This window comes from Streptomyces sp. MH60, from assembly GCF_002939385.1.
Classification (GTDB): Bacteria; Actinomycetota; Actinomycetes; order Streptomycetales; family Streptomycetaceae; genus Streptomyces.
Genome location: NZ_MULI01000023.1, coordinates 56,106 through 96,970, shown reverse-complemented (window position 1 = coordinate 96,970; position 40,865 = coordinate 56,106). Strand labels below are relative to the sequence as shown.

General features: G+C 70.3%; 40 protein-coding genes. 11 read left to right on the top strand and 29 right to left on the bottom strand.

The genetic code is table 11. From position 1 onward, the window contains the following. A partial coding sequence (locus BZZ08_RS17115) for a SpoIIE family protein phosphatase (protein ID WP_104633099.1) occupies window positions 1–1,790 on the top strand: 1,790 nt, incomplete at its 5' end. A gap of 81 nt (window positions 1,791–1,871) precedes the next feature. Here BZZ08_RS17115 and BZZ08_RS17110 read toward each other — a convergent pair. Then, on the bottom strand, window positions 1,872–4,196 hold the full coding sequence (locus BZZ08_RS17110; RefSeq protein ID WP_198601537.1) for a transglycosylase domain-containing protein: 2,325 nt from the start codon (window positions 4,194–4,196) through the stop codon (window positions 1,872–1,874). Between the two features lie 248 nt (window positions 4,197–4,444). Here BZZ08_RS17110 and BZZ08_RS17105 point away from each other — a divergent pair, with 248 nt between their 5' ends. The 5 genes from BZZ08_RS17105 (at window position 4,445) to BZZ08_RS17085 (ending at window position 9,378) form a co-directional block, all read left to right on the top strand. Beyond that, window positions 4,445–5,383: an SPFH domain-containing protein gene (locus BZZ08_RS17105; protein WP_104633087.1), complete on the top strand. Its 939-nt coding sequence runs from the start codon at window positions 4,445–4,447 to the stop codon at window positions 5,381–5,383. Then, window positions 5,380–5,658 (top strand): hypothetical protein, encoded by a 279-nt coding sequence (locus BZZ08_RS17100; RefSeq protein WP_104633086.1) that lies wholly within the window; start codon window positions 5,380–5,382, stop codon window positions 5,656–5,658. The genes BZZ08_RS17105 and BZZ08_RS17100 overlap by 4 nt, the downstream gene beginning before the upstream one ends. 170 nt (window positions 5,659–5,828) lie before the next feature. After that, window positions 5,829–6,353, top strand: a complete 525-nt coding sequence (locus BZZ08_RS17095; protein WP_003973941.1) for a PadR family transcriptional regulator — start codon at window positions 5,829–5,831, stop codon at window positions 6,351–6,353. Then, on the top strand, window positions 6,350–7,039 hold the full coding sequence (locus BZZ08_RS17090) for an ABC transporter ATP-binding protein (protein WP_104633085.1): 690 nt from the start codon (window positions 6,350–6,352) through the stop codon (window positions 7,037–7,039). Before BZZ08_RS17095 ends, BZZ08_RS17090 begins: the two co-directional genes overlap by 4 nt. Continuing rightward, window positions 7,036–9,378 (top strand): ABC transporter permease, encoded by a 2,343-nt coding sequence (locus BZZ08_RS17085; RefSeq protein WP_198601536.1) that lies wholly within the window; start codon window positions 7,036–7,038, stop codon window positions 9,376–9,378. Before BZZ08_RS17090 ends, BZZ08_RS17085 begins: the two co-directional genes overlap by 4 nt. A gap of 80 nt (window positions 9,379–9,458) precedes the next feature. Here BZZ08_RS17085 and BZZ08_RS17080 read toward each other — a convergent pair whose 3' ends face one another. Next, a complete protein-coding gene (locus BZZ08_RS17080; protein ID WP_104633084.1) occupies window positions 9,459–10,397 on the bottom strand; it encodes a LysR substrate-binding domain-containing protein in 939 nt (312 codons plus the stop codon). Between the two features lie 137 nt (window positions 10,398–10,534). On the opposite strand from BZZ08_RS17080, the gene BZZ08_RS17075 reads away from it, so the two are divergent. Both BZZ08_RS17075 and BZZ08_RS17070 read left to right on the top strand, forming a co-directional pair. After that, window positions 10,535–11,089, top strand: a complete 555-nt coding sequence (locus BZZ08_RS17075) for a peroxiredoxin (protein ID WP_030145756.1) — start codon at window positions 10,535–10,537, stop codon at window positions 11,087–11,089. A gap of 6 nt (window positions 11,090–11,095) precedes the next feature. Continuing rightward, window positions 11,096–11,632: an alkyl hydroperoxide reductase gene (locus tag BZZ08_RS17070; RefSeq protein WP_003973946.1), complete on the top strand. Its 537-nt coding sequence runs from the start codon at window positions 11,096–11,098 to the stop codon at window positions 11,630–11,632. Between the two features lie 69 nt (window positions 11,633–11,701). Here the strand turns inward: BZZ08_RS17070 and BZZ08_RS17065 are convergent, their stop codons facing one another. The 3 genes from BZZ08_RS17065 to BZZ08_RS17055 form a co-directional block, all read right to left on the bottom strand. Beyond that, entirely contained in the window at window positions 11,702–13,147 is a 1,446-nt protein-coding gene (locus BZZ08_RS17065) for an AI-2E family transporter (protein ID WP_104633083.1), read from the bottom strand. A 162-nt stretch (window positions 13,148–13,309) separates the two neighbouring features. After that, a complete protein-coding gene (locus tag BZZ08_RS17060) occupies window positions 13,310–14,008 on the bottom strand; it encodes an aggregation-promoting factor C-terminal-like domain-containing protein (protein WP_198601535.1) in 699 nt (232 codons plus the stop codon). Between the two features lie 409 nt (window positions 14,009–14,417). Beyond that, window positions 14,418–15,743: a PhoH family protein gene (locus BZZ08_RS17055; protein ID WP_104633081.1), complete on the bottom strand. Its 1,326-nt coding sequence runs from the start codon at window positions 15,741–15,743 to the stop codon at window positions 14,418–14,420. Between the two features lie 1,016 nt (window positions 15,744–16,759). On the opposite strand from BZZ08_RS17055, the gene BZZ08_RS17045 reads away from it, so the two are divergent. Then, window positions 16,760–17,986: a winged helix DNA-binding domain-containing protein gene (locus BZZ08_RS17045; RefSeq protein ID WP_104633079.1), complete on the top strand. Its 1,227-nt coding sequence runs from the start codon at window positions 16,760–16,762 to the stop codon at window positions 17,984–17,986. A 60-nt stretch (window positions 17,987–18,046) separates the two neighbouring features. Here BZZ08_RS17045 and BZZ08_RS17040 read toward each other — a convergent pair whose 3' ends face one another. From BZZ08_RS17040 to BZZ08_RS17010, 8 genes are all read right to left on the bottom strand, one after another. Then, window positions 18,047–18,790 (bottom strand): class I SAM-dependent methyltransferase, encoded by a 744-nt coding sequence (locus BZZ08_RS17040; RefSeq protein WP_241965491.1) that lies wholly within the window; start codon window positions 18,788–18,790, stop codon window positions 18,047–18,049. A 119-nt stretch (window positions 18,791–18,909) separates the two neighbouring features. Beyond that, entirely contained in the window at window positions 18,910–19,785 is an 876-nt protein-coding gene (locus BZZ08_RS17035; RefSeq protein WP_104633077.1) for an LLM class flavin-dependent oxidoreductase, read from the bottom strand. 41 nt (window positions 19,786–19,826) lie between these two features. Then, window positions 19,827–20,489, bottom strand: a complete 663-nt coding sequence (locus BZZ08_RS17030) for a hypothetical protein (protein WP_104633076.1) — start codon at window positions 20,487–20,489, stop codon at window positions 19,827–19,829. Window positions 20,490–20,507: 18 nt separating this feature from the next. Then, the gene (locus tag BZZ08_RS38595) at window positions 20,508–21,101 is read right to left on the bottom strand and encodes a hypothetical protein (RefSeq protein ID WP_133169203.1); all 594 of its coding nucleotides are present in this window, start codon (window positions 21,099–21,101) and stop codon (window positions 20,508–20,510) included. A gap of 83 nt (window positions 21,102–21,184) precedes the next feature. Further along, a complete protein-coding gene (locus BZZ08_RS17025; protein ID WP_104633075.1) occupies window positions 21,185–22,549 on the bottom strand; it encodes a hypothetical protein in 1,365 nt (454 codons plus the stop codon). After that, a complete protein-coding gene (locus BZZ08_RS17020; RefSeq protein ID WP_446750260.1) occupies window positions 22,546–22,845 on the bottom strand; it encodes a hypothetical protein in 300 nt (99 codons plus the stop codon). Before BZZ08_RS17020 ends, BZZ08_RS17025 begins: the two co-directional genes overlap by 4 nt. A 125-nt stretch (window positions 22,846–22,970) precedes the next feature. Further along, a complete protein-coding gene (locus BZZ08_RS17015; protein ID WP_198601534.1) occupies window positions 22,971–24,014 on the bottom strand; it encodes a hypothetical protein in 1,044 nt (347 codons plus the stop codon). Then, window positions 24,002–24,667 (bottom strand): hypothetical protein, encoded by a 666-nt coding sequence (locus BZZ08_RS17010; protein WP_198601533.1) that lies wholly within the window; start codon window positions 24,665–24,667, stop codon window positions 24,002–24,004. Before BZZ08_RS17010 ends, BZZ08_RS17015 begins: the two co-directional genes overlap by 13 nt. 217 nt (window positions 24,668–24,884) lie before the next feature. Here BZZ08_RS17010 and BZZ08_RS17000 point away from each other — a divergent pair, with 217 nt between their 5' ends. After that, complete coding sequence (locus tag BZZ08_RS17000; protein ID WP_104633073.1) at window positions 24,885–25,292, top strand: DUF192 domain-containing protein; 408 nt, start codon at window positions 24,885–24,887, stop codon at window positions 25,290–25,292. A gap of 356 nt (window positions 25,293–25,648) precedes the next feature. Here BZZ08_RS17000 and BZZ08_RS16995 read toward each other — a convergent pair whose 3' ends face one another. The 13 genes from BZZ08_RS16995 to BZZ08_RS16935 form a co-directional block, all read right to left on the bottom strand. Further along, complete coding sequence (locus BZZ08_RS16995) at window positions 25,649–26,188, bottom strand: hypothetical protein (RefSeq protein WP_104633072.1); 540 nt, start codon at window positions 26,186–26,188, stop codon at window positions 25,649–25,651. A 6-nt stretch (window positions 26,189–26,194) separates the two neighbouring features. Continuing rightward, window positions 26,195–26,815 (bottom strand): OmpA family protein, encoded by a 621-nt coding sequence (locus BZZ08_RS16990; protein WP_104633071.1) that lies wholly within the window; start codon window positions 26,813–26,815, stop codon window positions 26,195–26,197. A gap of 7 nt (window positions 26,816–26,822) precedes the next feature. Beyond that, entirely contained in the window at window positions 26,823–27,404 is a 582-nt protein-coding gene (locus tag BZZ08_RS16985; protein WP_104633070.1) for a hypothetical protein, read from the bottom strand. 33 nt (window positions 27,405–27,437) lie between these two features. Beyond that, entirely contained in the window at window positions 27,438–28,037 is a 600-nt protein-coding gene (locus BZZ08_RS16980; RefSeq protein WP_104633069.1) for a pilus assembly protein TadG-related protein, read from the bottom strand. Then, window positions 28,034–28,234, bottom strand: a complete 201-nt coding sequence (locus BZZ08_RS16975) for a hypothetical protein (protein WP_104633068.1) — start codon at window positions 28,232–28,234, stop codon at window positions 28,034–28,036. The genes BZZ08_RS16980 and BZZ08_RS16975 overlap by 4 nt, the downstream gene beginning before the upstream one ends. A 273-nt stretch (window positions 28,235–28,507) precedes the next feature. After that, complete coding sequence (locus BZZ08_RS16970; RefSeq protein WP_104633067.1) at window positions 28,508–29,410, bottom strand: DUF5936 domain-containing protein; 903 nt, start codon at window positions 29,408–29,410, stop codon at window positions 28,508–28,510. A gap of 16 nt (window positions 29,411–29,426) precedes the next feature. Continuing rightward, window positions 29,427–30,371, bottom strand: a complete 945-nt coding sequence (locus BZZ08_RS16965; RefSeq protein WP_104633066.1) for a type II secretion system F family protein — start codon at window positions 30,369–30,371, stop codon at window positions 29,427–29,429. 9 nt (window positions 30,372–30,380) lie between these two features. Beyond that, window positions 30,381–31,718 (bottom strand): CpaF family protein, encoded by a 1,338-nt coding sequence (locus BZZ08_RS16960; RefSeq protein WP_104633065.1) that lies wholly within the window; start codon window positions 31,716–31,718, stop codon window positions 30,381–30,383. An 18-nt stretch (window positions 31,719–31,736) separates the two neighbouring features. Next, a complete protein-coding gene (locus tag BZZ08_RS16955; protein WP_104633064.1) occupies window positions 31,737–32,099 on the bottom strand; it encodes a TadE/TadG family type IV pilus assembly protein in 363 nt (120 codons plus the stop codon). Between the two features lies 1 nt (window position 32,100). Continuing rightward, window positions 32,101–32,532 (bottom strand): TadE/TadG family type IV pilus assembly protein, encoded by a 432-nt coding sequence (locus tag BZZ08_RS16950; RefSeq protein WP_104633063.1) that lies wholly within the window; start codon window positions 32,530–32,532, stop codon window positions 32,101–32,103. Then, window positions 32,529–33,785 (bottom strand): AAA family ATPase, encoded by a 1,257-nt coding sequence (locus tag BZZ08_RS16945; protein WP_104633062.1) that lies wholly within the window; start codon window positions 33,783–33,785, stop codon window positions 32,529–32,531. The genes BZZ08_RS16950 and BZZ08_RS16945 overlap by 4 nt, the downstream gene beginning before the upstream one ends. Before the next feature lie 7 nt (window positions 33,786–33,792). Beyond that, window positions 33,793–34,500, bottom strand: coding sequence for a Flp pilus assembly protein CpaB (gene cpaB / locus BZZ08_RS16940; protein ID WP_104633061.1), 708 nt, complete (start codon window positions 34,498–34,500; stop codon window positions 33,793–33,795). Window positions 34,501–34,578: 78 nt separating this feature from the next. Then, on the bottom strand, window positions 34,579–35,538 hold the full coding sequence (locus BZZ08_RS16935) for a hypothetical protein (protein ID WP_104633060.1): 960 nt from the start codon (window positions 35,536–35,538) through the stop codon (window positions 34,579–34,581). A gap of 305 nt (window positions 35,539–35,843) precedes the next feature. On the opposite strand from BZZ08_RS16935, the gene BZZ08_RS16925 reads away from it, so the two are divergent. Further along, entirely contained in the window at window positions 35,844–37,553 is a 1,710-nt protein-coding gene (locus tag BZZ08_RS16925; protein WP_104633059.1) for a chitinase, read from the top strand. 93 nt (window positions 37,554–37,646) lie between these two features. Here BZZ08_RS16925 and BZZ08_RS16920 read toward each other — a convergent pair whose 3' ends face one another. The 3 genes from BZZ08_RS16920 to BZZ08_RS16910 all read right to left on the bottom strand — a co-directional run bounded on the left by BZZ08_RS16920 (window position 37,647) and on the right by BZZ08_RS16910 (window position 40,855). Beyond that, window positions 37,647–38,111: a hypothetical protein gene (locus BZZ08_RS16920; protein ID WP_133169202.1), complete on the bottom strand. Its 465-nt coding sequence runs from the start codon at window positions 38,109–38,111 to the stop codon at window positions 37,647–37,649. A gap of 8 nt (window positions 38,112–38,119) precedes the next feature. Continuing rightward, complete coding sequence (locus BZZ08_RS16915; RefSeq protein ID WP_133169201.1) at window positions 38,120–39,298, bottom strand: hypothetical protein; 1,179 nt, start codon at window positions 39,296–39,298, stop codon at window positions 38,120–38,122. Between the two features lie 234 nt (window positions 39,299–39,532). Further along, a complete protein-coding gene (locus BZZ08_RS16910) occupies window positions 39,533–40,855 on the bottom strand; it encodes an Nramp family divalent metal transporter (RefSeq protein WP_104633056.1) in 1,323 nt (440 codons plus the stop codon). Window positions 40,856–40,865: the final 10 nt, after the last annotated feature.

The window sequence follows — 40,865 nt, the reverse complement described above, 5'->3', positions numbered from 1 at the left end:
CCGCGGGCCCGGGCCGCCGTGGCGCGCCCACCGCGCCCGACCGGCGTATCGGGCAGCCCACCGCGCCCGGCCGGCCCACGCCGATGCGGCGGGACGGGGACCGGCTGCGGTTCGTGGGCGCCGCGACCCGGCGGATCGCCCGGGGCATGGACCTCGACGAGATCGTGATGGGGCTGTGCCGGGCCACCGTGCCCACGTTCGCGGACGCCATCCTGGTCTATCTGCGCGAGCCGCTGCCGGTCGGCGACGAGCGGCCCACCGGCCCCCTGGTGCTGCGGCTGCGGCGCACCGACCGCATACCGGCCGAGCGGGACACCGAGGGCGGCTTCGCCCCCGCGGCCCAGCCGGAGCCGTCCGAGCTGGAGACGGTCGGCGCCGAGCTGTGCGAGGTGCGGCCGGGCAGCGCGCTGGCCGAGGTGCTGCGCGGGGTGCGCCCGGTGTTCACGGACACGCCCGCGGCCCGCGCCGCGCTGCCGGAACTGCTGGGCGAGGAGCGCGACTTCGCCCTGCCCGACGGCCGCAGGGCGATCCTCGCCCCGCTGCGCGGCCGGCGCCGGGTGATCGGCGCCGCGCTCTTCCTGCGCGGCCCGGAGCGCGTCGCCTTCGAGGCCGACGACCTGCTGGTGGCCGCGCAGCTCGCCACGCACAGCGCCCTCGGCATCGACAAGGCGGTGCTGTACGGGCGTGAGGCGTACATCGCCGACGAGTTGCAGCGCACGATGCTCCCGGAGAACCTGCCGCGCTGCACCGGCGTACGGCTGGCCTCCCGCTACCTCCCGGCCGCCGAGACCGCGCGGGTCGGCGGCGACTGGTACGACGCCATCCCGTTGCCCGGCAGCCGGGTCGCGCTGGTCGTCGGGGACGTCATGGGCCACTCCATGACCTCGGCGGCCATCATGGGCCAACTGCGGACCACGGCGCAGACCCTGGCCGGGCTCGACCTGCCGCCGCAGGAGGTGCTCCACCACCTGGACGAGCAGGCCCAGCGGCTCGGCACCGACCGCATGGCGACCTGCCTGTACGCGGTGTACGACCCGGTCTCGCACCGCATCACCGTCGCCAACGCCGGCCATCCGCCGCCGGTGCTGCTGCACATGGACGGCCACGCCGAGGTGCTGCGGGTGCCGGCCGGCGCCCCGATCGGCGTGGGCGGCGTGGACTTCGAGGCCGTGGAGCTGGACGCGCCGGCCGGTGCGACGCTGCTCCTGTACACGGACGGGCTGGTCGAGTCCCGGCTGCGGGACGTGTGGACCGGCATAGAGCAGCTGCGGGAGCGGCTGGCGGCGACCGCGCAGCTCACCGGTCCCGACCATCCGCCGCCCCTGGAAGCCCTGTGCGACGAGGTGCTCGACATGCTCGGCCCGGGCGACCGGGACGACGACATCGCGCTGCTCGCCGCCCGCTTCGACGGCATCGCGCCCAGCGACGTGGCGTACTGGTTCCTGGAGCCCGAGGACGCGGCCCCCGGCCGTGCCCGTCGCCTGGCCCGGCGGGCGCTCGCCCGCTGGGGCATGGAGGACCTCACGGACGCCGTGGAGCTGCTGGTCAGCGAGGTCGTGACCAACGCGGTGCGCTACGCGTCGAAACCGGTCACCCTGCGGCTGCTGCGCACGGACGTGCTGCGCTGCGAGGTCGGTGACGACGTGCCGCAGCTGCCCCGGCTGCGGCAGGCGCGCGCCACCGACGAGGGCGGGCGCGGGCTGTACCTGGTGAACCGGCTGGCCCGGCGCTGGGGCGCGACGCGGCTGAGCACCGGCAAGGTGGTGTGGTTCGAGCTGAACCGCGGCTGAGGCCGGGGAGCGGCGAACGCGTGAAGGGGCGCCCGGTGAGCACCGGGCGCCCCTTCACGTGTGTCCGCGGCTCCTGACGGTCTACGGCACCCAGTCCCCGCCGGGGAAGTCGGGCTCTCCCGACTCGGTCGACCCGCCGCCGTCCGGCGGAGGTTCGGTGGACGGGCTGTTCGACGGCGAATGCGTCGGCGACTCGGGCGGCGCCTCGGTCGTCGGATCGTTCGACGGGGGTGCCTCGGTCGTCGGGTCCTTGGACGGGGGCGGCGCCTCGGTCGTCGGCTCCTTGGACGGCGAGTGGCTCGGCGACTGGGTGTTCGACGGCGACCTGCTGGGCTTCACCGCGGCGCCCTGCTTGGTGTCCAGGTCGAACTTGGTGACCTCGTCCATGACGCCGAAGGTGTACGCGGCCCAGATCTCCGCCGGGGGGCCGCCACCGTTGACGCGGTAGTCGACGCCGGCCGCCTTGTACATCGGGACCTGTGGGTGCGGTGCCTTGTCGTCCTCGCCGAACAGGCCGACCGAGGTGACGAGGCCCGGGGTGAAGCCGGTGAACCAGGCCGACTTGTTGTTGTCGGACGTACCGGTCTTGCCGGCCACCTGCTGACCGTCCCGCAGCGGGTTCTCCCGGACGGACGTCTTGGCCGTACCGTCGTCGACCACGCCGGTGAGCACGGAGGTCACCGTGTCCGCGGCCTCCCGGCTGATGACCTCCTCGCCGATGGGGTCGGGCATCTCGATCGTGCGGTCCTTGTGCTCGACCGACTTCACGATCGCCGGGGTGACCTTCTTGCCGTGGTTGTCGAAGGTGGCGTAGACGCCGGCCATCTCCAGCGGGCTGGCGCCCATACTGCCCAGGGTCTGCGCGGGCACGGCCTGCTCGCCCTCGGTGTCCATGCCGAGTTCGCCCGCGACCTTCATGACCTCGGGCATGCCGACGTCGGTGCCCATCTGCGCGAAGACGGAGTTGACCGACTTGTTCATGGCCTCCTGGACGTCGATCTCGCCGTAGTCGTGGTCGTCCTCGTTGGGCGGGGCGAAGCCGACCTTCTGGTCGCCGTCCATCACGGGGCGCTCGCTGTCGCCGTCGTAGAGGGTGTTGGCCGTGATCGGCACGCCGTCCTGGGTCTCGGCGTCGTGGTCCACGGCGGCGGCGAGGATCACCGGCTTGAAGGTGGAGGCGGGCTGGTAGTCGTCGCGGGTGGCGTTGTTGGTGTAGTGCTTCAGGTAGTTCACGCCGCCGTACATCGCCACGACGGAGCCCGTCTTCGGGTCGACCGAGACGGCTCCGGCCTGGACGTCCGCGTCGACCTTGCGCCGGCCGGGGTCCAGCTTGCTGGTGAGCTTCTCCTTGACCGCCTTCTCCAGCGCGGTCTGCTTCTTCTTGTCGATGTTGAGGGTGACGGTGTAGCCGCCGAGGTCCACCAGGGCCTTGGCCTGCTCCATGTCCTCGGCGGCGCCCTGGGCGACGAGCTGCTTCTTGAGCGCGAAGTTGGCCGCGTCCACCAGGTATCCGGTCTGGCCGTCCATCCCCGCGGCGGCCTTGGGCTCCTTGGGCGTCGGGAACGTCATGCCCTGCCGGTCGCCCGCGCTCAGCCACTTCTGCTCGACCATGTTGTCCAGGACGTAGTTCCAGCGCTGCTGGACGAGCTTCTTGCCGGTCTCGCTGGCGATCGCCCAGTCGTACTGGTTCGGCGCCTGGAGCAGCGCGGAGAGGTACGCGCCCTGTTCGACCGTCAGGTCCTCGGCGTCGACGCGGTAGTAGGCCTGGGCGGCGGCCTGGATGCCGTAGGCGCCGCGGCCGTAGTAGCTGGTGTTGATGTAGCCGGCGAGGATGTAGTCCTTGGACTTCTCCCGGTCCAGCTTGAGGGAGATGACCAGTTCCTTCAGCTTGCGGGAGACGGTCTGGTCCTGGGTCAGGTAGTAGTTCTTGACGTACTGCTGGGTGATCGTCGAGCCGCCCTGCGCGCCCTTGCCGGAGAGGGTGTTGAGCACACCGCGCGCGGTGCCCTTGAGGTCGACGCCGGCGTCCTTGTAGAAGGTCTTGTTCTCGGCGGCGACGAAGGTCCGCTGGACGTCCTTGGGGATCTTGGCGAGGTCGACGATCTCACGGTTGCGCTCGCCGGTGCGGGCCATGATGCTGCCGTCGCTGTACTTGTAGACGTTGCTCTGCAGTTCGGCCTCGGGGTTGCCCTCGGGGATGTCGATCATCATGTACAGCACGATGAAGGCGCCCATGCCGAGCAGGCAGAGGCCGAAGAACGTGCCGACGATCTTCTTCCACGTGAACAGCCGGCGTATCCGGCCCTTCCCGCCCGCACCTGCGGCCGCGCGCGACGAACGGCGGCGTTTCGGCGCCGCGCGGCGTCCACCGCGCTGTCGCGCTTTTCTCTCTTCCGCTCGTCCCATGGGTCCGATCCGCTCCGCTTCGGTCATCTGTGGGCACGTCTCGCTCACGCGTCCCACAGGTTCGTCGCTCAGGTCAGCTCAGAAAGCTAACACCGGGAGATGTGACAAACGGCAACCGATCCAGCCTTGTACGGACGTGAGAATCAGCACCCGTTCCACAGGAACCGACGTACGAGAGGGGTTCAGGGTTGTGATCGGCGTGTAAAGTGATATCACTTAGTCAGCAAAGAGAGAACGGGGGACCACCCATGTCCACGCACGATGCCCCGCAGGTCACCGCCGATGTGCCCGAGATGCCGACGCCCCGGGTGCGCGAGAACCAGGCACACAGCATCGGCGGCGGCTTCGCGCTGCTGCTGGGGCTGGTCGGGCTGCTGGTCGGTGCCGGCCTGATCGTCACCGCGACCGCGGTCGCGGCCACCGGCGCGAAGGCGGTGCTGATCGTCGCGGGCGTCGTGATCGCCCTGGCCGCCTTCCTCGCGATGTGCGGGCTGAACATGGTGGCGCCGGGCGAGGCCCGCGTGGTGCAGCTCTTCGGGCGGTACCGGGGGACGATCCGGCAGGACGGCCTGCGCTGGGTCAACCCCTTCACCTCCCGCACCAAGATCTCGACCCGGGTGCGCAACCACGAGACGGCCGTCCTGAAGGTCAACGACGCCTACGGCAACCCCATCGAGCTGGCGGCGGTCGTGGTGTGGCGGGTGGAGGACACCGCGCAGGCCACCTTCGAGGTGGACGACTACGTCGAGTTCGTCTCCACCCAGACCGAGGCGGCCGTGCGGCACATCGCCATCGAGTACCCCTACGACGCCCACGACGAGGACGGCCTCTCGCTGCGCGGCAACGCCGAGGAGATCACCGAGAAGCTCGCCGTCGAGCTGCACGCGCGCGTGGAGGCGGCCGGGGTGCAGATCATCGAGTCCCGCTTCACGCACCTCGCGTACGCCCCGGAGATCGCCTCGGCGATGCTCCAGCGGCAGCAGGCCGGTGCGGTGGTCGCGGCGCGGCGGCAGATCGTGGACGGCGCGGTCGGCATGGTCGAGGCGGCGCTCGTCCGCATCAGCGAGCAGGGCATCGTGGAGCTGGACGACGAGCGGAAGGCGGCGATGGTGTCCAACCTGATGGTCGTGCTCTGCGGGGACCGCGCCGCCCAGCCGGTGCTCAACACGGGGACGCTCTACCAGTGACCACCCCGCCCGAAGGCTCCGCGCCGTCCGAGGACCCGGCACCGAAGCGTCGGCCGCGGCAGCGCAAGCAGGTGCTGCTGCGGCTCGACCCGCAGGTGTACGAGGCGCTGGCCCGCTGGGCGGGCGACGAGCTGCGGTCGGCCAACGCCCAGATCGAGTTCCTGCTCCGCAGGGCGCTGGCGGAGGCCGGCCGGCTGCCCGGCGACACCGGACCGCTGCCGCGCCGCGGCCGCCCGCCGGGGGGCGGCGGCCCCGGGGCCGCGCCACCGCCCTGACCGCCCTTCGCAGGCCGCACCACCGCAGCGATGCGGAGGTGCGGCCTCCGTCGTAGCGGAACCGTGACAATCGCCTCCGACCTGCGGCTCGGCCGCCCTCGTGAACCGGCGGCACCACCTCTGCACGGTGCGTATACATAGGGCGATACACCGTGTGTAGAGTGCTCCGCATGTCCATCGGTCACACCCTCCTGGGGCTCCTGGAGTCCGGGCCGCGCCACGGTTACGACCTCAAGCGCGCCTTCGACGAGAAGTTCGGTCACGACCGGCCGCTGCACTACGGCCAGGTCTACTCGACGATGTCCCGCCTGCTGAAGAACGGCCTCGTCGTGGTCGACGGCATCGAGGCGGGCGGCGGTCCCGAGCGCAAGCGGTACGCGATCACCGACGAGGGGATCACCGACGTACAGCGGTGGCTCGCCACGCCGGAGAAGCCCGAGCCGTACCTCCAGTCGACGCTCTACACCAAGGTCGTCCTCGCGCTGCTCACCCACCGCGACGCCGCCGACATCCTCGACACCCAGCGTTCGGAGCACCTGCGCAGCATGCGCATCCTCACCGACCGCAAGCGCAAGGGCGACCTCGCGGACCAGCTCATCTGCGACCACGCCCTCTTCCATCTCGAGGCCGACCTGCGCTGGCTGGAACTCACCGCCGCGCGCCTCGACAAGCTCCGTGAGGCGGTAACCCGATGACTCCTCCCGCAGGTTCCCTGCTCTCCGCCGAGGCGCTCCGCAAGGCCTACGGTCCCACCCTCGCCCTCGACGACGCCGAGTTCTCCATCCACCCCGGTGAGGTCGTCGCCGTGATGGGCCCCTCCGGGTCCGGCAAGTCGACGCTGCTGCACTGCCTCGCCGGCATCGTGACGCCCGACTCGGGGACGATCACGTACAACGGGCGCGAGCTGTCGGCGATGTCCGACGCCCAGCGCAGTGCGCTGCGCCGCTCGGACTTCGGGTTCGTGTTCCAGTTCGGCCAGTTGGTGCCGGAGCTGACCTGTGTCGAGAACGTCGCCCTTCCGCTGCGGCTGAACGGCACCTCGCGCAAGGAGGCCGAGCGGGCCGCGCTGACCTGGATGGAGCGGCTGGAGGTGGACGACCTCAGGAAGAAGCGGCCGGGTGAGGTCTCCGGCGGCCAGGGCCAGCGGGTCGCGGTGGCCCGCTCGCTGGTCACCAGCCCGCGCGTGCTCTTCGCGGACGAGCCGACCGGCGCGCTGGACTCCCTCAACGGGGAGCGCGTGATGGAACTCCTCACGGACGCCGCCCGCTCCACCAACGCCGCGGTCGTGCTGGTCACGCACGAGGCACGGGTGGCCGCCTACTCCGACCGCGAGATCGTCGTACGGGACGGCAAGTCCAGGGACATGGAGCGGGTCGTATGAACGTGCGCCAGTGGGCGGCCGACCTGACGCTGGGCGTGCGCTTCGCCTTCACCGGGGGCCGCGAGGGCTGGACCCGGGCCGTGCTGACGGCCGTCGGCGTCGGTCTCGGCGTGGCGCTGCTGCTGCTGACGACGGCGATCCCGAACGCGCTCGCCGTCCGGCACGACCGGGAGGCCGCCCGTACCGACATCACCTTCTCCTCGGAGCAGTTGCCGAAGGCCGACGACACCCTCGTGGTCGCCGGTGTCGGCTCGGACTTCCGCGACGACAGCATCCGGGGCCGGGCCCTGGAGCCGGAGGGGCCGCGGGCGCCGCTGCCGCCCGGGGTGGAGAAGTTCCCGGCGGTGGGCGAGATGGTGGTCTCCCCCGCGCTGAAGGAACTGATGGAGTCGGACTCCGGCGCGATGCTGCGCGAGCGGCTGCCGGACCGGATCGTCGGCACCATCGGGGAGGACGGCCTGATCGGCTCGGCCGAACTCGCCTTCTACCGCGGCGCCGAAGGTCTCGCGTCGCACATCAACGGCGGCGGAATCGCCCGCATCGACCGGTTCGGGGACCCGGACCCGTCCACCGAGCGGTCCGACCCGGTGCTGCTCCTGCTGATCCTCGTGGTCTTCGTGGTGCTGCTGATGCCGGTCGCGGTCTTCATCGCCGCCGCGGTGCGGTTCGGCGGGGAGCGGCGGGACCGGCGGCTCGCGGCGCTGCGGCTGGTGGGCGCCGACAGCCGCATGACCCGGCGCATCGCCGCCGGTGAGGCACTGGCGGGCGCGGTGCTCGGGCTGGTCTTCGGCGCCGTGTTCTTCCTGATCGGACGGCAACTCGCGGGCACCGCCCAGGTGTTCCACATCAGCGTGTTCCCCAGCTATCTCAACCCCTCGCCGCTGCTGGCCCTGCTGGTCGCGGTGGCGGTGCCGGCGGCCGCGGTGCTGGTGACGCTGTTCGCGCTGCGCGGGGTGGTCATCGAGCCGCTCGGCGTGGTGCGCGCGGGCCGGCCGGCCCGGCGGCAGCTGTGGTGGCGGCTGATCCTGCCGCTGGCCGGACTGGCGATGCTCTACCCGATGATCGGCAACGGCCGCGAGAACGGCGACTTCAACCAGTACCTGGTGACCGGTGGCGTCATCCTGCTCCTGGTGGGTGTGACCGCGCTGCTGCCGTGGATCGTGGAGAGTGTCGTCGCCCGGCTCGGCTCCGGCGGCGTGGCCTGGCAGCTCGCCGTGCGCAGGCTCCAGCTGAGCAGCGGTACGGCGGCCCGCATGGTCAACGGCATCGCGGTGGCCGTCGCCGGGGCGATCGCGCTGCAGATGCTCTTCGTCGGTGTGGACGACGACTACACCAAGTCCACCGGGAAGGACCTGTCGCAGGCCCAGATGGAGGTCATCCTGCCGAGCGGGCTGCTGGTGCCCCCGGCGGCCGGCAAGCTCCGGGACACCAAGGGCGTGAAGGCGGTCTACGGCTACTCCGAGGGCTACCTCGGCGACCGCGCCCTGGACCCCGAGCACGGCACGACGGTGACCGTGGGCGACTGCACGTCGCTGCGGGAGATCGCCCGCCTCGACTCCTGTGCCGACGGGGACGTGTTCGCCGTCCACGGGGCCGAGTGGGACGGCGACGAGGACCTGGCGAAGCTGGCGGTGCCCGGCCGCAGATTCTACGCGGACCCGTCGTACGAGGGTGTCCCGAAGCGCACGGAGATCCCCTGGACGGTGCCGCAGGGCGTGAAGGCGGCGAAGCCCCGCCAGGGGCTGCTGGCCGGGACCGACCGGGGCGGCTTCCTGATCACGCCGAAGGCGATGCCGAAGTCGCTGGCGCCGGCCCTGGACGGGCACGCCTACCTCAAGCTGGACGAGTCGGTGGCGGACGTGCAGGACCTGGTGCGGAACACCGCGGCGGGCATCGACCCCCTGGCGGACGCCGTGACCTGGGCGGAGACCGAGCGGACCAACCGGTTCGACGCCATCCGCACCGGTCTGTTCGTCGGCGCGGCGTGTGTGCTGGCGCTGATCGGCGCCAGTCTGCTGGTCTCGCAGCTGGAGCAGTTGCGCGAGCGGAGGAAGCTGCTGTCGGCCCTGGTCGCCTTCGGCACCCGGCGCCGCACGCTGAGCCTGTCGGTGCTGTGGCAGACGGCGATCCCCATCGTGCTCGGCCTGGCGCTCGCCTTGGTGGTGGGCCTGACCCTGGGCACCGTGCTCCTGAAGATGACGAACACCCCGGTGCGCGTCGACTGGACCGGCGTCCTGTCCATGACCGGCATCGGCGCCGGGGTCGTCCTGGCGGTGACGTTGTGCAGCCTGCCGCCGCTGCTGCGGCTGATGCGGCCGGAGGGGCTGCGCACGGAGTAGCGCACGGGGTGGCTCCGCCGGTGCGCGACGGAGGGACCGAGGGACTGAGCGGCCGCCCGGCCGGGTGGTCGCCCGGTCCCTCAGTCGTGCACCGTCCGGACCGGCAGGTCCGCCATCGCCTCCCGCAGGGCCGCCGCCAGTTCCTCGTACTCCGCCGAGCGGGCCGCGCCCGTGCGCATGGCGAGGGCGATGCGGCGGGTGGGGGCCGGGTCGGTGAAGGACGCGGTGAGGAGCTGGCTGGAGCGGGAGGTCTCCACGCGGACGGCGGTGCGCGGCAGCAGCGTCACCCCGAGGCCGCCCGCCACCAGCTGCACCAGCGTGGACAGTCCGGCGGCCGTGGTCGTCGCCGGGACGCCCGCCCGGCCCGCCTCGCGGCAGATGTCGAGCGCCTGGTCGCGCAGGCAGTGCCCCTCGTCGAGCAGCAGCAGCCTCAGCTCGCGCAGCACCGAGCGCTCCAGGCCCTCCCGGCCGCCGAGCCGGTGGTCGAGCGGCGTGACCAGGACGAAGTCCTCGTCGAAGAGCGGGAGTTCGCTGACGCCGGGCACGCCCAGGGGGACCGCGAGCAGGAGCAGGTCGAGGCGGCCGGTGGTGAGCCCGTCCAACAGGCTCGCGGTCTGCTCCTCATGGACCTGGAGGTCGAGGTCGGGGTAGCGGTCGTGGACCAGCCGCAGCACCGTCGGCAGCAGGTACGGCGCCACGGTCGGGATGACGCCGAGCCGCAGCGCGCCGGTGAAGGGCGCCCGGACCGCCTCCGCCTCCTCCAGGAGTGCGCCGACCTCTGCCAGGACCGCCTTGGTCCGCACCGCGAGCCGTTCCCCGGCCGGCGAGAGCAGCACCTTGCGCGTCGTACGCTCCAGGAGCGTGACACCCAGTGCCTCCTCCAGCGCGGAGACCGCGCCCGAGAGCGCCGGCTGGCTCATGCCGATCGCGGCGGCGGCATCGCGGAAATGCAGGTGCTCGGCGACGGCGTCGAAAGCCCGCAGCTGAGCGAGGCTGGGCTGCCTCTTCTTAGTGGTCACTAATAGCCACCTCCGATCAACTCGACCGATTGTAGCTATTTCACTAATCAATGCACCCTGTGCCAACATCAACAACGTCCAACCCATGGAAACGCTCGCAAAGCGGGTGTTTCCTCGCTGCATTTTTTGGAGAGCGCGTGCTCACTGTCGGTGACAAGTTCCCCGAGTTCGACCTGACCGCCTGCGTCTCGCTGGAGAAGGGCAAGGAGTTCCAGCAGATCAACCACAAGACCTATGAGGGTCAGTGGAAGGTCGTCTTCGCGTGGCCCAAGGACTTCACCTTCGTGTGCCCCACCGAGATCGCCGCCTTCGGCAAGCTGAACGACGAGTTCGCCGACCGTGACGCCCAGATCCTCGGCTTCTCCGGCGACTCCGAGTTCGTGCACCACGCCTGGCGCAAGGACCACCCGGACCTGACCGACCTGCCGTTCCCGATGATGGCCGACTCCAAGCACGAGCTCATGCGCGACCTCGGCATCGAGGGCGAGGACGGCTTCGCGCAGCGCGCGGTCTTCATCGTGGACCAGAACAACGAGATCCAGTTCACGATGGTCACCGCCGGCTCCGTCGGCCGTAACCCCAAGGAGGTCCTGCGGGTCCTCGACGCCCTGCAGACCGACGAGCTCTGCCCGTGCAACTGGAGCAAGGGCGACGAGACCCTGGACCCGGTCGCGCTGCTGTCGGGGGAGTGAGCTGACATGTCCCTCGACTCCCTGAAGTCCGCCGTACCGGACTACGCCAAGGACCTGAAGCTCAACCTGGGTTCGGTCATCGGCAACTCCGACCTCCCGGCGCAGCAGCTGTGGGGCACGGTGCTGGCGACCGCCATCGCCTCGCGCTCCCCCATCGTGCTGCGCGAGCTGGAGCCGGAGGCGAAGGCGAACCTCTCGCCCGAGGCGTACTCGGCCGCCAAATCGGCCGCCGCGGTCATGGCGATGAACAACGTCTTCTACCGCACCCGGCACCTGCTGTCGGACCACGAGTACGGCACCCTGCGCGCCGGTCTGCGGATGAACGTCATCGGCAACCCGGGCGTCGACAAGGTCGACTTCGAGCTGTGGTCCTTCGCGGTGTCCGCCATCAACGGCTGCGGCATGTGCCTGGACTCGCACGAGCAGGTGCTCCGCAAGGCCGGTGTGGACCGCGAGACGATCCAGGAGGCGTTCAAGATCGCCGCCGTGGTCGAGGCCGTCGGCGTCACGCTGGACGCCGAGGCGGTCCTGGCCGCCGAGTAGTCCCGCTCCCCGCGGCACGCACGGCACGGGCCCCGCCCACCGAGAGGTGGGCGGGGCCCGTTCGCGTGTCTAGGCCGGGGAGGCGTCCGACGGCGGGCCGTCCGCCGGGGGCTCCGGGGCTTGCGGGGACTCCGCGCTCTTCGGCGGCACCGGAGGCCGGTCGGCGGCCGGGGCGGCGTCGGTCGAGGTGGCCCCGTGCGGCCTGGGCGTCTGCCGCAGGGCGGCCTCACGTGAGTACGCCCGCAGATAGCCCACGACGGTGTTGGTCACCGCCACCAGCGGTACGGCGACCACGGCGCCGCCGATGCCGGCCACCATGCCGCCGGCGGCCACCGACAGCACCACCGCCAGCGGATGGACCCGCACCGCCCGCCCGAGGATGAACGGCTGCAGGATGTGCCCCTCGATCTGCTGCACCGCCAGCACCACGACGAGCGTCATGACCGCGGCGAACACACCCTGCGTCACCAGTGCCACGACGACCGCGAGGGCGCCCGACACCACCGCGCCGACGAGCGGGACGAAGGCGAACAGGAAGATGAACACGGCCAGTGGGACGGCCATCGGCACGTCCAGGAAGTAGATGCCGAGGCCGATGAAGATGGCGTCGATGAGGGCGACTATCACCGTGCCGCGCACGTACGCGGTCAGCGTCCGCCACGCGCGCGGACCGGCCCCGGCCACGCCCGGCCGGGCGGCCGCGGGCACCAGCTTCAGCGACCACTGCCAGATGCGCTTGCCGTCGTAGAGCAGGAAGAGCGTCGAGAAGGCGGCCAGCAGGATGCCGGTGAGCGCCTCGACGACGACCGTGACGCCCTCGAGCCCGGCGGACGTTATCTGGTCGGTGTTGGCCCCGACCGCGTCCCGCAGGTTCTTGGCGATCTCGTTGATCTGCTTGTCGGTGACGTGGAACGGACTGTTCAGCAGCCAGTTGCGCAGTTCGTCGATGCCGTCCTGGACCTGGTCGGAGAGGTTGTCGATGTTCTCCATCACCTGCCAGGTGACGAACCAGCCGATCAGACCCATGATCACGAACCCGAGGATCGCGGTCAGCGCGGTGGCCGGCCCCCGCGGCACCCCGCGCCGGCGCAGCCAGGCCACGGCCGGCTGGAGCAGCGCGGTGATCAGCAGCGCGGCCACGAAGGCCAGCACCACCAGCTGTACGGCGCTGATGACCCGCATCAGCACCCACACGGTGCCCGCGAGCACCAGCAACCGCCAGCCGGCCTCCGCGGCCACCCGTACTCCCCAGGGCACGGCCTGCGCCGGGTCGGGGCGGGTGCCGACCACGACCGGACGGTGTGCCCCGATGTGCTCCGCGACCGTGTCGTCGGTCGCGCCGCCAGCCGCGTCCTCGGCCGTGTCGCCCAGGGGCCGCCGCACGTGGTGGGTGGCCGGCACCGGTCCGTCGTCGGCGTCGTCCCGCCGCGCCTCTTCGCGGCGCTGCTCCAACCGCTCGCTCATGCGCGTCAGTCCGGCGCCGAGCCGGCCGAGCCACCCTGGCACTCGTGACATGATCCGTCCTCTTCCCCCGTCCTTCCCCACCACTCCCCCCGGAGTCATTCCGGTCCGACCGTACAGGGCGGCAACGCGAAAGCCCCTCACCCTAGGACGGTGAGGGGCTGCGCGAGGTTGAGCGGGGGCCGCGCCGACGGGGACGACGGGCGGACGGCGGGCTCAGTACCAGTGGTTGGCCTGCCAGAAGGACCAGGCCTCGCACGGGCTGCCGTAGCGATTGTCCATGTAGCTGAGGCCCCACTTGATCTGGGTGGCCGGGTTGGTCCGCCAGTCGGCGCCCGCGGAGGCGTACTTGCCCGCGGGCAGGGCCTGGAAGAGGCCGTAGGCACCGGAGGAGGCGTTCACGGCCTGGTAGTTCCAGCTGGACTCGTGATTCACGATGTTGCTGAAGCACTGGAACTGACCGCCGGGCACCATCTGACGGGCCATCGCCTGGATCTGGCTGGTGCTGTAGGAGCTCTGGACGGCGAAGCTGGTGGACTCGCGCTTGGCGTCGCGGCTGGCCGCTTCCTTCTCCGCCTCGCGCTGCTTCGCCTCCGCGGCCGCCTTCTTGGCCTTCTCCTGCTTGGCCACGGCGGTCTCTGCGGCTGCCTTGCGGGCCGCCGCCTCGGCGTCCTTCTTGGCGCTCGCGTCCGCCGCGATGGCCTGCACGTCGGCCTGCTGCGTCAGGGACGCGGTCTGCACCTGCGCCTGCTCACCCATGGGGATGTCGGCAAGCAGGGTCGTACCTGCTGCCGTCGCCTCCGCGTCGTCGTTGCTCTGCGCGACGCTGCCCGAGGCAACGCCGACGACGCTTCCGACGGCGGTGACCGCCGTGGCCGAGGCCACTGCGAATCCCCGGACCGAGATCCGGCTCACACGGTTTCCTTCCAGCATCGCCCGCTTCGGTGACCCTCGCGGACGCAATCGTGCCCCTGGCGCTGGCCTCCCCAACTACGGGTCACGGGAGGCACGGGCCCGGTGGACAACTCCCTCGTCGGGAGCGCCGCATGGTGCTCGGGCGGCATACGACTCTGCTATGGAGTTGGATCTGGTGTTTCTGGGGCGCCGTACCGCTGGGGGTACGGCTGTGTCGTATGCGGGGCCTGACAGGAAGGAGACTCTGCCGTAACCCGGCGGGTGAGGCAATTCTGTGATGCGTGTGAAAGCTCACATCCCGTTTGGCCCAGGGGATTCACGGGATTCCCCACACACCGAGGCGCCGCCCGGCTAGGCTCTCGGCCTTTCCGGACGGCGCCGAACTGACGGGTAACCGACCCTTGTCGGGTCAGATGTGACCGTCCTCCAGCATTTCGGTCACGAGCGCCGCGATCTGGGACCTCTCGGAGCGCGTCAGGGTGACGTGCGCGAAGAGCGGATGCCCCTTCAGCTTCTCGACGACGGCGACGACCCCGTCGTACCGGCCCACCCGCAGGTTGTCCCGCTGCGCCACGTCATGGGTGAGGACGACCCGTGAGTTGGCCCCGATCCGGGACAGCACGGTCAGCAGGACGTTCCGCTCCAGCGACTGGGCCTCGTCGACGATCACGAACGCGTCGTGCAGTGAGCGTCCCCGGATGTGGGTGAGCGGCAGCACCTCCAGCATCCCGCGCGCGGTCACCTCCTCGATGACCTCCCGGCTGGTGACGGCCGACAGCGTGTCGAAGACCGCCTGCGCCCAGGGGCTCATCTTCTCGGCCTCGGAGCCGGGCAGATAGCCCAGCTCCTGCCCGCCCACGGCGTACAGCGGACGGAAGACCATCACCTTCTGGTGCTGCCGGCGTTCGAGCACGGCCTCCAGTCCCGCGCACAGCGCGAGCGCCGACTTGCCGGTACCGGCCCGGCCGCCCATCGACACGATCCCGACGTCCGGGTCGAGGAGCAGGTCGAGCGCGATCCGCTGCTCGGCGCTGCGGCCCTTGATGCCGAACACCTCCCGGTCGCCGCGCACCAGCCGGACGTTCCCGTCGGGCGTGACCCGGCCGAGCGCCTTGCCGCGCTCCGACTGGATGGTCAGCCCCGTGTGCACGGGCAGGTCGGCGGCCTCGGGGACGTAGACCCGGCCCTCCTCGAAGAGCACGTCCACCTGCTCGCCCGGCAGGGTGAGTTCGGACATCCCGGTCCAGCCGGAGGAGTCCGTGATGGCCAGCTCGGCGCGGTACTCCTCGGCGAGGAGACCGACGGAGGACGCCTTGATCCTGAGCGGGAGGTCCTTCGAGACGACGGTGACGTCGAATCCCTCCGCCTGCAGGTTGCGGGCGACCGCGAGGATGCGGGAGTCGTTGTCCCCCAGGCGGTAGCCGCTGGGCAGCACGCTGGGGTCCGAGTGGTTGAGCTCGACACGGACGGTGCCGCCGAGGTCCCCGATCGGGATGGGGGCGTCGAGGCGACCGTGCCGCACCCGGAACTCGTCGAGCAGGCGCAGGGCCTGCCGGGCGAAGTACCCGAGTTCGGGATGGTGCCTTTTGGCCTCCAACTCCGTCACCACGACGATGGGGAGCACGACCTCGTGCTCGTCGAAGCGGTTCAGGGCGTTCGGGTCGGCCAGCAGGACGCTGGTGTCGAGAACGTAGGTGCGCCGGTCGGGCTTGTGGCGCTTTGTGCTGGTCACCACGGAAGGACGTACCCCCTCGGAAGAGGTCGGGGAGCGACGGAGTGGACGCTGGACCGGGAGGGCCGTAACGATCCGGCCGGTCGAGGGCCGCCCTGCACTGGCGCGGGCCGTGGACCGGCCCTCCGCCGCGTCTTCCGTGCCGTGACCGCACGGTGGGGCTGGTGCAAAGGGCCTCCCGGGCGGACGGCTCCGTGCCGTCCGCTGAGAACCGACACCCGTGGTTCGGGCGTCGACCTGCTTGGCTTATGCCCTCGAACAAGCGCCGCCATGCCACGACACAGGACGGCGCACCGGTGAACTCCTCGTTACGGGCGTACCACTCGGGGGGACGCCCGGGAGGGCACAAAAAACGGGCCGGTCCGTGGGGGGGGAGACGGACCGGCCCGAGGGGGGGTTTCCACCATAACCCTTCGTAAGTGATGCTGCGTGCATCGGCGTGCCGCAACTACTCTCCGAAGTCGGTCGGCGACGCCCGGATGACCACGGAAGCCCTCATTCCGCCCCGAACGGTGGCCAAATCACCGCGTGTCTCCAGGTGGCGGCCGATTCGGGTGCGACTGGAGTGGCCCGGCCGGGCCGATGACGGGCGCCGCGGCCCGGAATCCCGCTTCCCCCGTCCGGGTGACGTCACCGGAAGACACGGGCTTGACCCGGCGCTCGGTCGGGCGCCCGACCGGTGCGTGGCCGGCTCTCGATCCGGCACCGCGCAGCCCCCTCCACTGCGCGGTGCCACGCGCGTAGCTTTGCTCACGCGAATTACCTGGGCTCGAACTTACGCGATCGGGTGGGCTGCGTACGACCCGAGAAGGACAACGGTGAATAACGATGTGGACACCCTGTGAGGATCGACGGGTGATTCCGTACCCTGCCTCCGGACGCGCGGCCATTTGCGAAGGTGTGCCCCTTAGGCCCGGAAGATCCCCACTCCTTCATCCACCGGACGACCGAAACAGTCCTGGAGATAGCCCGGGAGATAGGGGACGCCTTCCGTCCTACTCCTCTCCTAACGTCACCTCATGACGAAGACGACGGGGATCACTTGGGCCGCGGCGAGCGCACGGCGCTTCGAACGGCAGTTCCTGGCCAGGTCCGCCCGAACGGGCGCTCCCGTCGCCGACGTGGCCGCCGCGATGCTCGGCGTCCACGCCCAGGTACTGTCGGCGGCCGAGCTGTCGGTCGGCCTGCGGGCCGACGACGTGACCCGCGCGGACGTACGCGAGGCCCTGTGGCCGGCGGTTCCACCCACCGCACCCACCGCGCCTCCCCCGCCACCCTCGCCCTCGCCCTCGCCCTCGCTGGTGAAGACGCACGGCCCGCGCGGGACGGTGCACCTGCTCCCGGCCCGCGACCTGCCGATGTGGTGCGCCGCGCTGCCCGCGATCCCGGACGGCACGGCCTCCGGGTCCACTGACGTACGCCTCACCGGGGGACAGGCCGGGCAGGTCGTGGCGGCGATCGCCGAGGCGCTCGACGACGCCTTCCTGACCATCGACGAACTCGGCGAGGAGGTCGTCGCCCGCACCGGCCCGTGGGCGGGCGACCTGGTCATGCCGGCCTTCCAGACCATGTGGCCCCGCTGGCGCCAGGTCCTGCACCGGGCCGGGCAGTGCGGCGCCCTGTCCTTCGGCCCGAACCGCGGCCGCAGGGTGACGTACACCCGCCCGCCCCGCTTCACCCCGCTGCCGCCCGAGGAGGCGTCGCGGCTCCTCGTACGCCGATACCTGTACGCGTACGGCCCCGCGACGCCGCGGCACTTCGCCCGCTGGCTGGCCGCACCACCCGGTTGGGCGAAGGCCCGTTACGCCGAACTGGCCGCCGCGGGCGAGATCGAGGAGGTCCGCCACGAGGGCACACCGGCGTGGGTGGTGGCCGGTGACACCGCCTTCCCGGACGCCCCGGAGCAGGAAGAACTGGTGCGCGGGGTGCGGTTGCTGCCGTACTTCGACGCGTACGTCGTCGCCGCGCAGCCGCGGGAGCTGCTCTTCCCGGGGCCCGCGTACCGGCGGGCGCTGGCGGGCGGGCAGGCGGGCAACTTCCCCGTGCTGCTGGTGGACGGGGTCGTGGCGGGCGTCTGGTACCAGCGCCGCCGGGGCCGCCGTACGACGGTCACGGTCGAGCCACTGGCCCCCCTGACGGCACGGCAGGAACGCGAGCTGGCGGAGCGCGTGGAACGGGTGGGGGCCGTACTGGAGGCCGCGGCGGAGCTGGTGATCGGGGAGGTGACGGTGGGGGCGCACGCGTGAGGACGCGGATGCGCGGGTCTCAGAACGGGACCGCATGCGGCCGGATCATGTCACGGCGTATCAGGGCGTGGCCCGCGGCTTGCGCACGTCGAAGAGATGACGGGTGCTGTGGGCGACGAAGGGTCCCTCGTCCTCGATGCGCTCGTGCAGGTCGCGCAGCCGGTCCCGGTAGGCGTCGACGGTGAACCCGGGGACCATCCACACGACCTTGCGCAGGAAGTGGACGACGGCACCGACGTCGAAGAACTCCATCCGCAGCCGCTCCGCCCGCACCTCCACGACCTCCAGCCCGGCAGCCTCGGCGTCGGCCCGCTCACGGTCGGGGTGACGGTGCCGGTGGCTCGCTTCCGGCAGCGGCCCGAGGAAGTACTCGATGAGCTCGAAGACGCTGGCGGGCCCGACGTGCTGGGCGAAGTAGGTGCCGCCGGGCGCGAGCACGCGGGCGAGCTCGTCCCAGTGCGGCTCGACCGGATGCCGGCTGACGACCAGGTCGAAGGCGCCGTCCGCGAAGGGCAGGGGCGCGTCGTCCGCGGAGGCGACCACCGGGACACCGCGGGGGCGCAGCAGCCGGGTGGCCTCGGCGACGTTGGGCTGCCAGCCCTCGGTGGCGACGACGAGCGGGGCGCGGTGCGGGCCGGCGGCTTCGAGGGCGAAGTCCAGCACCTCCCCTCCCCCGGTCTGCACGTCCAGTGCGGCGGTGGCCCCGGCCAGCCGCTCCGCCATGGCCCGCGCGTACCCCCAGGACGGCCGGGCCTCGGTGGCCCGCCCCTCGAACCAGGAGAAGTCCCACCCTTCGGTGGGCACGGCGGCGCCCTCGGCCACGAGGTCGTCGAAGTCACGGCGGTCACGGCGGTCACGGCGGTCGGGACGGTCGGGACGGTCCGATGAACGATCGCGATCGACGGATGGGTGAGCGGGCACGGCTACGCTCCCACCAAGGGCCGGACCCGCTCGGCGGTGAACCGTACGAATCCCTCCGGATCGGGCTCGTCTCCGGTCGGCTGGAGGATCACGGTGTCGGCCCCGGCCTCGGCCAGCCGCCGCACGGCGTGGGCAACGGCCTCCGCGTCCCCGGCGGCCCCGAGGTCCGGGACGTCCGCGACGCCTTCGGCGACCAGCTCGCTCCGGAGCCGTTCCGCGGCGCCGGGGCCGGTGGCGGCGAGGAGATACACGACGACCCTGTGCGCGTCCGTCCGCCCGGCCGCCGCCCGCCCTTCGTCGATGAGGCGCCGGGCGCGGCGCACGCCGTCCGGCGGGGTGTTCGCGGTGAGCACGGTCCCGTCGGCGGCCTCACCGGCCAGCCGCAGCGAACGGGGCCCGGTGGCGCCGGCGAGCACCTCGACGGCCTGCTCCGGCGGCCAGTCGAGCGCGACGTCGTCGAGTCGGACGTAGCGCCCCTTCGACGTCACCCGTTCTCCGCCCAGCAACGCCCGCAGCGCCACGAGGTGCTCGCGCAGCAGCGTGAGCGGCGACTCGGCCCGCGCGCCGACCTGTCCCATCCAGTCCTGCACCCCGTGCCCCACGCCGAGGACGGCACGGCCGGGGAACATCCGGTGCAGCGTGGCGGCCTCCATCGCGGTGACGGCCACGTTCCGCAACGGCACGGGCAACAGCCCGACCCCGACCCGCACCCGCTCGGTCCACGCAAGGGCGGCGGCGGCCGTGGAGATCCCGCCCTCTCGGAAGCAGTCCTCCCACAGCCACAGCTCCTCGAGCCCCACCTCGTCGGCGACACGAGCCACGGCACGCAGCCGCTCGGGGGCCAGCTGAGGACGGAATACGGCACCGAGTCCAGTCATGATGCCTTCCTACCGTCGGCCGGGGCCCCCGTTCAACACCATTACGACGCCACCCCCAGCGGATCCTCGAAACGAACGGTCTCGACCATCCCCCGCACCAACGCCCGGTACTCCTCCCGACGCGCCACCGCCACAGTGCTGACCGTGAACACGGCCATCCGCTTGCAGTCGGGGTGCGGGAGGTGGGCGTGGATCTGGAGGAGGGGGAGCTGGGGGAGCCCGGTTTCAGCGGTGTAACGCAACGTGGTCTCGCTGAGGACTGCGGGACCGCAGGGAAGCTCCTCAAAGGCGATGTGCGTATGTCCCGCGGCCGACATGGCGGCGCGGGCCGCCGTTACGCCACGGGGAGCAACGTTCGTGTCGCGCCAAGAGATGGTGAAGAGGGAGAGTGCGTGTGTACTCGCGGGATCGATGTCGTCACGATGCAGGCCGACCGAGCAGTGGACCGTTCCGATACCGCACAGCGCCCCGAGCATCTGCTGGCCCAGCGCGACCTGCGCAACGAACCGCTGACGCACCAATTCACTGGGCGCGGCTTCGAGTATCGGGGCGACAGCCTCGCGCAGCGCTTCGGCGTCCGAGGAGTCGGGTTCGGCCAGCAGGGAGTTGAGCGGCATAGGCATGAACCCGACGGGCTCAGCGAACCACAATTCTGCTTGCGCATCTTTGACAGATTCGTGCATCGAGATCCGGGGAGCGGTCATGGGGCCTTCCTCTACGGATCAGGAACGATTGGAAGGACCAGCCGCCCGACGGCCCCGCGCAATGTCGTCAGGCCCGGCTCCCTGGTCGTTGAGGCACTCATCGTTCTGACGGTTGGCCCGCTGTTCCATGACGTGCATGCGCCGAGGGGCCCTCCCTCTTCGTCCGGGTGCGGCGATGACTCCTGCGAAGCGGACATCGCCCGCGAACCAGATTTCCTCGATCTGTGCCTTCATATGCGGCTTAGCGCGGGGAGCCATACGTCGGGACCACCATTCCAAGCGCAGATGCTGGGTAAAAATCATGGGTAGCCGCTGGCCTGGACGAGCAGGGTCAGGAAACTCAAACCAGCCATAGTGCCTGCTGGATACCTCCGGACGATCAGTCAGTCCGTACGGAACATCCCGCAGGAGCTGCCAAGCATGGGTACGCAAGATGCGGAGCATCGACAGTGCTGCCGGGAAGTATCGCAGTTGCGTCAGTGCACGGTAGGGCCCGTAAACAAAGTACGGAAGGAAGACCCAGACGAGCCAGTCGGCCGAGTGCACCGAGACGCCGAGCAATAAGACCCAGCCACTTACCCAACCGAAGAAGCCGACGACGTTCATCACCATGTGACGGAGCCAAGCGCGACGGGTGGGTGGGTGATCCCATGCAGTCGCACAGACGACAGGATCCACGATTCCTTCCCTCCTACTCAATGACAGAAGACGTATCGTGCAATGTCCACAAGGCCTCCGCCGTCAAGAACGAGACGCGAGCCGTCGATACTGGCGACAGCACCGTCTTTGATTCCGTCGCCCTCCGCGTCCACGGCCTTGTTGTACAAACCGAACCCTCCCGTACCAACGCCGACCACGCCCGACGTACCGGCAACGGCATTGGCAGCTCTGCCGGGGTCGCTAAAGCCGCGCACCGCTCGTGCGACCATGGAGTTCTCCAGGTTGGTGATTGCTCCGGCCTCGTCGACAACCTTGGAACCGTAGGTACCGACCCGCTGCCAGAAATCGAGCACTTGTCCGCTCCTGCGAACGGCTCGCGTGGCTTCGAAGGACCCCTTGGCCACTGCCGCGATACCTGGTAGCGCGCCTACGGCGTCTGCTCCTACTGAGACAGCGTTGCTCCAGAAGTCGGCGTCGAGTTCCCCCTCGGTCAACCCCTCCCACAAAGAAGCCCGCACTTCCGGGTCTGCGAGCCGCAGGCCAAGCGCCACCGTGCTCAATCCTGAAGCCGTGAGCATCAAGGCGGCCACCGTCGCGATCCCCCAGCCCAGCGGCCCCGCGAGGAGAAGCGCCACGACCCCGATCACCCCCGCCACGAAGCTGAGGATGTCCGGGAGGTTGTCGCCCAGCCAGTCGAGTACCTCGTCGAACCACCCCGGCTCATGCGGCACCAGCTTCTTCGTGGCGTCACGGATCTTCCGCGCCCGGTACCCGGCCTTCTCCTCATGCTCCTCGGCCAGCCTCTTCGCCCTGCCGATGATCTTCTTCAGCTCGGCCCGGGCATCGTCGAGGTCACCGTTCGCGCGCGTGAGCGCCTTCTGCGCGGCGTCGCCATCGGCCCCCTCCTTCTTCAGGTCGGGGTCCTGGCCCGCCGAGTCCGCGCGCCCCTGTGCACGGTCGACCGCGTCCTGGGCGTCCTTCGCGTCGCCCTCCAGCTTCCCCGCCCGTCGCTGGAAGTCGTCGAGTTCGCCCTCCCAGCGGTCCAGCTGCCTGGCCGCCTTGCGGATCGAGTGCGCCGCGTTCTTCAGATTCAGCGGCAACGGCCCGCCGTCCAGCTGCTCGCGAAAGGCGACGGCGGCGTCGCCGTTCCAGCAGCTGCCGTCCAGGAGCTTGGTGACGAGGTCGTACGCCTCCTGGAGCACCTGCGCGCATCCGCTGAGCTTCTTCTCCAGCCCTCGCACGGTCTCCGTGTCCCCCGGCACGGGATTGAAGCCGAGGTGCGGATACGCCGGGTTCGGAATGGGCGGAGCGGACTTGAGTCCCTGCGGCTTGCCCAGGTCCGCCCGCGACTGCGGGTCGAGGGCGGCACCGTACCGGTCGTGGCCGGCCGTAACGGTCACTTCCCGCCGCCGCCCTTGGCCTCGCGCGACTTGCGCACCGCAGCCTCGAGCGCCTTGTCGACCTCGAGGTAACTGTCCTTGCTCTTGCCGATGATGTCGGCAAGGTCCTCCGTCTGTTTGCCGATCTCCTCGGAGCCGTACTTCCAGTCCTCCTGGAAGGCCTCGCACGCCGAGTCGAGCTCGTCCGTGCCCAGCCCGGCGATCGTCGCGTCCGACAACGCCTTCCGCACGCCCCTGAGCGAAGTCGAGGACTCCTTGAGCGACTTCATGAACCGCCCGAGCTCGTCCCCGTCCACTGCAAGCCGCCCCGCCACCCGCCCGTCCCCTCTCACCGGTCCACCGCACCGATGAGAGGAACGACGTCATCCGGTTTTCGTGACGCCCCGGCGGCTGCCACTGCCCTGAGGGCTGGTGAGATCGATCAACGGTTGACGGCCTGGATCTCCTGGACGACCACGTCCTGGGTGGCGCCGAACGTACCGTCGGGGAGGTCGTCACCCGGACCGTCACTGCCGGTCCAATGGATCTTCCACCTGACCGTCGCCCGAAGCGGGAACGTCCCGTCACCCGAGGACCGCAGGTACTTCACCCCGCACGGCGGTGTGTCGTCCGCCTTGCCCTTCTCGTACGGCGCACCGATGCGACCGCCCTTGATCTCGCAGACGCCCGACGCCGGATAGGTCTCGGCATCCGGGGTGCCCGGCTCGATCTGCAGAGAGACCGGCTCCGCCGTGGCCGTCGCCCAGATACCGATCTCCTCCACGGACGCGGTGACCGAGACCGGCTTGAAGTCGGCACCGTCCAGCCAGGCCCACGTCGGAAGGTTCACCTTGGTCGCCGCCGCGGGCGCCAGCGTCACTTCGGTACCGGGGACACGAATCTCCCCGTAGGCGAGCTCGGCGAGGACTTCCGGGGTGACGGCGTTCTCCTTGTCCGCGGGCGGCGGGTCGCCCTGGTCCACCCAGAAGTATTCGGTGTCACACTTGTCCCAGCCCGGCGGGAAGCTCTCATTCACATACGAACCCCACCAATAGCCCTTACCTGTCTTGTCCTTGTTGAACCCCTTCTTCTCATCCAGCGCGTTGTACTTCTCCCGCTGCTTGGCATCCCACTCGTACCCCGTGGACTCGGCCTCCCAGATCGGCTCCAGGTACTTCTGCAGCTGCTCGGGGGTGTACTTCGGGGCGTACCAGCACGCAGGCGGCGACCAGGACGTGGACGACGTCACCGCACCAACCGAGTCACCACTCCCGTTCTTCGAGCGATCGAAGACAACACCACCCACGGTCACCGACACGTTCCCTCTGCCATCGGCGTTGGCATGCTGCTCCGTTCCCGAGTTTTGCGTGTTGCCGTCCAGGATGTCGTCGGCATGCGCGGCTCCGGGCAGGACAAAAGGCGACAGACACCCAATCAGAACTATCGCGACCGGCAGCGTCTTCGACCCATGCGTCAGGGCTGGCACTTGGCGCTCCCACTCTGCGAGGCGATGTTCTGGATCTCCCAGACGCCTGCACTATTCTTCTTCAGCGACGTGTGGTAGATGACGTAACTCTTCGCAGTCACCTCAGTCTTCCTGACCTTGTTGGTCTTGAGGTACTTCACGTACGCCTTGCCTTGATCCTCGCAGTACGTGAAGGAAGCAGTGCCGTCTTTGTCGACTGCCACTTCGGGGGCATAGAAGCGGTAACTTCCCGTGATTGCCGCCTTTTGATCCACGTAGTTCTGGATGAACTTCTGGGTGCCGACGGCGGCCTCACCCTCGTAGTAATAGAGATAAGCCTTGTCGAGTGCGTCCTGGTTGACGATTGCCAAGTCCACGGCCTTGATGGACTGCTCGCTATCGGCGAGGACGGCGTCCTTGTCCTTGTCTCCGGTCTTGGGCCAGTCGAAGGAGTAGGAGAGATCATCAGGCAGTTCGATCTTCGGCCGGCCGGGCTCGGACGACTCGGACGCCGTCGGTGATGACGAGGGGGTGGGACTGCCGGTGTCCGCTCCGGCGATCTTGTCGCTGTCCTTGGCGGCGCTGTCGTCGTCGCTGCCGCACGCGGACAGCGTCAAGGCCGCTGCGGCGGTCAGCGTGAGCGCTGCAATGAGGGTGGGGCGGCGGCGATTCACTGTCGGCTCCTGGGTGGGACGAGGCTTCTCTTCAGCGAAGCAACGCTATCCACCGGGGTCGGACGACACCAGGGTGACACCTGTCTCCCTGCCGCCTCCGGGGAGTTCAAATCCACTGTACGTGTGGCTTCTTGGGCCGTAACGGTTCCGTAACTCCGGGGCTGCTCCGAGGCAGCTACCTTCGGCGGGGTGACGGAGCTGTACGGAGGGTGTCTGCATGGGACGGCGGCGGTGGCGGGACGGGGTGGGGGCTTTGGTCGTGGGCGGGCCGGGTGGCGAGGGCGTTCGCGTTCCGTTGGAGATCGCGAGTTCGTACCGCGCGCGGACCAAGGGGCTGTTGGGTCGCGACTCCGTCGAAGGAGCAATGCTGCTCAGTCCCGCCAACAGCGTGCACACGTTCCGGATGCGGATGGCCATCGACGTGGCCTACCTCGACCGGCGGCTCGCCGTCATCGCCGTGCGCACGATGCGGCCGGGCAGGCTGGGGCTGCCCCGGTTGCGGGCGCGGCACGTGCTGGAGGCGGAGGCCGGGGCGATGAGTGAGTGGGGGGTGCGGACGGGGGCGCGGGTGGAGATCGTGGAGAGTCCGGGGGAGTCGGGCGGCGGAGCTGGTCGGCAGGACTAGTCGTCCGTGACGTCGATCCCGTCGTCGAATGTTCCCAGGGGCGTCTCCCCTCTGCGGGGAGTGCAGTGCCGTGCACGCATCGGTCGGGGGGATGCCGGTCGGTCCGGTCGCGTCCGAGCCCGCGGCGGCGGATCGTGGCGCTGGCCGTTTCCGGCTCCTCCTCTGGCGTCGCCCTTGGCGTCGGCATCGGGGGCGGTGCGTGCGCCGTCTCTGCCCGAGCCTTGGCGTCGGGTCGAAGCGACGCTCCGGCCGTCTGCTTCGGCCGCCTGACGGGTGGCACAAACGGCTGGAGCTCTTCGTCGCCGGGACGGCGGGGCTGCGTGTAGCAGCTCCTGTCCGACACTGAGGGAGCTTCCTCAGGGCGAGACGATGTGGAGGAGTGCCGTTCCGTTCGTCCCCGTCGTCGCCTGGATCACCACGGCGCCGGGCTGCGGGCTCGGGCGGGTGGGGTCGAGGGTGCCGCAGGAGTTGCCGCTGCCGTGTTCGCGGAGGTACGTGAGGCAGCCTTGGCCCGGGCCGCTCGCGCCGCCGGTGGAGCGGTTGTTGCCGGACTTCACCTCGTACTCGATCTCGTTCGGACCGACCTTCGTCACCGACAACGTTGCCCGGCCGGCGTCGCCCGGTGCCTGGAAGTGGAGGGTCACGGGCTCGGTCACCGCGATCTCGCAGTTGCCGTCGGTGCAGGCACTGACGTCGGTGCCGTCCGCCGGTGACGAGGAGGGGGGCGCCGGTGCGGGGCGGGATGTCGTGGGGCGGTTCCGGGGCGTGCTGGGTGCCTCGTCGTCCGTCGGGTGCGTGGTGCTGCACGCCGCTGTCGTCGCCAGGGCGGTCAGCGCTGCCAGGGCCGGCAGGACCGTGCGGGCGGGACTTGGGCGGGGGTGCGTTCGCCTGCTCATGGTGCGTCAGGGCTCCGAGCGGGGGAAGGAGACTTCGACCCTGCGGTTCTTCTTGCGACCGGCCTCCGTGGAGTTGTCGGCGATCGGGTACTGCTCGCCGTAGCCGCGAACCTCGTAGGTGATGCCAGCGTCGTTGAGGGACTGGGACAGGACGTCGTGCACGGCGTTGGCGCGCCGTTTGGAGAGCGCGTCGCCGTGGGCGGAGGAGCCGAGGTCGTCGGTGAAGCCGAAGACCCGGACCCTTGTGGCGTTCTGGGTTCTGATCTCGTCGGCGATGCCCCGGATGCGGGACGTGGCCTCGGCGCCGAGCTTGGAGCTGTCCTTGCCGAACAGCACCTCGGCCTGGAGGGCGAGCGTCACGCTCGTGTTGGTGTCCTCCCGGCGTTCGTCGCCGCTCTGCTCTTCCACCACCGACTTGATGTCCAGGACCTTCGCCTGGGCGAGCGTGGCCCCGTCCGGGAGCTTGAGGTCGGGGTCGTTGGGGTCCACCTCCACGGGGGCGGCGGCGGAGGGTTCCGTGCCCGGGGGGTCGTTGGGGTCGTCGTCGGCGTGGGCGGTGGTGGTGCCGTACACGGTCGTGGCGAGCATGAGGGCTACTGCGGCCATCAGGCGCGGGGTCGAGGTCATGATGCCCTCACCCGGAGATCTCGATGGTGCCGGTCGTGAACATCGGCAGCTGAAGCGTCACCTCGGCCGTGTCGGCGGGGGGCGCGGGGAACTGCATGAACACCGGCAGGGACTCGCCTGCCTTCAGGGCGGGGAAGTTTGTGGTCGTGAGCGGACGACCGTCTGTGTCACGCAGCACGTAGTAGCGCTTCTTGCCTTTGGGATCCACCAGAGTGGCGCCCCCCAAAGAGCTACCGTTCCTGATGATCTCGGTTTCATTGCCACTCAGTTGAGCGGGGATGTTGACGGTCTTCTCACCGTCGTTCTTCAAGTCCCCACTGATCGTGATGAAACCTCCTGCGTCCCGCTCCGACGCGGTGACCTTGAGGAACAGGCCGCTTGGTCCCTTCAGCTCGGCCAGCGCCTGCCCCGAGTCGTCCTCCTGGGCATCCGGCTTGGACTCACTGCTTTTGGAAGCGGCCGTCGATGCGTCCGGCTTGTCGTCATCGCTTCCGCCTCCACCGCTGCAAGCCACCAGGCCGAAGACCAGCGTGATCGCAACAGGCCATGCGGACAGTCCCCCGCGGCCCCTTGTGAACCGAATGCTCATGACTCCGCTTCCTTCGTCCTCATTGTTCGCTTGTCAGCTGTCGGCCAGATGGACATCGAACAGGTCCTCGGGCTTCGGTAGGTCCGAGAGGTCGTCCGGATTCAGGTCCCAGTCCTCGCCACCTTCACAGGTGAGGCTCGGCAGCGCGTCGTCGCCTGCGCCCTCGGCGGGCGGCTTGGGCGAGCAGCGGGCTTCGATGACCGCGGTCGCACTCTCTGTCGCCTTCTGATCCTCTGTGCCCGGCACGATGGTGTCCCCAACGGTGTCATTGGTCTCGGCGGAGACTGTGTAGCCCAGGAGCCCGTCCGGTGCACAATCCACGCTCGCGTCATTGCGCGCGGCCAACTCCTCGGCTCGCCAGCACGCGTTGGGAACCGACACCCTTCCCTCGAAGATGTCCTGCCACGAATCCGGCTCCAGGACGTTGTCGAGCCACTGGTCCGCGAGGTGGTCCCGGGTTTCCAGAGCCGCTGCAAGTGCCGCGGCGTCCGCTGCCGTCTGCGCCTCGTTGCGAGTCCCTGCGGCCTGGCCGACCGCGAGGTACGCGAGCGCGAGGAAGAGCAGGCCTGCCACCACCGTGATGTAGATAGGGAAGGCCTGCCCTGCGTCGTCGCGTACACGCGCAGACGTCAAGCACCGGTGACCTCGGTGATCTTGTCCTTGATCGCGTTGTAAATCGTCTGCCCGATGTCCGTCCCCGTGATCGCCAGCACGATCGCTACCACCACCGCGATGATGCCCAGGTACTCCACCGCTGTCTGGCCCTTGTCGTTGGGGGTGGCGGTGCGGGTGTGCAGGTATGCGGCGGCGGTGCGGAGCCAGTTGGTCATGGTGTTCCCCTCCAGGGTGGGCGGAGCCGTACGGCTGGGCGGTGGGGATCTGCTGGCTGGTCATGCCGGACGTGACGGCGTCCACGATCTCCACCTCCCTTGCGCTCGGTCGGGACCTCGGCCTGTCGGGAGAACCAGGCGACGACTGTCCCACAGTTGATTGCATGTGCGAAAGGTCTTGCGCGAAATGGGCCCTACTGGACCTTGTTTCATCGGTTGTTGACCTTGCCGGTATGTATGCGATCGCACTCTCTTTGTTTACGTGTACCTCCCCTACTCGCCCGTGATCGTGCCGAAGTCCGTCCCCGAGCCCAGGATCAGACCGGCGCCGAGGAGGATCATCGTGGCCGGGACCATGAAGGTCGTGATCATCAGCGTGGCCTTGGGGACCGCGCGGGCGGCCTTGCGGCGGGCGTTCTGGGCGTCCGTGCGGCGCATGTCCTTGGCCAGGGAGACCAGGGTGTCGACGATCGGGGCGCCCAGTTCCTCGCCCTGCTGGAGTGCCGTCACGAACATCGCGACCTGTTCGGAGTCGTTGCGCCGGCGCAGCTCCGTGAAGGCTTCCCGGCGGCTCATGCCCAGGTCCATCTGGCGCAGCGTGATGCGCAGTTCGTCGGCCCAGGGGCCCTCGTACCGCGTCGACACCCGGTCCAGGGCCTGGCGGAAGCCCAGGCCCGCGCTGACCACGACGGCGAGGACGTCCAGGAAGTCGGGGAGCGTGCGTTCGATGACGTCCTTGCGGATGCGGATCGCCGACCAGATGCCCACCTCCGTCCAGAACGCGCCGAAGGCGAGCAGGAGGAGGGCCACCAGGTACTGGCCCCGGAGGACGAAGACGAGGAAACCCAGCGCGCCGAGGAAGCCGTAGACCGCGCGGCGGGCGGCGTAGCGGTCGATGGTGAGGCCGCCGGGGTTGCCGGCCAGGTCGATCCGGCGGCGGTACCTGGCGACCAGGGCGGGGCCCATCAGGCGCAGTACGGCGGGGGCGTAGCGCATGCCCATGCGGTCGATCAGGGAGTGCGCCGCGCCGGTGCGGGTGGCGCCGACCTCCAGGGCGAGGGCGAGGTCGTCGGGGAGTCTGGCCTCCGCCCGGTACATGCGGATGCCGGCGAAGACGCCCCAGACGCCGATGCCCATGAGGAGGGCCAGAAGGATGCCGGGCAGTGCGAGGCCCATGTCCGTGTCTCCTCCCTCAGACGTCGATGCGGGACAGGCGGCGGATGAGGACGAAGCCGACGGCGTAGAGCGCGAAGGCGGTGATCACCGCGGCCTGGCCGGCCGGGGAGCCCGTCATGCGTTCCAGGGCGCCGTCCTTCACCCCGTTCATCAGGAGCAACGAGCCGATGCCCAGGACGGGGACGGCGTACGACGTCATCGTGACCTGGGAGAGCTGGGTGCGGACCTCGCGCCGGGTCTCCTTGCGTTCCTCCAGGGTCTCCGTCAGGTTGCGCAGCGCGCCGACCACCTGGCCGCCGGCGCGGTTGGACAGCACGAGGGTGGTGACGAGGACGACCAGTTCGCGGGAGGGGAGGCGGCCGGCGAGTTCGCCGAGGGCGTCGTCCATGGAGGCGCCGATGGCGAGTTGGTCGGCGACCTTGCCCAGTTCTTCGCCGGCCGGGGCCTCCAGTTCCTCCGCCGCCATGCCGATGGCGGTGCGCAGGGCGAGGCCGGCCTGGGTGGCGTTGGCGAGGATGCGGGCGAGTTCGGGGAGCTGGTTGATGAACTTCTCGATGCGTTTCTGGCGTTGCCAGTTGAGGAACTGGACGGCGACGCCGATGCCGAGCAGGCCGGCCAGGGGGCCGAAGAAGGGGGCCAGGGCCGCCTGGCCGATCAGCCACAGGCCCGCGACCGTCGCCAGCATGTAGGCGAAGAACTCGCCGGGGGTCACGTCCAGGCCGGTGGCCGACAGGCGGCGTTCCAGGTTGCGGCCCAGTTTCGTGCGGCGCAGACGGCGGTCCAGCCCGGGGAAGCGGCGTGAGCGTCCGGCCACCGGTGTCCGGCCGGCCGCGGTGAGGCGGTCGACGAGGGCCGCGCGCTGGGCCCTCCCGGCGGCGTACGAGTGCAGGCCGACGACCGCCAGGACGCAGGTCAGCAGCGAGATGCCGGTGGTGAGCGTGACGAGCGTGTCCAGTTCCATCGGGCGGTCCTACCTGGCTTCTCGGGTGGTGAGCTGGTCCGGTGTGTGGGCCACGCCGAAGGCCTGCGGGATGGGCTGGCCCGCCATGTAGAGGCGCTCGGCGGTGCGGTGCGGGAGGGGGTGGTACTCGTACGCGCCGACGACGCGGCCGTCGGCGGACATCGGGCGAGCGTTGAAGCGGGCGACGGTGGCCAGGCGGTACGGCTCGCCGCCGTGGCTGGCCAGCAGGGCGATCTCGGTGATGCGGCGGGCGCCGTCGGCGAAGCGGGTGAGCTGGATGATGACGTCGACGGAGCTGTTGATCTGGTCGTGCAGGGCGACGAAGGGGATCTCCACGTCCGACATCGAGGCCAGGGTCTGCAGACGCATCAGGGCGTCCTCGGCGCTGTTGGCGTGGACGGTGGCCAGTGAGCCGTCGTGGCCCGTGGACATGGCCTGGAGCATGTCCAGGGACTCGCCGCCGCGCACCTCGCCGACGACGATGCGGTCGGGGCGCATGCGCAGCGAGTTGCGGACCAGGTCGCGGATGGTGATGCGGCCCTGGCCCTCGACGTTCGGGGGGCGGGACTCCAGCCGGATGACGTGCGCCTGCTGGAGCTGGAGTTCGGCCGAGTCCTCGATGGTGATGATGCGGTCGGATTCGGGGATCAGGCCGGAGAGGGCGTTGAGGAGGGTGGTCTTCCCGGTGCCCGTGGCGCCCGAGACGATGATGTTGAAGCGGGCCTGCACCAGACCGGCCAGCAGGTAGAGCATGTTCTCGTCGAGCGAGCCGAGGCCGATCAGCTCGTGGAGGGTGAAGGAGCGCGGGAAGCGGCGGATGGTGAGGGTGGCGCCGGTGAGGGAGAGCGGCGGGATGATGACGTTGACGCGCTCGCCGGAGGGGAGGCGGGCGTCGACCATCGGATTCGACTCGTCCACGCGGCGGTTGACCGTCGAGACGATGCGCTCGATGGTCTGCATCAGCTGGTCGTGGGAGGCGAAGCGGAGGGGCAATTGCTCGACGCGGCCGGCGCGCTCCACGAAGATCGCGTCGGGGCCGTTGACCATGATCTCCGTGATCGAGGCGTCCTCCAGGAGCGGTTCCAGGATGCCGAGGCCGAGCGCCTCGTCGACGACCCGGCGAATCAGCTGGGAGCGTTCGACCGTCGACAGGACCGGGCCCTCGCGGCTGATGATGTGCCCGAGGACCCGCTCCAGGCGGGCCCGGCGTTCGGCCGTCGCGAGCGAGCTCATCTCGGCGAGGTCGATCTCCTCCAGGAGCTTGGCCCGGTAGGAGGCGACCAGGTGTCCGTCCTCGCCCCGGCTGCCGTGCTCCTCGGGGGAGTGGATGCGTGCGCGCAGGCTCATGCGTCCTCGGCTCCTCGGTCAGTGGTCCAGCGGCATGGTGGCGGTCTTGCGGGCCGGGTCGAAGTCCCAGCCCGGCACGATCGACGGGATCTCGACGGTGGCGGTGACCGTCACCTCGTCCCCGCCGTACGACGGCGTGCAGTGGGTGCCACCGGCCAGCCGGCCGCTGACGGCCGCCGCACACGCCGTCTCCGCGCTCTCCTGGAGCGAGGCGCTGCGCGCTCCCGCGCGGGCCGCGGTGCCGGCCTGCTGGGCGGTGTAGGCGATCAGGCCGAGCTGTACGACGGCCATGCCGACGAGGACCAGGATCGGGAGGAAGCCGAGGTACTCGATGGCCACCTGGCCCCGGTCCCCGGCTCGTGCCCTGCGGGAGTACGGCATCTCAGTCGTCCTCCTCTTCCACGGCCCCCGCGTGTCCGTGCACGGTGAAGGGGACGCTGAGGGTGCCCGGGAAGAGCAGGGGGACCTCGATGTGCACGTCGGCGGTGACGTAACCGCCCGCGGTACCGCAGTGCACCTCGGCACCCCCCTCCCACGAGCCCGGCAGCTTGTCCAGACCCGCCTCCCGGCAGGCGCCCTGCCGGGCCCCGCGATCGGCCGCCGTCGCCGCCCGTACCGCCTCGTCCGCAGCATTCCCCGCGAGCGTGTACGTGTATCCCACGAGCACGAGCTGCCACAGCACCACCAGCGTCGTGATGATCACCGGGGTCATGCCGAGGAACTCGATGGTGACCTGGCCGCTGTCCCGGTCCCGGACCCGGCCGTGTAACCCGCTCGCCGCGCACCGTCCGCCCGCCCCGCACCGTCCGCTCACCCCGCACCGTCCTTCCGGCGCCGGAGGCCGGCCGCGCCGCGGTCTCCCCGGAGGCGGCCGTGTCCCTTCCGGCCCGCGTCGGGCACGCCGGCCAGGCCCAGTTCGCCCGCGAGGGTCCACAGGGCCTGCTTCACGGTGCTCTTGCCGTCCAGTTCGTGGACGCGGCCCGCGTCCACGACGCTCTGGAGTTCCTTGAAGTTCGCCGGGACCGTGGTCGCGGCGATCGCCGTGCCGGTGATCTTCTGGATCAGCGACGGCTGGATCTCCGTACCCCGCGTGTGCCGGTTGACGACCACGGTCGTCTCCTGCGCCTTGCGGATCTGCAGCCGCTCCCACATCCGCACCGCCCGTTTGGCGCCCCGTACGGCGACCACGTCCGGGGTGGTGACCAGCAGCGCCGTGTCGGCGGTCTCCACGGCGGCCGCGCCGGCCCCGCCGAGCTGGGCGCCGCAGTCGATGACGACGACCTCGTACCGGGAGCGCAGGGCGGCGACGATCTGGCGGGCGGCGCGGTCGGTGACCTCCTCGCCGCGTTCGCCCTCGCCGGGGGCGAGCAGCAGGGCCAGGCCGCTGTCGTGGCGGAAGACGGCGTCGGCCAGGACGCGCGGGGAGAGGTCCGTGATGGCGGCCAGGTCGGCCACGGAGCGGCGGAACTGGACGTCCAGGTAGGAGGCGACGTCGCCGGTCTGCAGGTCCATGTCCAGCAGGGCGGTGGACCGGCCGGACGCCTGGGCCGCCAGGGCGAGTTGGACGGCGGTCAGGGTGGCGCCCACGCCGCCCTTGGCGCCGCTGACGGTGACGACGGTGCCGCCCGCTCCGGTGTACACGTCGACGGTGCCGCCGAGGTGCCGGCGTACGCCCACCGACCACTGGGCCACCGCCTGGACGCGGCTGGCGAGTTCCTCGTAGCCGAGCGGGAGGGCGACCAGGCCGCGGGCGCCGTGGTCCATGGCGGCCTGGAAGAGACCGGGGCCGGGGTCGGAGGTGACGAGGATGACGCCGACGGCCGGGAAGCGGAGGGCGACCTCGCGGATCAGCTCCAGGGCCGGGACCGGTCCGACGCGCTCGTGGACGATCACGACCTCGGGCAGTTCGTCGACCGACTCGGCGGCGAGCCGGGCGAGGGTGTCGACGAGCTGGGTGGAGTCGGCGACCGGGGCGACCGGTTCGGCGTCCGGGAGCTGGCTGAGCAGCGTCGTGAGGGACCGTACGGCGTCCGGGTCGCCGACTGCCGGGAGGATCCTCGTGGCCATGCGGCTCTCACTTGTCCTTCGCGAGTTCGTACGTCCGGTCCTGGTCGGGGACGTCGGTGTCGCCGCCGGGGGCCACCAGCGCGAGCCGGACGCGCCGGGCGAACGACTCGGCGTAGGTGATGCGCTGGGCGTCGATGGTGGACAGGGCGAAGGTGATGGGGACGGCGTCGGTGGGCTCGCGGTCGCGGCTGTCCTCGTCGGGCTCCAGTGAGGTGAGTTCGCCGACGTCGATGACCTTGGCGTTGGTCACGATGATCTTCGACTGGTCGGGGTCGCCCTCGCGGGGGCCCTCGAAGGTGGCGTACACGTTGACGGCGGAGCCCGGGGTGATCTTCCCGGCGACACCGGTCGCCGCGTCGATCATGATGGCGACCTCCTGCTGTCCGGGCCGCAGGGCGGGTGTGTCGACGATCATGTCGCTCTGGAGCAGCGAGCCGGCCTTCAGCCTGGTCACGGCTATCTTCCCGCGGACCTGGGACAGGTCGGTGACGGCGTTCTCGGACAGCCAGCGCTCGGGCATCTCGATCTTCTCGAACTGCGCGGCGCCGAGCTGCGTGTAGGGCTCGATGTCGCTCCTCACCCGGTACGCGGCCACCTCGGGGCCGACCTTGGACTTCACGTCGTTGATGACGGACAGCACGCCGGCGAAGGCGCCGAGGGCGCAGAGGACCGAGAGGAGGAGCAGGATGACGCCGCGGCGCTGACGGGAGTTCATGGGCCGTGCAACCTCATTGGGGGGTCGGATGTCCGGGCGGACGGACGGACTGGGGCGGGCGGACGGGGCGCTACGGGCCTACCCAGTCAGGGCCCGTCTCTCACGGCGGCGGCCGAGGGCGGGATCGCGGCGGTGGTCCAGCGCCCGGTCCCCGCCACTGCCGCGCCCGCCGCCCCTCCCGCCACCGCTGCCGTCGTCGTACACCGGTGGTGTCGCGGAGCAGAACACGCAGCGGTCTCCGATGACGTCGATGCCGCACCAGTGGCAGGCGCTCCGCCGTACGGACGTGACCAGTTGGTAGAGGACCGAGAGGTCGGGGAGGTACGCGCAGAACTCGGTCAGCCGTCCCGTGCCCCACCATGCGGCGGACTCCGCGGGCAGCGCCGTCTCGCGCAGCCCCTGCACCCGCCAGGAGGGGGCGAGGGTGCCGGTGACCCAGTCGGCGGCGAGCTGCCCCTTGGCGACCAGCAGCCAGGTGCCGAACTCGGGTCCGTCCAGGGCGGCTTCGGGTGCCACCTTCACCAGTTGCGGCACGGGGTGGGCGACGACGCCGAACTGGCTGCCGGGCACCCAGGATCTGGCGTGCGCCTTCAGGGTCACGGGGACGTGGTCGAGCCGGGCGACGGAGCCGAGCAGGGCGCCGGCGTGGATGTAGTGGGTGAGCAGCCGGCCGGCGGAGGCGAGGACGCCGGGGCTGAGGTCGCAGGAGGCCAACTGGCGCAACTGCCTGGCCAGTACGGCGATCCCGAGCGGTGGCAGGGATGGCCGGAACAGGGCGATGCGGTCGGTCTCCAGGAGGGCGCGGACGGTGTGCAGGCGTCGTTCCACACCCGCCGGGACGGCCTGGGAGCACACCACGATCACGTGTCCGTGCTGGTCCACCAGCGTCTGGAGCTCGGCCAGCACGTGTTCCAGGGGGCGCCGGTCGACGTCCTGGAGCACGGCCGCGGGCAGCGTCCGTTCGTCCTGCGGCGGCAGTGCCATGTCGGCACTGGTCACGGCAATGGCAGTTGGCACGCGCGGCTCCCCGTCTCCCATGCCCGTCGGTCCGCCGGTGTTACTCCGGCACACCCGGATGACTTCACTGCGTGACTACCTGAGCACTGTATCCACGCGTCTGTGACCGGAGAACAGCGTTTCTGTAGCTGTGGAACAACTTGTGTTGCACAAGGTGCGTCAAACCGGGGCAGGTTGAGCATTTTCGAGGGCGAGTCGGCCGCGCCCTCCGGGCGGCGAACCTGGTCCGTACCTACCTCTTGACACTTCAATTGGTCTGGACCACCTTGTACGTCAGCGGTGGCCACCGTCCCCCATTCCGCCCCACCTCACCCCCGGAGGCAGCAGTGGACCCCGTACGCAGACGGCACGGAAGACGTCTCGGCTCCTTGACGGGCGCCGTCACCGCCGCCCTGGCCCTCGCGTTCACGGCCGTCGGCCCGGCATCGGCCGCCGACGTCAACAACGCCAAGAACGCCGGTTTCGAGTCCGGGCTGAGCAACTGGACCTGCTCGGCGAACAGCGGCACCACCGTCGCCTCCCCGGCGCACGCGGGCTCGGCCGCGCTGAAGGCCACTCCGGCGGGGCAGGACAACGCCCGCTGTGCGCAGAGCGTCGCGGTGAAGCCCAACTCGACGTACACGCTGAGCGCGTGGGTGCAGGGCGGGTACTCCTACCTGGGCGTGACGGGCACGGGTACGACGGACGTGTCGACCTGGACCCCTGACTCGGCCTCCTGGAAGCAGCTGAAGACCACCTTCAGCACCGGCTCCTCGACGACCTCCGTGACGGTGTACACGCACGGCTGGTACGGGCAGTCGGCGTACTACGTCGACGACCTGTCCGTCTTCGGCCCCGACGGCGGTGGCGGCAACGGGGACCCCGATCCCACGGTCCCGTCGGCCCCGGCCGGCCTGAAGGTCTCCGGTACGACCCCGAATTCCGCGTCCCTCACCTGGAACACGGTCTCGGGCGCCACCGGCTACACCATCTACCGCGACGGCACGAGGGTGACCGCGGTGACCGGCACCTCGGCGACGGTGACCGGCCTGGCGGCCTCGACCTCGTACTCCTTCCAGGTCACGGCCACGAACGCGGCCGGTGAGTCCGCGAAGTCGGCGGCGGTCACGGCCCGCACCACGGCGCCGGACGACGGCGGGAACGGCGGCGACCTGCCCAAACACGCGGTGACCGGCTACTGGCAGAACTTCAACAACGGGGCGACGGTCCAGAAGATCTCCGACGTGCCGTCCGCGTACGACATCATCGCGGTGGCCTTCGCGGACGCGACCACGACGCCGGGCGCCGTGACCTTCAACCTGGACTCGGCCGGGCTCGGCGGCTACACCGTCGACCAGTTCAAGGCGGACGTGCGCGCCAAGCAGGCCGCGGGCAAGAAGGTCATCATCTCGGTGGGCGGCGAGAAGGGCACCGTCTCGGTGAACAGCTCCGCCTCCGCGACGAACTTCGCGAACTCCGTGTACTCGGTCATGCAGGAGTACGGCTTCGACGGCGTCGACATCGACCTGGAGAACGGTCTCAACCCGACCTACATGACCCAGGCCCTGCGTGCCCTGTCGGCCAAGGCCGGCCCGGACATGATCCTGACCATGGCCCCGCAGACGATCGACATGCAGTCGACGCAGGGCGGCTACTTCCAGACGGCGCTGAACGTGAAGGACATCCTCACGGTCGTCAACATGCAGTACTACAACAGCGGCACGATGCTGGGCTGCGACGGCAAGGTGTACGCCCAGGGCACGGTCGACTTCCTCACCGCCCTGGCCTGCATCCAGCTGGAGGGCGGCCTCGCCCCGTCCCAGGTCGGCCTGGGCCTGCCGGCCTCCACCCGCGCGGCGGGCGGCGGCTACGTCTCCCCGTCGGTGGTCAACGCCGCCCTGGACTGCCTCACCAAGGCGACCGACTGCGGCTCCTTCAAGCCGTCGAGGACGTACCCCGACCTGCGGGGCGCGATGACCTGGTCCACCAACTGGGACGCGACGGCGGGCAACGGCTGGTCGAGCGCGGTGGGGGCACACGTGCACGCGCTGCCGTAGCCCCGACCGACCCGGCTGATCCTGCCGCGACCCGACCCCGGCCCCTGCCCGCTGTCCCGCGGACGGGGGCCGCTCGGCTCGGCGCGGCGGAAGTTACTGCTCGACGAGGGCGTGTACGTCCTCGGGGCGCCGGCCGGGGGTGACCGCGTCGCCCACGCTCACCGGGGAGAACACGGCCCGGATGGCGCCGTCGGCCTCGGGTCGCGGCGTCTGGGAGAAGGCGCCTCCCGGCAGTCCCCAGTAGCCGTCGAGCCAGACGACGCAGTCGTGTCCGCCGGGCGGGCAGAGCGCGCGGACCCGGCCGGCCAACGGCACTCCCATGGCCCCGTCGTTCAGCGTGAGCCGGATCGAGTCGGGGCCGTCGTCCTCGCTCGTGCCGACCCCGAGCACGGCGGCGTCGATGCCCAGGCGCTGCGCGTCGAGCCTGATCTCCACGGGCAGCCGGACGAGTCGGCCGGGTGCGGTGCCGGCCGTCTCGTTGAGCCATTCCAGCAGCCGCTGGGTGGGACGGACCGGCGGTCCGGGAACGAAGACCGGACCGGCTTCGGGTGTGGGCATGGGCATCGTCACGAGATATCCATCGCATCGGCATCGGCTGTCGTGTCACTGTGGTCCGCACCCGCGACGGGACGGCGGTCGGCGCCGGTGACGTGCTGGCGCGCGGCGCCCGAGCGGGTACTGTCCGCGTGGTCCCACACCCAGTACTTGCCCCCGGCGGCCGCGCGCGCCGAGTTGATTCCGTCGTTGACGACGTCCGGCTTGGCATCCTGTGCGCGAAGCACCTTGTCCAGCACCGCGCGGTCCACCTGGCTCACGCACCACAACTCTAGCTGCATCGGCGACCAGCCCGGCGCCTTGCTCGTGTCCGAGCCGGCGACCTCCTGGAGCCCCTTCAGCACCGCGTCGCCCTTGTCCAACGCGGGGTCGACGGCGATGCCGCCTTGCTGCAGCGCCTGGTGGAGCGAATCGACCGTCTGGCCCTTGAGGCGGCTCAAGTCCCACTTGGCCACGAACTCACCGGCCGGGTTGAGCTTGATCAGATCCTTGAGGGTGGAGACGGTGTCGCGGCCGTCCGCCAGCCGCTCCTCCTCCACGTTGATCTTCGATCGGTCCTGGGTGTAGGCGAAGTGCTCGTCCCACAGGCACGCCTTCGAATTGGTGGGCCAGGGGTCGGCGACGGCCCACTCCGAGTCCGGTTCGTTCTTGTCGCCGATGAGGACGAAGGCGTGGTCCAGACCGGCGGTCGAGGCCTGCCGGAGGTATTCGCCCGGGGCGTACTGCCTCAGGTACGAGAAGGCGAAGGCCGCGTTCTCGCCGCAGTTGCCACCCTGGGCGTACAGCGCCTTCGCGGCGGTCAGGTCACTGGGGCTGACCTCACCGACGCGGCTCAGGTCCCAGAAGCCGTTGTTGCGCATGACCTGCATGCGCAGGGCCGAGTTGAACAAGGTGGACGCCAGCGCCCGCTGCTGGTTCCCCGAGTTCGGGATGCCGAGCCGCTTCGTGTTCTGAATGGCCTCGGTGGCCTTGGCGAGGCGTGCGTGTGCCTTGGCGGAGACCACCCGCTCCTGGGGCGCGCGCTGCACGACGCCGCCCGCCGGTGACCGCTGGACGACGGAGCGCTGGACCGGGGGCTGACCCGTCCGAGGGCCGCTGCCCGCACCGTGCCGGTGCGCCGTCCGGGCCCACGGGTGTCCGGCCTGGCGCAGGGTCTGCACGACAGCGTTGTTGCCCACTGCTCCCTGCATGGCGGGCAGGCTCCGAAGCGGGCTACCCGTCCCGGAACCGGAAGTCCGGTCCGCTGTACGACCGTTGTCGACCTTGGAACGTGCAGCTTTGCCAAGAGCGTACATAAGTCCTCATCACGCGCGACGGTGCAGTGTTCTTGTCTAGGGGGTGGACGAGAGCGGGACCAGGTACTCGGGTGCAGCATGGAGGGCAAACCAGGGGCCGGGCAGGCAGGCCGCGGGGCACGGCGGCGCTCAGAAGAACTCCGACCACGGCTGGTCCCAGACCTGCTTGACGCACAGGACGAGGAACAGCAGCCCGGCGACGGTGAGCATGCCGTTGCTGAGGCTGCCGTTGCGCCATTCGCGCGGGGTGCGGGAGGAGTTGAGGAGCCACATCAGGGTGAGGGCGAGGAAGGGCATGAAGGCGGCGCCCAGGACGCCGTAGATGATGATCAGGCGGAAGGGCTCGTCCTGGAAGAGCAGGATGATGGGCGGGAAGGTGAGCCACAGCAGGTAGGCGCGGAAGGCCCAGGAGCGTTCGCGGCGGCCCGAGGCCAGTTCGTCGCCCCGCGCCTCGCGCTCGCCGCGGCGGCGGGCCAGGAAGTCGGCGAACATCAGGCTCACGCCGTGCCAGACGCCGATCAGCGAGGTGAAGCTGGTGGCGAAGAAGCCGATCAGGAAGAGCTTGCCGGTCGCCGTGCCGTACTGCTGCTCCAGGACGTCGCCGAGCTGGATCAGGCCCTTGTCGCCGCTGGCGATCGCGATGTTGGCCGAGTGGAGCAGCTCGGCGCCGACGAAGAGCATCGCGACGACGAAGATGCCGGTGGTGGCGTAGGCGACCCGGTTGTCCAGGCGCATGACCTTCATCCAGCCGGTGTTGGTCCAGCCCTTGGCGTTGACCCAGTAGCCGTACGCGGCCAGCGTGATGGTGCCGCCCACGCCGCCGATCAGGCCCAGGGTGTTGAGGACCGAGTCCTTCTCGTCCGGGAGGACCGGCAGGAGTCCGGCGAAGGCGTCGCCCAGGTGGGGCGTGACACGGACCGCCAGGTACACCGTCACCACGAACATGACGCCCACCAGGACCGTCATGACCTTCTCGAAGACGTCGTACTTGTTGAACCAGACGAAGACCAGGCCCACCAGGCCGCAGGCGATGCCCCACCATTCGAGGTCCATCACGTCCGGGAAGAGCGCTTGCAGCGGCAGGGCGCTGGACGACATCGCCGCGGCGCCGTAGACGAAGCCCCAGATCACGGCGTAGATCGCGAAGAACCACGTGGTCCAGGGGCCGATGCTCGCCCAGCCGTCGAAGAGGGTGCGGCCGGTGGCCAGGTGCCAGCGGCCGCACGCCTCGGCGAGGGAGATCTTCACCAGGCAGCCGATGACCGCCGCCCACAGCAGGGTGTAGCCGAAGTTGCTGCCCGCGATGAGGGTGGCCACGAGGTCGCCGGCGCCCACACCGGTCGCCGCCACGACGATGCCGGGGCCGATGTAGCGCCAACTGGACTTCCGGGGGGCCGCGTCGGCACCGCCCGATACGCCTACGTCTGAGGTGTTGCCCGTGGTGTCCGCCATGGGGGTCAAG

Bases quoted from the DNA above. Each gene is read 5' to 3' on its own strand.
- BZZ08_RS17105 (WP_104633087.1), top strand. From the start codon at position 4,445: ATGTCCACGCACGATGCCCCGCAGGTCACCGCCGATGTGCCCGAGATG.
- BZZ08_RS16915 (WP_133169201.1), bottom strand. From the start codon at position 39,298: ATGCAGGGAGCAGTGGGCAACAACGCTGTCGTGCAGACCCTGCGCCAG.
- BZZ08_RS16935 (WP_104633060.1), bottom strand. From the start codon at position 35,538: ATGGGAGACGGGGAGCCGCGCGTGCCAACTGCCATTGCCGTGACCAGT.
- BZZ08_RS17030 (WP_104633076.1), bottom strand. From the start codon at position 20,489: ATGACCGCTCCCCGGATCTCGATGCACGAATCTGTCAAAGATGCGCAA.
- BZZ08_RS17110 (WP_198601537.1), bottom strand. From the start codon at position 4,196: ATGGGACGAGCGGAAGAGAGAAAAGCGCGACAGCGCGGTGGACGCCGC.
- BZZ08_RS17045 (WP_104633079.1), top strand. From the start codon at position 16,760: ATGACGAAGACGACGGGGATCACTTGGGCCGCGGCGAGCGCACGGCGC.
- BZZ08_RS16975 (WP_104633068.1), bottom strand. From the start codon at position 28,234: ATGACCAACTGGCTCCGCACCGCCGCCGCATACCTGCACACCCGCACC.
- BZZ08_RS16985 (WP_104633070.1), bottom strand. From the start codon at position 27,404: ATGAGCATTCGGTTCACAAGGGGCCGCGGGGGACTGTCCGCATGGCCT.
- BZZ08_RS17070 (WP_003973946.1), top strand. From the start codon at position 11,096: ATGTCCCTCGACTCCCTGAAGTCCGCCGTACCGGACTACGCCAAGGAC.
- BZZ08_RS17065 (WP_104633083.1), bottom strand. From the start codon at position 13,147: ATGTCACGAGTGCCAGGGTGGCTCGGCCGGCTCGGCGCCGGACTGACG.
- BZZ08_RS16965 (WP_104633066.1), bottom strand. From the start codon at position 30,371: ATGGAACTGGACACGCTCGTCACGCTCACCACCGGCATCTCGCTGCTG.
- BZZ08_RS16960 (WP_104633065.1), bottom strand. From the start codon at position 31,718: ATGAGCCTGCGCGCACGCATCCACTCCCCCGAGGAGCACGGCAGCCGG.
- BZZ08_RS16920 (WP_133169202.1), bottom strand. From the start codon at position 38,111: ATGCCCACACCCGAAGCCGGTCCGGTCTTCGTTCCCGGACCGCCGGTC.
- cpaB (WP_104633061.1), bottom strand. From the start codon at position 34,500: ATGAACTCCCGTCAGCGCCGCGGCGTCATCCTGCTCCTCCTCTCGGTC.
- BZZ08_RS16955 (WP_104633064.1), bottom strand. From the start codon at position 32,099: ATGCCGTACTCCCGCAGGGCACGAGCCGGGGACCGGGGCCAGGTGGCC.
- BZZ08_RS16995 (WP_104633072.1), bottom strand. From the start codon at position 26,188: ATGAGCAGGCGAACGCACCCCCGCCCAAGTCCCGCCCGCACGGTCCTG.
- BZZ08_RS16970 (WP_104633067.1), bottom strand. From the start codon at position 29,410: ATGGGCCTCGCACTGCCCGGCATCCTTCTGGCCCTCCTCATGGGCATC.
- BZZ08_RS38595 (WP_133169203.1), bottom strand. From the start codon at position 21,101: ATGGTGATGAACGTCGTCGGCTTCTTCGGTTGGGTAAGTGGCTGGGTC.
- BZZ08_RS17095 (WP_003973941.1), top strand. From the start codon at position 5,829: ATGTCCATCGGTCACACCCTCCTGGGGCTCCTGGAGTCCGGGCCGCGC.
- BZZ08_RS17035 (WP_104633077.1), bottom strand. From the start codon at position 19,785: ATGACTGGACTCGGTGCCGTATTCCGTCCTCAGCTGGCCCCCGAGCGG.
- BZZ08_RS16990 (WP_104633071.1), bottom strand. From the start codon at position 26,815: ATGACCTCGACCCCGCGCCTGATGGCCGCAGTAGCCCTCATGCTCGCC.
- BZZ08_RS17085 (WP_198601536.1), top strand. From the start codon at position 7,036: ATGAACGTGCGCCAGTGGGCGGCCGACCTGACGCTGGGCGTGCGCTTC.
- BZZ08_RS16910 (WP_104633056.1), bottom strand. From the start codon at position 40,855: ATGGCGGACACCACGGGCAACACCTCAGACGTAGGCGTATCGGGCGGT.
- BZZ08_RS17090 (WP_104633085.1), top strand. From the start codon at position 6,350: ATGACTCCTCCCGCAGGTTCCCTGCTCTCCGCCGAGGCGCTCCGCAAG.
- BZZ08_RS17000 (WP_104633073.1), top strand. From the start codon at position 24,885: ATGGGACGGCGGCGGTGGCGGGACGGGGTGGGGGCTTTGGTCGTGGGC.
- BZZ08_RS16945 (WP_104633062.1), bottom strand. From the start codon at position 33,785: ATGGCCACGAGGATCCTCCCGGCAGTCGGCGACCCGGACGCCGTACGG.